This window comes from Gordonia araii NBRC 100433 (assembly GCF_000241265.1).
Taxonomy (GTDB): domain Bacteria; phylum Actinomycetota; class Actinomycetes; order Mycobacteriales; family Mycobacteriaceae; genus Gordonia; species Gordonia araii.
Map to the genome: position 1 here is coordinate 57672 of NZ_BAEE01000048.1, position 57671 is coordinate 115342.

55 protein-coding genes (2 of these 55 cut by a window edge) are annotated in these 57671 nt (G+C 68.2%); 17 read left to right on the top strand and 38 right to left on the bottom strand.

Translation table 11 applies throughout. The annotated features are described in order from the left end of the window. The 9 genes from fadD1 to glf form a co-directional block, all read right to left on the bottom strand. On the bottom strand, positions 1–1318 hold the 5' portion of the coding sequence (fadD1, locus tag GOARA_RS08410) for a fatty-acid--CoA ligase FadD1 (RefSeq protein ID WP_007321918.1). 263 nt of this gene lie to the left of the window's left edge; 1318 of the gene's 1581 nt are visible here — the first part of the coding sequence; its start codon is at positions 1316–1318; its stop codon lies beyond the left edge, outside the window. 105 nt (positions 1319–1423) lie between these two features. Further along, complete coding sequence (locus tag GOARA_RS08415; protein WP_007321919.1) at positions 1424–2302, bottom strand: PDDEXK-like endonuclease domain-containing protein; 879 nt, start codon at positions 2300–2302, stop codon at positions 1424–1426. A 112-nt stretch (positions 2303–2414) separates the two neighbouring features. Further along, positions 2415–3899: an alpha/beta hydrolase-fold protein gene (locus tag GOARA_RS08420; RefSeq protein WP_373277739.1), complete on the bottom strand. Its 1485-nt coding sequence runs from the start codon at positions 3897–3899 to the stop codon at positions 2415–2417. A 164-nt stretch (positions 3900–4063) separates the two neighbouring features. Next, the gene (locus GOARA_RS08425; protein ID WP_245548391.1) at positions 4064–5008 is read right to left on the bottom strand and encodes an alpha/beta hydrolase; all 945 of its coding nucleotides are present in this window, start codon (positions 5006–5008) and stop codon (positions 4064–4066) included. A gap of 357 nt (positions 5009–5365) precedes the next feature. After that, positions 5366–7414, bottom strand: coding sequence for an arabinofuranosyltransferase AftB family protein (locus GOARA_RS08430; RefSeq protein ID WP_170265565.1), 2049 nt, complete (start codon positions 7412–7414; stop codon positions 5366–5368). After that, entirely contained in the window at positions 7392–8336 is a 945-nt protein-coding gene (locus GOARA_RS08435; RefSeq protein ID WP_007321923.1) for a decaprenyl-phosphate phosphoribosyltransferase, read from the bottom strand. The genes GOARA_RS08430 and GOARA_RS08435 overlap by 23 nt, the downstream gene beginning before the upstream one ends. Positions 8337–8341: 5 nt before the next feature. Then, complete coding sequence (locus GOARA_RS08440; protein WP_007321924.1) at positions 8342–8992, bottom strand: phosphatase PAP2 family protein; 651 nt, start codon at positions 8990–8992, stop codon at positions 8342–8344. Beyond that, positions 8973–10916 carry a glycosyltransferase gene (locus GOARA_RS08445; RefSeq protein WP_007321925.1) on the bottom strand — a complete coding sequence of 648 codons (1944 nt, stop codon included), beginning with the start codon at positions 10914–10916 and terminating at the stop codon, positions 8973–8975. Before GOARA_RS08445 ends, GOARA_RS08440 begins: the two co-directional genes overlap by 20 nt. 9 nt (positions 10917–10925) lie before the next feature. Further along, positions 10926–12125 (bottom strand): UDP-galactopyranose mutase, encoded by a 1200-nt coding sequence (gene glf / locus GOARA_RS08450; protein WP_050947218.1) that lies wholly within the window; start codon positions 12123–12125, stop codon positions 10926–10928. Positions 12126–12304: 179 nt separating this feature from the next. On the opposite strand from glf, the gene GOARA_RS19345 reads away from it, so the two are divergent. Beyond that, positions 12305–13054, top strand: a complete 750-nt coding sequence (locus GOARA_RS19345; protein WP_007321927.1) for a DUF2185 domain-containing protein — start codon at positions 12305–12307, stop codon at positions 13052–13054. 22 nt (positions 13055–13076) lie between these two features. On the opposite strand, the gene GOARA_RS08460 is transcribed toward GOARA_RS19345, so the two are convergent. From GOARA_RS08460 to GOARA_RS08470, 3 genes are all read right to left on the bottom strand, one after another. Beyond that, a complete protein-coding gene (locus GOARA_RS08460; RefSeq protein ID WP_007321928.1) occupies positions 13077–14615 on the bottom strand; it encodes a SpoIID/LytB domain-containing protein in 1539 nt (512 codons plus the stop codon). Positions 14616–14738: 123 nt separating this feature from the next. Then, positions 14739–15611 (bottom strand): Cof-type HAD-IIB family hydrolase, encoded by an 873-nt coding sequence (locus tag GOARA_RS08465; protein ID WP_007321929.1) that lies wholly within the window; start codon positions 15609–15611, stop codon positions 14739–14741. Further along, positions 15608–16390 (bottom strand): lysophospholipid acyltransferase family protein, encoded by a 783-nt coding sequence (locus tag GOARA_RS08470; RefSeq protein WP_007321930.1) that lies wholly within the window; start codon positions 16388–16390, stop codon positions 15608–15610. Before GOARA_RS08470 ends, GOARA_RS08465 begins: the two co-directional genes overlap by 4 nt. 82 nt (positions 16391–16472) lie before the next feature. Here GOARA_RS08470 and GOARA_RS08475 point away from each other — a divergent pair, with 82 nt between their 5' ends. Beyond that, positions 16473–17675 (top strand): alpha/beta hydrolase, encoded by a 1203-nt coding sequence (locus GOARA_RS08475; RefSeq protein WP_007321931.1) that lies wholly within the window; start codon positions 16473–16475, stop codon positions 17673–17675. Between the two features lie 34 nt (positions 17676–17709). Here the strand turns inward: GOARA_RS08475 and GOARA_RS08480 are convergent, their stop codons facing one another. After that, complete coding sequence (locus GOARA_RS08480) at positions 17710–18489, bottom strand: lysophospholipid acyltransferase family protein (protein WP_007321932.1); 780 nt, start codon at positions 18487–18489, stop codon at positions 17710–17712. Positions 18490–18587: 98 nt separating this feature from the next. Here GOARA_RS08480 and GOARA_RS19790 point away from each other — a divergent pair, with 98 nt between their 5' ends. The 5 genes from GOARA_RS19790 to GOARA_RS08505 all read left to right on the top strand — a co-directional run bounded on the left by GOARA_RS19790 (position 18588) and on the right by GOARA_RS08505 (position 24059). Further along, a complete protein-coding gene (locus GOARA_RS19790) occupies positions 18588–19397 on the top strand; it encodes a hypothetical protein (protein WP_138947606.1) in 810 nt (269 codons plus the stop codon). Beyond that, the gene (locus GOARA_RS19795) at positions 19394–20116 is read left to right on the top strand and encodes a hypothetical protein (protein WP_007321934.1); all 723 of its coding nucleotides are present in this window, start codon (positions 19394–19396) and stop codon (positions 20114–20116) included. Before GOARA_RS19790 ends, GOARA_RS19795 begins: the two co-directional genes overlap by 4 nt. Before the next feature lie 135 nt (positions 20117–20251). After that, positions 20252–21829: an MBL fold metallo-hydrolase gene (locus GOARA_RS08495; protein ID WP_007321935.1), complete on the top strand. Its 1578-nt coding sequence runs from the start codon at positions 20252–20254 to the stop codon at positions 21827–21829. Further along, entirely contained in the window at positions 21816–22466 is a 651-nt protein-coding gene (locus GOARA_RS08500) for a TetR/AcrR family transcriptional regulator (RefSeq protein WP_007321936.1), read from the top strand. Before GOARA_RS08495 ends, GOARA_RS08500 begins: the two co-directional genes overlap by 14 nt. 138 nt (positions 22467–22604) lie before the next feature. After that, positions 22605–24059, top strand: a complete 1455-nt coding sequence (locus GOARA_RS08505; RefSeq protein ID WP_007321937.1) for a lipase family protein — start codon at positions 22605–22607, stop codon at positions 24057–24059. An 87-nt stretch (positions 24060–24146) separates the two neighbouring features. Here GOARA_RS08505 and GOARA_RS18920 read toward each other — a convergent pair whose 3' ends face one another. Continuing rightward, positions 24147–24656 (bottom strand): hypothetical protein, encoded by a 510-nt coding sequence (locus tag GOARA_RS18920; RefSeq protein WP_007321938.1) that lies wholly within the window; start codon positions 24654–24656, stop codon positions 24147–24149. Beyond that, positions 24653–25909 carry a serine--tRNA ligase gene (gene serS / locus GOARA_RS08515; protein ID WP_040522368.1) on the bottom strand — a complete coding sequence of 419 codons (1257 nt, stop codon included), beginning with the start codon at positions 25907–25909 and terminating at the stop codon, positions 24653–24655. The genes GOARA_RS18920 and serS overlap by 4 nt, the downstream gene beginning before the upstream one ends. Positions 25910–25955: 46 nt before the next feature. On the opposite strand from serS, the gene GOARA_RS08520 reads away from it, so the two are divergent. Both GOARA_RS08520 and GOARA_RS08525 read left to right on the top strand, forming a co-directional pair. After that, positions 25956–27110 (top strand): septum formation family protein, encoded by a 1155-nt coding sequence (locus tag GOARA_RS08520; protein ID WP_007321940.1) that lies wholly within the window; start codon positions 25956–25958, stop codon positions 27108–27110. A gap of 1 nt (position 27111) precedes the next feature. Continuing rightward, positions 27112–27456 (top strand): metallopeptidase family protein, encoded by a 345-nt coding sequence (locus GOARA_RS08525; RefSeq protein WP_007321941.1) that lies wholly within the window; start codon positions 27112–27114, stop codon positions 27454–27456. Between the two features lies 1 nt (position 27457). Here the strand turns inward: GOARA_RS08525 and GOARA_RS08530 are convergent, their stop codons facing one another. After that, the gene (locus GOARA_RS08530; protein WP_007321942.1) at positions 27458–28135 is read right to left on the bottom strand and encodes a histidine phosphatase family protein; all 678 of its coding nucleotides are present in this window, start codon (positions 28133–28135) and stop codon (positions 27458–27460) included. After that, on the bottom strand, positions 28135–29079 hold the full coding sequence (pheA, locus tag GOARA_RS08535) for a prephenate dehydratase (protein ID WP_083834826.1): 945 nt from the start codon (positions 29077–29079) through the stop codon (positions 28135–28137). The genes GOARA_RS08530 and pheA overlap by 1 nt, the downstream gene beginning before the upstream one ends. Before the next feature lie 165 nt (positions 29080–29244). On the opposite strand from pheA, the gene GOARA_RS08540 reads away from it, so the two are divergent. Beyond that, entirely contained in the window at positions 29245–29745 is a 501-nt protein-coding gene (locus GOARA_RS08540; protein ID WP_007321944.1) for a fluoride efflux transporter FluC, read from the top strand. After that, positions 29742–30119: a fluoride efflux transporter FluC gene (locus tag GOARA_RS08545; protein WP_007321945.1), complete on the top strand. Its 378-nt coding sequence runs from the start codon at positions 29742–29744 to the stop codon at positions 30117–30119. The genes GOARA_RS08540 and GOARA_RS08545 overlap by 4 nt, the downstream gene beginning before the upstream one ends. On the opposite strand, the gene GOARA_RS08550 is transcribed toward GOARA_RS08545, so the two are convergent. The 3 genes from GOARA_RS08550 to GOARA_RS08560 form a co-directional block, all read right to left on the bottom strand. Next, positions 30120–30896: a CPBP family intramembrane glutamic endopeptidase gene (locus GOARA_RS08550; RefSeq protein ID WP_007321946.1), complete on the bottom strand. Its 777-nt coding sequence runs from the start codon at positions 30894–30896 to the stop codon at positions 30120–30122. It abuts the gene before it with no gap. Between the two features lie 112 nt (positions 30897–31008). Beyond that, positions 31009–31683, bottom strand: a complete 675-nt coding sequence (locus tag GOARA_RS08555; RefSeq protein ID WP_007321947.1) for a DUF4873 domain-containing protein — start codon at positions 31681–31683, stop codon at positions 31009–31011. Further along, complete coding sequence (locus tag GOARA_RS08560; protein WP_007321948.1) at positions 31680–32621, bottom strand: AurF N-oxygenase family protein; 942 nt, start codon at positions 32619–32621, stop codon at positions 31680–31682. The genes GOARA_RS08555 and GOARA_RS08560 overlap by 4 nt, the downstream gene beginning before the upstream one ends. A gap of 151 nt (positions 32622–32772) precedes the next feature. On the opposite strand from GOARA_RS08560, the gene GOARA_RS19355 reads away from it, so the two are divergent. Next, positions 32773–34266, top strand: coding sequence for an LCP family protein (locus tag GOARA_RS19355; RefSeq protein WP_245548392.1), 1494 nt, complete (start codon positions 32773–32775; stop codon positions 34264–34266). On the opposite strand, the gene GOARA_RS08570 is transcribed toward GOARA_RS19355, so the two are convergent. From GOARA_RS08570 to msrA, 10 genes are all read right to left on the bottom strand, one after another. Beyond that, entirely contained in the window at positions 34263–34799 is a 537-nt protein-coding gene (locus GOARA_RS08570; protein WP_007321950.1) for a ferritin, read from the bottom strand. The genes GOARA_RS19355 and GOARA_RS08570 overlap by 4 nt on opposite strands. Positions 34800–34945: 146 nt before the next feature. Continuing rightward, positions 34946–35932 (bottom strand): DUF5926 family protein, encoded by a 987-nt coding sequence (locus GOARA_RS08575; RefSeq protein ID WP_007321951.1) that lies wholly within the window; start codon positions 35930–35932, stop codon positions 34946–34948. Between the two features lie 48 nt (positions 35933–35980). Then, positions 35981–36763, bottom strand: coding sequence for a glycerophosphodiester phosphodiesterase (locus GOARA_RS08580; protein WP_007321952.1), 783 nt, complete (start codon positions 36761–36763; stop codon positions 35981–35983). Continuing rightward, the gene (locus GOARA_RS08585; protein WP_007321953.1) at positions 36760–37788 is read right to left on the bottom strand and encodes a DUF4328 domain-containing protein; all 1029 of its coding nucleotides are present in this window, start codon (positions 37786–37788) and stop codon (positions 36760–36762) included. Before GOARA_RS08585 ends, GOARA_RS08580 begins: the two co-directional genes overlap by 4 nt. Before the next feature lie 8 nt (positions 37789–37796). Beyond that, positions 37797–38120: a rhodanese-like domain-containing protein gene (locus GOARA_RS08590; protein WP_040522377.1), complete on the bottom strand. Its 324-nt coding sequence runs from the start codon at positions 38118–38120 to the stop codon at positions 37797–37799. A 373-nt stretch (positions 38121–38493) separates the two neighbouring features. Beyond that, the gene (locus tag GOARA_RS08595; protein WP_007321955.1) at positions 38494–39156 is read right to left on the bottom strand and encodes a TetR/AcrR family transcriptional regulator; all 663 of its coding nucleotides are present in this window, start codon (positions 39154–39156) and stop codon (positions 38494–38496) included. A 9-nt stretch (positions 39157–39165) separates the two neighbouring features. Further along, positions 39166–40938, bottom strand: a complete 1773-nt coding sequence (locus GOARA_RS08600; protein WP_007321956.1) for an ABC transporter ATP-binding protein — start codon at positions 40936–40938, stop codon at positions 39166–39168. Then, on the bottom strand, positions 40935–42785 hold the full coding sequence (locus GOARA_RS08605) for an ABC transporter ATP-binding protein (RefSeq protein ID WP_007321957.1): 1851 nt from the start codon (positions 42783–42785) through the stop codon (positions 40935–40937). Before GOARA_RS08605 ends, GOARA_RS08600 begins: the two co-directional genes overlap by 4 nt. A 121-nt stretch (positions 42786–42906) precedes the next feature. After that, positions 42907–43980, bottom strand: coding sequence for a winged helix DNA-binding domain-containing protein (locus GOARA_RS08610; RefSeq protein WP_007321958.1), 1074 nt, complete (start codon positions 43978–43980; stop codon positions 42907–42909). Continuing rightward, positions 43977–44648: a peptide-methionine (S)-S-oxide reductase MsrA gene (msrA, locus tag GOARA_RS08615; RefSeq protein WP_040522380.1), complete on the bottom strand. Its 672-nt coding sequence runs from the start codon at positions 44646–44648 to the stop codon at positions 43977–43979. Before msrA ends, GOARA_RS08610 begins: the two co-directional genes overlap by 4 nt. Positions 44649–45188: 540 nt before the next feature. Here msrA and GOARA_RS08620 point away from each other — a divergent pair. Next, positions 45189–45818, top strand: coding sequence for a superoxide dismutase (locus tag GOARA_RS08620; RefSeq protein WP_007321960.1), 630 nt, complete (start codon positions 45189–45191; stop codon positions 45816–45818). Positions 45819–45901: 83 nt separating this feature from the next. Here GOARA_RS08620 and GOARA_RS08625 read toward each other — a convergent pair whose 3' ends face one another. Both GOARA_RS08625 and GOARA_RS08630 read right to left on the bottom strand, forming a co-directional pair. Further along, complete coding sequence (locus GOARA_RS08625) at positions 45902–46660, bottom strand: energy-coupling factor transporter transmembrane component T family protein (RefSeq protein WP_007321961.1); 759 nt, start codon at positions 46658–46660, stop codon at positions 45902–45904. Beyond that, positions 46657–48792 (bottom strand): ABC transporter ATP-binding protein, encoded by a 2136-nt coding sequence (locus GOARA_RS08630; protein ID WP_007321962.1) that lies wholly within the window; start codon positions 48790–48792, stop codon positions 46657–46659. Before GOARA_RS08630 ends, GOARA_RS08625 begins: the two co-directional genes overlap by 4 nt. Positions 48793–49050: 258 nt before the next feature. Here GOARA_RS08630 and GOARA_RS08635 point away from each other — a divergent pair, with 258 nt between their 5' ends. Further along, positions 49051–49437, top strand: a complete 387-nt coding sequence (locus tag GOARA_RS08635; RefSeq protein WP_007321963.1) for a BBE domain-containing protein — start codon at positions 49051–49053, stop codon at positions 49435–49437. A 210-nt stretch (positions 49438–49647) separates the two neighbouring features. After that, complete coding sequence (locus GOARA_RS08640) at positions 49648–50532, top strand: formate/nitrite transporter family protein (protein WP_007321964.1); 885 nt, start codon at positions 49648–49650, stop codon at positions 50530–50532. Positions 50533–50547: 15 nt separating this feature from the next. On the opposite strand, the gene GOARA_RS08645 is transcribed toward GOARA_RS08640, so the two are convergent. Genes GOARA_RS08645 through GOARA_RS08655 form a run of 3 tightly spaced genes read right to left on the bottom strand, consistent with a single transcriptional unit; the run spans position 50548 to position 52730 of the window. Beyond that, complete coding sequence (locus tag GOARA_RS08645) at positions 50548–51678, bottom strand: MAB_1171c family putative transporter (protein ID WP_007321965.1); 1131 nt, start codon at positions 51676–51678, stop codon at positions 50548–50550. A 3-nt stretch (positions 51679–51681) separates the two neighbouring features. After that, a complete protein-coding gene (locus GOARA_RS08650) occupies positions 51682–52191 on the bottom strand; it encodes a hypothetical protein (protein ID WP_007321966.1) in 510 nt (169 codons plus the stop codon). A gap of 53 nt (positions 52192–52244) precedes the next feature. Further along, complete coding sequence (locus GOARA_RS08655; protein WP_007321967.1) at positions 52245–52730, bottom strand: helix-turn-helix domain-containing protein; 486 nt, start codon at positions 52728–52730, stop codon at positions 52245–52247. Positions 52731–53180: 450 nt separating this feature from the next. Here GOARA_RS08655 and GOARA_RS20745 point away from each other — a divergent pair, with 450 nt between their 5' ends. After that, the gene (locus tag GOARA_RS20745; protein WP_170265567.1) at positions 53181–54143 is read left to right on the top strand and encodes a hypothetical protein; all 963 of its coding nucleotides are present in this window, start codon (positions 53181–53183) and stop codon (positions 54141–54143) included. 46 nt (positions 54144–54189) lie between these two features. On the opposite strand, the gene GOARA_RS08665 is transcribed toward GOARA_RS20745, so the two are convergent. Further along, a complete protein-coding gene (locus tag GOARA_RS08665) occupies positions 54190–55851 on the bottom strand; it encodes a TM0106 family RecB-like putative nuclease (protein ID WP_245548394.1) in 1662 nt (553 codons plus the stop codon). Between the two features lie 148 nt (positions 55852–55999). Here GOARA_RS08665 and GOARA_RS08670 point away from each other — a divergent pair, with 148 nt between their 5' ends. Further along, positions 56000–56722, top strand: a complete 723-nt coding sequence (locus GOARA_RS08670; RefSeq protein ID WP_007321970.1) for a DUF6474 family protein — start codon at positions 56000–56002, stop codon at positions 56720–56722. A gap of 206 nt (positions 56723–56928) precedes the next feature. Here the strand turns inward: GOARA_RS08670 and GOARA_RS08675 are convergent, their stop codons facing one another. Next, complete coding sequence (locus tag GOARA_RS08675; RefSeq protein WP_007321971.1) at positions 56929–57354, bottom strand: hypothetical protein; 426 nt, start codon at positions 57352–57354, stop codon at positions 56929–56931. 17 nt (positions 57355–57371) lie between these two features. Beyond that, positions 57372–57671 carry the 3' end of a succinic semialdehyde dehydrogenase gene (locus tag GOARA_RS08680; protein ID WP_007321972.1) on the bottom strand. It continues 1254 nt past the right edge of the window, so the window shows 300 of its 1554 coding nt (coding positions 1255–1554); the start codon falls outside the window, past its right edge — the gene reads right to left on this strand; the stop codon is at positions 57372–57374.

Consider the following 57671-nt stretch of genomic DNA (forward strand, 5'->3'; position numbering starts at 1 on the left):
CCGTGTCGTCGGGCACGCCGTACACGGCCACCTGCCCGACCTCCGGCATGCGCTGCAGGATGCGCTCGATCGGCCCGGCGGTGAGGTTCTCACCGTCAACGCGCATCCAGTCGCCGGTGCGCCCGGCCAGGTAGATCCAGCCGTCGGCGTCGCGGTAGCCGAGATCGCCGGACCAGTACATGCCCTCGCGCATGCGCTCCGAGGTGGTGGCCTCGTCGTTGTAGTAGCCGGTGAACATTCCCGCGCCCGAGGTGTTGACGATCTCGCCGATCGCCTCGTCGGCGTTGAGGAGCGCACCGTTCTCGTCGAACTGCGCGACCGCGCATTCGGTGACCGTGGACGGGTTGTAGACGGCGACGCCGGGGAAGCCCTTGCCGATCGATCCCTTAGGCGTGCCCGGCTCCCGGGTGATGATGACGGCGAGTTCGCTGGAGCCGTAGCCGTCCCACACCATGCAGTCGAAGCGCCTGGCGAAGTCGTCGATGTCGCGGTCGGTGGCCTCGTTGCCGAATGCCGCGCGCAGCGGGTTGTCGGCGTCGTCGGGCCGCTCGGGTGTCGCCAGGATGTACGCGAGCGGCTTGCCGACGTAGTTCATGTAGGTCACGCCGAAGCGGCGGACATCGTCGAGGAACGTCGAAGCCGAGAACTTGGCCGGCACCATCGACGCGCCGCTGGCCGCGGCGACGCAGTAGCCGCCGAGCAGGGCGGCCGAGTGGAACAGCGGCATCGACAGGTAACAGACGTCGTCGGCGGTGATCCCGAACTTTTCGACGAGCGGCGGACCGGCGAAGGGGATCAGCATGTGCGCGAGTTGGACCGGTTTCGGATCGCCGCTGGTTCCCGACGTGAAGATCAGCATGAACGGGTCGACGGCGCCCGGTGTCGAGTGCGGGGTCAATTCGGGCGCGGCGGCGACGCGCTGCGCCCACTCGTCGGTCGAGGTGTCGAAGACTTGGACGTCGCCCAGGTCGAGCCCGTCGAGGAGCTCTCGGTGCTCGGCGTCGGTCAGGAGGATCTGGCAGTCGGCGCGCCGGATGTCGCGGGCGAGTCCCTCGCCCCGGCGCGTGTTGTTGATCCCGGCGGTCACGTAGCCGCCGAGCGCACCGGCGGCGATGGCGAAGAGCATCGTCGGCGTGTTGCCCAGGAGGACACCGATGTGCATCGGCCGCGACGAGTCGGCGGCATCCAGGACGGTGGCGGCGACGCGCCGCGCATCGGCAATGTACGCGCGCCAGCTCCACGTTCCGGTGTCGTGGCGGATCGCGATGCCGTCGTCGTCGGCGCGTTCGGCAAGGAGTTGGGTCACGGTTTCAGCCATGCCCCAAATCTAGAACGTGTTACAGAAACGCGTGGCCGTTTGTCCGATTCACGGCGGGCCAACACTCATCACGTTGGCGAAAGCTCCGGTATCCGGTGCAGACGCCTAACGGATCGGCGCGTGATCGTCTTCCAACGCCCCGCGAATCTCGGCAACGAATCGTTCCGGGTGATCGACCACATCGCTCCACGTGAAGTTGAGTACCCGCCATCCGGCGGCGATGAGCGCGTTGCGCCTCGTGCGGTCGTGCTGGAAGGCCGTCGCGTCGCGGTGGAACGCGAACCCGTCGATCTCGACGGCGAGTCGACAATCGGGAAACGCGAAGTCGATGAGGTAGCCGCACGACGGATAGCCGGCCGACCATCCGGTGATGCCGGCACGCCGAAACACGCGCACCACGACCCGCTCGGCCTCCGACCGAGCACCGCTGCGGATCAGCGTGAGGTACCGGGCGACCCGTGACGCCCCGTGACGTTTGGGATAGCGAGCGTGGGCCGCCGCCAACGATGTCGGCGTCACCCGGTGAGCCAACAGTGCTGCGTCGAGGATCTGGATGCCCAGGTCCAGCGACGCATCAAGCGCGGTCAGCGCTGGTGCGGTTACGCGCAGGCCCCGGTGGTCGAGGACATCCTCGTCGGCGAGCACCCGGTGCCGCACGACCGTCGTCGATGTACGGCGTGGATGCCGTCCCGGTACGGGCGCGAACACCACGTGCCTGCGCGGTTCGTCACCGCAGAGTCCCAACCACCACGCCGCTGCCGCGCCCCCGAGTACCGCCGAACCACCGACCGAGCACACCGCGAGCCTCGCCTGCGCGCGAGCGGTGCGAGCGCACGAGGCGACCAGGTATACCCCACGCGCGACCGGCCGCCACTCCCCGGACGCGATGCGTCGCTGAATGCCGGACCGACTGAACCCGAGTGCACGCGCGTCAGCGCTTGTGAGCACTCCGTCGTGCCGAATCACGAACTCGTTGAAGTCCATGCCGGTTTAGACGCACGGATGGACCTGCCGGTTCCACCCGCTCCCCGACGCTCGATGATCTGTTTGGCGAAGGCTCCGGTTTCCGGCACCGCCGCCTAACGGATTGGTACTACTACTTGCCGACGACGGCCCCGCGGCGAGGAGTCCAGGTGATCTTGCCGCGCTGGAAGGTGGCTACCTTGCCCTTGCGGTCCTTGGTGGGACGCTCGCTGCTCGTCGGGAGACCCAGCTTTCCACCGGGACCGCCGACCGAGACATACGCTCCGCCGATGGCGCCGCCGACGATCCGCGGCCCCTTCGGGCCGGTGATGATTCGCGCGCCGCGGAAGTCCTGCGCGCGACCGCCCGGCACCGAGTACTCGGGGGTCAGGCATTCGCCGAGCAGGCGCTTGTTGGCGTTGTACACCTTCTTGATCGCACCGGCGGTACGGCAGGCCGGCCGGTCCTCCGACAGTCCGAGCGCGCTCGCGGCCTGTGGCCACGCCTGCGTCATCTCGAACTGCCAATAGGGCCACGTGTGGGTGCCCGACGGGCGGTAGACCGCCTGACCGGGAATGCCCTTGCGGTTCAGCTCGGTGGCGAACTGCTGTGATGTCACCCGCGAGAGCAGTTCCAGTCCGACGCCGGAGTAATTGGTGGCCAGCAGCGGGATGTCCGTCGGCTTGTCATGCGGGCCGACGACGCCGTTGCCCGAGGAGATGTAGAGACTCGTGCCGTGCAGCTTGTCGGCGAGCAGGTACGGATCGTGCTCGCGCCAAGCCGGGTTGCTGGGGAGGCCGAACATCTTCTGCGCGTCATAGCCGCCGGCGTCGCGCATCGCGAACTGGATCGCCGGCTGCATGCCCAGCGAGGTCATCTGCAGGATCCCGGAGAAGGAGGCGGCGAACTTGTAGAACCCGGGATTGCGGGAGGCCAGCATCATGGCGGCCGTCCCGCCCATGGACAGGCCCTCGACGCCGCGCACATCGGTCGACCGCCAATCGCGCTCGATGATCGTCGGCAACTCGCGGATGAGGAACGTCTCCCACTTGTAGTTCTTGCCGCGGTCCGGATGCAGCCAATCGGTGTAGAAGCTCGACTCGCCGCCGACCGGCAGGATGACGTTGAGGTTCTTGTCCTTGTAGAAGTCGACGACGTTGGTGTTGATCACCCAGCCGTTCTGGTCATCCTGGGCGCGCAGACCGTCGAGCATCGTCATCTGCGGGAACTTCGCCGTCGGCCGCGACCACCAATCGCGCGCGAGTAGCAGCTGCACCTGGATCTCGGTGTTCATCGCGGGCGAGAACACCCACAGCGCGACGCGGCGGTCGGTGTACCAGAACGTCTTGGTGACCCGAACCTCTTGCGGATTCGCCACCGGTTGCGCCGGAGGAGGCGGTGCCGGTGCCTGGCGCGGCGGCGGTTTCGGCGCACCCCGAGGCGGTGGGGCCGCCGGGTTCGGCGCCGGCGCGCCGGGAGCGGGCGGCGGTGGCTCGGCCGTTGCCGGTGCGACGAGGGGCAACGTCAGCGCGGCCGACAACGCACAGGCAATGGCAACGCCACGCGCACGCTGCGCCCGACCGGTCAAGACCGACGCTCGAGCACCTCTCGTCCTCACAGCTCACAGCTCCTTCGCAAACAGCCGGGCTACGCGGCTTCATCCCCTCGTCGGGCACGAAAACACAACGCCCTCCGTGTAGTTCTTACACGGAGGGCGTTGTGTTTTGGTTATGCCACGCTGTGACAGATGAGATTTTTGTTACTGGAGGTGCTTGCCCCGTACTACCGGAAGAAGCCGCGCGACTTCGCGTTCCAGACCATGTCCTGCCAGTAGCCCCACGCGTGGGTCCCGGCCGCGTCATAGGTCATGACGGGCAGGCCCTGGATGGCGGCGGACGCCTGGAAGGCCTTGGCCTGGGTGAACGCGAGGAACTCCAGCGTCGAACCCTTGAACAGGTCGTCGAACACGTTCGGCAGCGCGTTGTACTTGCCGAACAGGCCGTTGCCGGAGCCGACGAAGATCTTCATGCCGTGCATGTTGCCGATGTTCCACATCGGGTCGTTCTGGAACCACTGCAGGCCCCAGATCGGCCACATCGAGTCGACGTTCCACGGCTTCGGGTCGACGTCGAGCATCGCCAGACGGATCATCGTGCGCATGCCCGGTGCCGAGAGGAAGTTGTAGCCGGACAGCGAGCCGGCGCGGTCGAAGTGGCGGCGGTTCTGGGCGCCGATCGTCAGGGCGGCGTTACCACCCATCGAGAGGCCCATGATCGCGTACTTGCGGGACTTGCCGACGCGGAAGCCGCGGGCGTCGAGGCCGCGGATCAGGGTGCGGCTGATGACGCAGTTCCAGCGGTAGGTGTAGCGCTGGTTGTTGAAGTTACTCGGAGCGACCCAGTCGGTGTAGAAGCTGGCCGGACCACCGATCGGCTCGACGACGTTGACGCCGGAGCGGACCATTTCCTGGATGTTCGTGTTGATCTCCCAGCCGCTGTAGTCGTACTGGGCGCGCATGCCGTCGAGCATGATCACGGTCTTGTAGTTGCCCTTGCGCTTCCACGCACGAACCTTGACCTTCGGCATCCCGCAGCCGTTGACGTAGAACTGCTGGAGCCCGACCTGCGTACCGCCGATACGGGCGGCGGCCTGGCCGACGCCGGCCACGGTGACGAGGCCCAGCGAGGTTGCTACCGCCACGAGCATGACGACGAGGCGGTTCCTCATCTTCGCCGTCTTAGACACAGTCTTCGACATACGACTGAACTCTCCATCTCTGCCCGACGCGCGGCGCACCGGCTCGGTGGTCTTCAGCCTCGATCAACGGGGCTGCTCTTCATCGATTACACAACGGCATGAGGAATCCTGCATGGCGGGTTCCTCATACCGCAACGTTCGAGAATCGTATTGCAATCGCTTCGTGACTCACAAACCGTTGCTGTGTGTGACGGCGCGAACAAGGCCGCCACTCGACTCTCGACAAAACTATCGTCGCAGGTCCGACAACCGTTAGCGCTGGTGGCAAGTTGACAGGAAACCAGCAGGTTCGATGGTCCCCCAAACCACAGCAGTCACAGCGTCGGGCTACTTCGGCCGGATCCGTGCGGGCATGGGAAGGCCGCACCGCTGGATCTCGTACTCCGGAATCCGGGACATGCGGTAGCTCGTGAAGCCCAACGACTGCCTCAGGCTGCTGCGGAACCGCTTCACCGTCCAGGGCTCGTCCTTGTAGGAGGCGATACGGTCCATCGTCGCCGGACAGGTCAGCGCGACCTGGGCCTGCTGCACGACCTCCTGGTCGAGGAACAGCGGCAGCACCGGGTAGCGCCCGAAGGCGCCGGATTCGGCGATCACCCACTCCGTCGGCAGGATCTTGTCGTGACCGATGCGGCCGTCCTGCAACCGGTCGGTGTGCGCGGCGATCGGGTAGGCCAGGCCCATCTGGTCGATGATGCGCACGTCGAGCGGCGCGAGCATGCCCGTCATCCCGAGGTTCAGGAAGAAGACCGACACCTGCCGCGGCGTGTTCGGCGGCATCTTGTCGGGCAACCGGGCGTAGTACCACTCGTCGTAGTTGGCCGAGGCGATCAGCACCGCGCCTTCGTCGCGGAACTTCTCGATCGACTCCATCATCGCGCGCATGCGCGGGAACTGCAGGTAATCCTCGGCGGTGACCGGGTTTGCGACCCCCATGTTGACCGCGTAGAACCGCCGCTCGTCGACGATGCCGCTGCGGCCGATGTCGATGCCTTCGCCCTCCAGCGTGTTCTGGTGGACGACGACCGCCCAGCTCACCGTCGCGATCCACACGACGCCCAGCAGTACGGCGCCGCCCAGCGAGGTCCGAGTGCGCCGCTGGACGACCTCGTCGGCAGCGCTCTGCGGCGTCCGCCACGCCAGGCGCACGTGCTCGGGAACGGTCACCGGGATAACCATGATCGGCAGCAGCAGGATGAACAGCGGGGTAAGCAGCACGCGCGCGTGCATGAAGTCGCCGCCCTGGCGGATCCAGTACAGGGCCAGAATCGCACCGGCGGCCACGGTGACCGCGACAACGGTTTTGGACTGGCGCAGTCCGGCCTGCCACCGCGCCCAGCGCGTACCGATCTCGGCCGAGCCCGGATCCGCATGCTCGTCCTCGTCGGGTTTGGCGTGCCGGCCGCGCACCTCGACCGCGGCCGTCGCCGCGAGCCGGCGTGCGTACAGCAGCCAGCCGACGACCAGCAGGGCCAGGATCACCGGGAAGAGCAGGACGTAGGGGCCGAACATATTCGCCACGTAGGCGAAGCCCTGACCCCACTTCGATCCGGACGCGTCCTTGGCGATCGCGGGATTGGGCACGAGGACGGCGTAGTAGCCCATCCGGAACACCTGGTAGGCCACCGGCAGCGCACCGGCCACCGCGACGATTCCCAGCCGCATCCGCCAGCTGATGGGCGAGCACACGAGGACGAGCAGGACGAGCGCTCCGAGCAGCGTCAGCTCCGGCCGGATCAGCGGTGCCAGGCCGGCGACGAAAGCCAAGAACAGCACCGCCGCGTTCTCGCGGGGAGCGGCCGCGTCGCGTCGGGCCCAAGCGAGGAAGAGGCACCACACCGCGGCGACCCAGAGGATCGACAAGCCGTTCTCCAGGCCGCTCGTCGCGAAGTCGCGGGCGGGCGGCAGCGTGATGTAGATGATGGCGCCGAGCGGCAGCAGCAGCGTCCAGCCGGTCTTGGCCGCGCTGCCCCAATACAGGCGGGCGGTCCCGTACATCGCCAGCGGCACGGCGATCACCGACATCAGCAGCGCGGTCCACAGGGCGACGTATTCGAGTTGCCCGCCGGTGACCCAGGAGAAGAACCAGAGAACGTAGGTCCACGCCGTCGACGTGTTGGCCTCGACGCGCTCACCAGCGTTGAACACCGGACCGTTGCCGGCCAACAGGTTGCGGATGGTGCGGAGAACGATCAGCCCGTCGTCGGCGATCCACCTGCGCTGCCAAGCGCCGATCGCGAAGAACGTGGTGACGCCGACGGCGCCGACCAGGAAACTGACGAGGGCGACCCGGCTGCGCGTCCAGGTGGTGGGCCCGGTCCGATCGCTCACGCGATCGGCTTGCGCCTGGTCGTCAGAACCAGTTCGGGTAAACATAGACGGCGACACCCACGCATAGTATCCATGCGAGTGCGAGGACCTGCAGGACCCGGTCGCCCAGGGCGATCTCCTCGGGCTCGCCCGCCTCGCCGCCGTCGACGTCGACCGCATAGCGCAGGATGGCGATGGTGAACGGCACCATCGACACGGCGTAGAAGATGTTGTCGACATCCTTGCCGTCGACGACGTGCGCGTCGAAGGCCCACAGGCCGTAGCAGAGGACGACGGCGGTGGCCGAGAGCGTCCACACGAACCTCAGGTAGCCGGTCGTGTAGTACTCCAGCGACTTGCGGATCTTCGCACCGGTCATCTCGGCCAGCTGCAGCTCGGCGTAGCGCTTGCCGGCCGCCATGAACAGCGAGCCGAAGGCCATGACGAGCAGGAACCACTTCGAGAGGTCGATCCCGGTGGCAGCACCACCGGCGATCGCGCGGAGCAGGAATCCCGAGGACACGATGCAGATGTCGAGGACGGCCTGGTGTTTGAGGCCCAGGCAGTAGCCGAGCTGGATCACCAGGTACACGCCGATGACAACGGCGGTCTGCCAGTTGGCGAGCAGTGCGATACCGACCGAAGCGGCGGCGAACACGACCGCCAGCAGATAGGCCAGGTTGACCGGTACGACCCCGGCCGCGATCGGACGGAAACGCTTTGTGGGATGGTTGCGGTCGGCCTCGACGTCGAGTGCGTCGTTGATCAGGTAGATCGCCGACGCGGCAAGGCAGAAGGCGACGAAGGCGATGCCGGCGCCGCGCCAGACGTCGACGTTGTCGAAACGCAACTGGCCGGCCGCCAGCGGCGCGGCCAGGACCAGGACGTTCTTGACCCACTGCCGGGGACGGATGGCCTTGAAGAGCCCCGACGCCAGAGTCTTCGGCGGTCCGACTACCTTGCCGCTCTCGATCGGCTCTTCGCTCATCAGTCTCAGGCTCCCGGCTTTCGGTTCGCGAACAATCGGTGATTGAACACCGCGTCGCCCACTAGTTTGTCACCCGCGATCACCGCGCCGGCACTCGCCGCGCCAATCGCGGCTCCGGCCAGCACGTCGGTCGGGTAGTGCACGCCCAGCACGAGCCGCGACAGCAGCATCGGCGGGACAAGCACCGCGGAAAACGTAGCGGACTTCAGCCAGCGTCGATTGGCCCCGCTCGCTTCGCTCCCGGCGGCCGCGGCCCGACCGAGCAGAATCGCGGCCGCCGTCGTCGACGTGGCGTGCGACGAGGGGAAGCTCAGCTTGCTCGGCGTGCCGACACCGACGGCGATGTCGGGGTGGTCGGGGCGCGGGCGGCGGACGATGCGCTTGATGATCACCGACGCCGCGTGCGCGCCGAACGCGCCGACCCCGGCCTCGATGTAGCGGCGTCGCGCGGTCTCGTCGCCGCGGCGCGCGGCGAGCAGTGCCCCGGCGCCAGCGAGAGCCAGCCAGCCCAGCGAGTGCTCGCCGAAGTGGGACAGTCCGCGTGCCGCGGAGACGGTGGCCGGGCGGGTCAGCACCGACTGCACGCCGGCCAGGACCGCGGCTTCACCAGACGGCTTGTCCGGGGCCGCCGTCACGTCAGTCGATTCCAAAGACATTCGCCCAGCTTTCCTTACTGGTCAGGTCCGCGTGCGCGTCCCGGTACTTCTGCTTCATCTCCGGGAAGCGATCGCGCAGCTCGCGCACCAGCGCGGCGGATTCCTTGCCCAGTGCCAATGCCTTGTCGCGGTCGCGCTGACGGTAGACGACGCCTCGCCCGTCGGCGGTCGTCACGGTCACCCCGTCGACGCGGCCCAGCGAGTACCAGCGCGCTTCCACCGGCGGGTAGTTCGCCTGCGGCACCTCGTGGTGGCGCGGGTCGGCCGGGCGCAGGTTGTTGCGGATGGCCTTCGCGAGCGTCAGCACCTTGACCGCGGGGTTCTTGGGCTCGTTCACGCCGAGCGCGGTCGCCTCACCGGTCGTGCGCGGCAGTTCAGTGGCCGACGGGAGAACGACGGCGTCCGGGTACTGCTTGCGGATCTCGGCGACCTTGCCCAGTGCCGTCGGCAGGATCTCGCGGATGTGGTCGGGGCCGGCGAGGAAGTCGCGGATCGCCTCGTTCTGGATGGCGACCGTCGAGTACTCCAGGCACAACAGGTGCTTGGCGGTGGCCTTCGCCATGGACTTGAGGATGCCGTTGATCGAACCGTCGTGGTGCAGCGATGCGACGACCAGCCGGTTGCGCAGGTGGAAATACGCCTGCCAGTCGATGGCGTCGTCCTTGTCGCTCCACGCCATGTGCCAGATCGCGATGCCGGGCACAGTCGCCGTCGGGTATCCGGCTTTGGCCGCGCGCAGCGCGAACTCCCAGTCGTCCCATTTGATGAACAGCGGCATCGGCAGGCCGATGGTCTCCGCGCACTCGCGCGGGATCATGCACATCCACCAGCCGTTGCCCTCGACGTCGATGCGCCGGTGCATGTTCTTCGAGTTCTCCCGATCGCTCATCGGGTACTTGGCGAAGTTGTGGTCGTATTCGACGAACGGCGCGGCCGTCCACATGAAGGTGTTGCGGTTGATGACCTCGCCCATGCAGTGCAGGTGGCTGCGGTCCTGCAGGTTGAGCATCTGGCCGCCGACGAGCATCGGGGTCTTGGCGAACCGCGACATGGCCAGCGCCCGCAGGATCGAGTCGGGCTCGATCGCGATGTCGTCGTCCATGTACAGGATGTAGGGGCTGTCGGTGAGGCGCAGCGCCTCGTACATGATGCGCGAGTAGCCGCCGGAGCCGCCGAGGTTGCCCTGGTCGAACATGCGCAGGCGGTCGCCGAGTTTGGCCGACGCCTCGTCAAACCCGGGCTCGTCGACGACCTTCTTCGTACCCTGATCCGGCATGATCACCGCGTCGATGACGGCGTCGACGAGGGGGTCGCTGGTCAGTGCGTCCAGGGCCGCGACGGCGTCGGCAGGCCGGTTGAAGGTCGGGATGCCGACGGTGACGCGCTTGTCCTTGCCCCCCTCTTTCGGGCTGGGCGGTGCGACGGGGGCGTACCAGCCCGCCGAGGTGATCTCGGTGTCGGTGTCGGTGGTGATGTCGAACCAGATCCAGCCGCCGTCCTCGAAGGGGCCGAGGTCGAGTTCGAATTCGATGACGCCGCGGCCGTTCTCGTCCACGGGCACCAGGTCGCCGCCGATGCCGATGCGCGAGCCGTCGATCTTGGAGCGGTAGAGGTCGACGCGGGCGGTGCCGGTCAGCTCGACGCGCAGCACGACGGACTTCAGCGTCGACCAGCGGCGCCAGTAGGCGGCGGCGAACGCGTTGAAGTAGGTCTGGAAGCTGACCTCCGACTCGGCGCCGAGGTTCACCGATGTCCGCGACGGGGAGTGGGCGCGGCGCAGGTTGCCGTCGGCCTCGACGAGGTACAGGGAGCGGACGTCGAGCGGCTCGCCCGGGCGCGGGAAGATGACGCGCTGCAGCAGCTCGACGGCTTTGGACTCGGGAGTCGCGGCGGCATTCTTCTTGTTCTGTGTCGCTGTGGTCATGAGAGCCTCTCAGTCGTTCTGCTCGACCAGCGGCGCGCCCGTGCTCAGGTGCGGCGCGAGCGTGTTGTCGAACATGGTGAGGGCACTGGCGATGGCCATGTGCATGTCCAGGTACTGGTAGGTGCCGAGACGTCCGCCGAACAGGACCTTGGCGTCGCGCAGCTCGGCGGCGGCACGCTCACGGTACTTGGCGAGCATGGCCCGGTCCTCGGGGGTGTTGATCGGGTAGTACGGCTCGTCGTCGTCGGAGGCGAAACGGCTGAACTCCCGCATGATGACGGTCTTGTCGTCGGGGTAGGTGTCGCGCTCGGGGTGGAAGTGCCGGAACTCGTGGATGCGCGTGTAGGGCACGTCGGCGTCGTTGTAGTTCATCACCGGGGTGCCCTGGAAGTCACCGGTCGGCAGGACCTCGGTCTCGAAGTCGAGGGTGCGCCAGCCGAGCTGTCCCTCGGCGTAGTCGAAGTAGCGGTCGAGCGGGCCGGTGTAGACGACCGGCGCGTCGGGGTTGGCGGCGCGCAACTCGTCACGGACGTCGAACCAGTCGGTGTTCAGCCGCACCTCGATCTTGTCGTCGGCGGCCATGTTCTGCAGCCACGCCGTGTAGCCGTCCGTCGGCAGACCCTCGTAGGTGTCGTTGAAGTAGCGGTTGTTGAAGGTGTAGCGCACCGGCAGGCGCGTGATGTTGGCCGCCGGCAGGTTCTTCGGGTCGGTCTGCCACTGCTTGGCGGTGTAGTCCTTGACGAAGGCTTCGTACAGCGGGCGGCCGATCAGGCTGATCGCCTTTTCCTCGAAGTTCGCCGCCGTCTTGGTGTCGAACTCGCTGGCCTGCTCCGCGATGAGCGCCTTGGCCTCGTCGGGGGTGTAGTAGCGGTTGAAGAACTGGCACACCAGGCCCAGCCCCATCGGGAACTGGTAGGCCTGGCCGTTGTGCATCGCGAAGACCCGGTGCTGGTAGCCAGTGAAGCTGGTGAACTGGTTGACGTAGTCCCACACCCGCTTGTTGGAGGTGTGGAAGAGATGCGCGCCGTAGCGGTGGACTTCGATGCCGGTCGTCGGTTCCGGCTCCGAATAGGCGTTGCCGCCCAGGTGCTCACGGCGCTCGACGATCAGCACGCGCTTGCCCAGCTGGGTCGCCGCCCGCTCGGCCACGGTCAGGCCGTAGAGGCCCGATCCGACGACGATGAGGTCGTACGTCTGGTTATTGCTCACCACGGGGGTTCAGGGTATCGGACCCAACCTGAGAATCACGTATCGGCGAGGCAGCTGCGTCCTGGATGAAGAGCTTCACGTCGATGCCACGCGTTCCGCGGAACGTTTTCACCACAGCAGCCACTCACACGCCACCCGTAACATCGCCCACCTACGTGGCCGGAACTTAGAATTGCGCAATGCCCCCGACCGAGTTCATCCCCAACGCCGGGACCTGCCTGGCGACGACGAACGTCCTGTCGCGCCGCGGACAGGTGCGATGGATGGTGCGAGAGAAGTCGCGCGACCCGGCCGACAGCGGTTGGCGGATCATGAGCGACGTCGACACCCAGGAATACCTCGACAGCGGCGAATGCTGGCACGTCGTCGACTACAACGCCGTCTGCGCCATCGAACCCGCGCTCATCGACATGTGGAGACTGCCCGTCGGCTCCGACCTCCAGCTCGTCCGCGACCAAGCCGCCACGCGCATCGTCGAGACCGCCACCGGTCGCCAGGTGATTCCCGTCCCGAGCGCTGCTCCCACCCATCACGTCCCGGGAGGCAACGGGTCCGATCAGCCCAAGCCGCGTGACCGCATGGAACGTGAGAACGGAGTCGTCGATGCGACCTTCAGTTCCCTCTCGACCACCGCGGGCTGGGATCTTGCCCTCGTCACGATCACTTTCACCGACGAACCGCAGCCCGCCTACAGCTGTCTGCTCTACGCGACCGGCGACGAAGAGGCCGACCTCGACGCGTGGTTCGCGTCGCACACGTTGCCGAAGCTGCCGTTCGTCGCGGAGTCACGCCTGCCGTCGACCCTGGTCGAGCTCGTTGCCGAGCACCGACTGTCCATGCCCGACGCGAAGGGGGCGCTGTGGTCGAGCATGCAGTTCGCGCTCGAGCGCGACGGGAGCTTCTACTTCTACAACTGCCGCTACCGGTGAGCCGCCCGTAGCCAGCGCGACACTAGATCTCGTCGGCCCGGGGGAAGCCAAGCGCGACCAGGCCGCCGCGCTTGCTGAACGCCCGGAAACCACGATGCGAGAGGGCCGCCGCGCCCGTCTGCGCGCTGTAGAGCATGATCCCGCGCTGGAACCGCTGTTTCACGCCCATGCCGTTCTCGGTCAGCTCCGGCACGCCGAGCGGCTGGCCTAGCGGCGACCTCTTGCCGCCGAGTTCGACATGCTTGGCGGCGAACGCCGTTCCGGCCGCACCGAGCAACTTGTCGATGTCACCCTTGTCGAAGTTCACGTTCTCGGTGACACCGCGCAGCAGCGACGCCAGATCGAGGTTCTCCAGCGGACCCAGCACGTCGATCCCGGCACCCGGACCCGACGGGGGCGGCACGATCCTCGGCTTGGTCTTCTGCCCGGCGATCGAGAACCACGACGACTTCAGCTTCAGCAGCGTGCGGGCCTCCTCGCCGTTGACTTCCTTGGTGCCGCCCGACCCGATCGCCTTGACCTTGATGGCCCGGCCGTGGTTGGGACCCAGTCCATTGGCCTCGACGACCTCCAGCGCCTTGAGCGCTCCGACGCCGAAAGCGGCGCCGACGCTGCCCGCGCTCACCGTCGCGTTCCAGGTGTGGGCGGGCGAGACCGAGTCGCCGTCGTCTTTGACCGCCGGGAAGTTTCCGCCCGCGGTGTATCCACCGGTCGACGCGGAGAATTCGGTGAACGCCGGCGCGCCGCGGACCAGCCGGATCTGCCCGCCGGTCGCGTCGGCTGCGGCGTTGGTGCGCGGATCTTCGCCCGAAACCCCGCCGTACACCTGCGAATTCATCGTGTCGTCGATCTTCTTGCCCTTGGCCAGCGCGGCGAGCGCGTAGGTGCGCGCGGCGACGGCCTGAGCCTTCAATGCTTCGGCCCCGCCCTCGTCGGCCCAGCGCGGCAGACTCTCGCGCGGGATGACTCCCTTGACGTAGTCGTCGACGTGGAGACGGTTGACGACCTTGCCTCCGACGACTCCGAGCCCGCCGCGGTAGGCGGCGTTGTTGCCGCAGAACCGCAAGTGCTCGTTCGCCGGACGGCTCGGTGCCGGGTTGATGGGATCGACGAAGGGGTTGTTGCCGAGCTGGACCGTTCTGACCGCGGCGCCGTTGCACCCGGATGTGATGGTGGCCGTGGTCCCGGCCAGGCGAACGGCCTGCCCGGGAGCCACGGTCTGGCCACCGACTCGCATCCCGGCGTCCGCGCGCACATTCACCGAGGCCTGCTTGGTGAGAATCACCGAGACCTCGGGTTTGTCCGCCTTCCCCGCGGTGGTGCCGCCGTAATAATGGCGCAAGATCCGATCCGCCGACCAGCCCTTCTTCGCGTAGCCGAAGGCGCCCCACTGGCCCATGCCCCGACCGTGGCCGTGACCCTTGCCCACCAGCTTCACGTCAGCGCCGGCGGACAGTTGGATGGTCACCGTCTTGGCGGTCGCGACGACGGCGGTGATTCCGCCGACGACCAGCACCGGGGCGAGCGCAGCCGACAGCACCTTCTTCCGAACCTGTCGCATGACTGCCTTCCCCGCCTGCCATCGTGAGGCCTGTGACTAGTGAGACTCATGTGACTGTAGTGAACGCGCGAATCGGTCACAAGGCCGGGCGGTCACAACCGGGTCACGAGTTGCGGGGACTCGCTAGAAGTACCGGCGCAGCACCGTGGCGACACCGTCGTCGTTGTTCGTCGGCGCCACCTCGTCGGCGGCCGCGATCGCCGCCGGATGCCCGTGGGCCATCGCCGCACCGTGCGACGCCCAGCGCAGCATCTCGATGTCGTTGGGCATGTCGCCGAACGCGATCACCGCGTCGGTCGGCAAATCCGTCAGCTCGGCGAGTCGCTTCAGCCCCGACGCCTTGTGCGTCTGCGGCACCGACAACTCGATGAGGCCGTTGCTCGTGGAGAACGTGACTTCGGCGAGGTCGCCCACCGCCGGGACGAGCAGCTCGGCCATCTCCTCGCTGCGCATCTGCGGCGCCCGCGCCAGCAGCTTCACGGCCGGCTCGTCGGAGAGGTCGGCGTCGTCGACCAGTTCGTGATCCGGGTTGAGCCAAGCGTGCTCGTACCCGTTGGTCGCGACGAACGGCCGGGTCGCCGCGTCGTGGGCGGATTCGCCCGCGCGCTCGGCGGCGAGCCCCGCGTCCGGCAGCGTTTGCTCCACGATCTCCACCAGCTTGCGCAGGCGCGGCACCTCGAGCTGAGCGGCGTGCAGAATGCGGTCGTTCTCGACGTCGTAGACGATCGCGCCGTTCGCACACACCGCGTAGCGGACCAGCGAGGCGCCCGGCCGCAGCTCGACGAGGTCGTCGGGGACGACTAATTGATCGGTCACCTCGGCGATCCAGCGCGGCGGACGGCCCGTCGCCAGGACCAGGTCGACGCCGGCACGCACGGCATCCGTGATCGCATGGACAGTGGCCTGGCTGACCTTGTTCGCGTCGTCGAGCAACGTTCCGTCGACATCGCTGGCGATCAGCGACGGCGAGGCGGGCGTTCCGTCGGCGCGGTTCACCGCCGTCCCGACTCGCGCTTGGCGGCGCGAGCCGCGGCCTTGTTGGCCGCCTCCTCGTCCTCGATGACTTTGGCCTCGTCGAACGTCGGTGCCGAACCGCCGAGACGGGCGGGCACCCACGGCGCCCCGGCCGGGTGGTCGTACTCTTCCTGGATCGGATGCAGCATCGAGATCATCGTGTCACGCAACTCCGACACTTTCGCGTCGACCGACGTCGTGGAGTCCAGGTCGACGGCGGACAGATCGATCGGCGTTCCGTATTCGACGATGACGGGAATCTTCTTGCGGCCCATCGAGCGGATGCCGCCCTTGGTCCACTGCCGGTGCGCGCCCCAGCAGATGATAGGGATGATCGGCACGCCGGCGGCCGCGGCCATCCGCACGGCGCCGGACTTGAGCTCCTTGATCTCGAAGCTGCGGCTGATCGTCGCCTCCGGATAGACCCCGAGCAACTCGCCGTCGCGGAGTTCAGCGACGGCCGCCTCGTACGCTTCGTGCCCGGCCGAGCGGTCGACGGGCACGGTCTTGGTCCGCGTGATCAGGAACCGCATTATCGCGATGTCCATCATCTCGGACTTGATCATGAACCGGATGCGCCTGCCGCGGCGGTACACGCCCAGCGCCACGGGGATGAAATCCATGTACCCGGTGTGGTTGATCGCCAGCACCGCACCGCCCGACGTCGGAATGTTCTCGGCCCCCCGATAGTCGATACGCACGCCCTGGGCGCCCCGCAGCCCGAGGGCGATCATCTCCAGCGTGCGGTAAACCGGTTCCATCCGGACTCCTTCCCGGCTCAGGTTACCGCGACGGTCGACACCCGCTCGTCCGAATTGCGTGCCGCCGCTACCGTGGGTGTCGATGGCCGACAAGCGCACTGCCCCGACCATGATGCGACGCCTCGCCGAACGCGAGGTGACCGGTCACGTACGACGGCCGGCAGGCGGAACCGACGTCGAGATCGCGTACTTCCGGCCGTCGCCGTCGACCGGTTTGCCCGTCGTCATGATCCCTGGCGGCCCGGGGATGGCGTCGGCCTTGCCGTACCGCTCGCTTCGACGCGACGCCGTTCGCCGCGACCTCGACGTCGTCATGATGGAGCACCGCGGCGTCGGACTATCCCGGCGTGACGTCGCCGGGAACGATCTCGCGGTCTCCGCGGTGACGCTGGAAGCGACGGTCGCGGACCTGAACGCGGTGCTCGACGACGCCGGGATCGGGCAAGCGGTGATCTACGGGACGTCGTACGGCAGCTACCTCGCACAGCTCTTCGGGGTCAGCTACCCATCGCGGGTGGCCGGTATGGTTCTCGATTCGCCGGCGCTCTCGGCACGCGACGACCTCGCGATGTCCCGCCGATTCCGGCGCGAGCTCCTGCTCGATGGACCGTCGGACACCGCGGCCGCCGTACGCTCGCTGGTCGAGGCCGACATCGCACCCGACGCCGAACTCGGCCACGTGGTTCAGGTCGTCTACGAGTTCGGCGGACCGGATCTGTTGCGGCGGCTGGCGCTCGCACGGTTGGCGGGCCGAGGGCGGCGCGCGTGGGAGCGCCTCGCGGCGCTGGGCGGGTCGGAGATCGAGGGCGGTCAGCCGTTCGTGATGGAACCCGATCTCGTCGCGGGGATCACCTACGCCGAACTCGGTTCCGGTGCCGCGCCGGACGGCTTGCCTCTCGACCCGGAAGCGACGTTCGCCGGACGCTCGGACCTCGAATTCACCGGCGAACCGGTGGACATGCCGTCAGAGCTGCCCAACTTCGACTGGCCGACGGCGGTCATCTCCGGCGAGCGTGATCTGCGGACACCGCGGCCGGTCTCCGAGCGGGTCGCCGGCCTGATCCCCGACGCGGTACTGGTTCCGCTCGCCGATACCGGACACAGCGCATTCGACGGACACCGCCGGGCGGCGTTCGCCGTCGCACGGGCGGTCCGCGACGGACGTCACCGGGATCTACCCGACCGTGCCGACGGACTGTCGCAGCTGCCGCGACGAGGGTCCCTGCAGGTCGCGTCGCGCCTCATCCGCGCGGGAATCGCGCTAGATCTGCGGCTTCCCGGCTAGCGCTGCCGTCGGCGCTCGGCTGCTGTCCGCGACGTCAGCCGTCCGGGTTGGCGTCGCGCTCGGCCTTCTTCGCCATGCGCTCGGCGTGCTCGGCCTCGTCCAACGCGTTGGCCTCCTCCAGCGTCGGCGCGCCACCGCCGAGACGGGCGGGAACCCAGAACTCGCCGGCCGGGTAAGGGCCGTTCATCTCGGCGTACTGCTGCTGCAGCTCGCCGAGCTTGGCCACCATCACGTCGTGCAGCTTGGCGGTCAAGGCGTCTGGCGTGCCGGTGGCTTCCAGCGGCTCGGCGACGCCGATGGCGACCGGCGTCTTGGAACGCCCGAGGTTCTTCGGATGTCCCTTGGTCCAGATCCGCTGTGCGCCCCAGATGACAGTCGGGATGATCGGAGCGCCCGATTCCAGTGCCATGCGCGCCGCCCCCGATTTGAATCCCTTGATCTCGAAGCTGCGGCTGATCGTCGCTTCCGGATAGACGCCGACGAGCTCGCCGGCCTTCAGGTACTCGACGGCGGCCTGGTAGCTCTCCGCGCCGGCGGTCCGGTCGACGGGGATGTGCTTGCAGCCACGCATGAGCGGTCCGGTGATCTTGTTGTCGAAGACTTCCTTCTTCGCCATGAACCGGACCTTCCGCTTTCCCTGTAGATAGGCGGGGATGCCGGCGAGCGTGAAGTCGAGGTAGCCGGTGTGGTTGATCGCCACGACGCCCGGCCCGCTGGCGGGGACGTTCTCAACGCCGGAGATCTTGAACTTGATGCCCTGTACGGCCCACAGCGTGCGGGCCGCGGCGATGATGCTGTCGTAGACGGGTTCCATGCCCGGAAGTTTAGTCTGGTCGACGTCGCATCACACCAAAGAGGAAACTGCCGTATCCAGAGTTAGCGTCGTCCCTGGTGCCCGCTATTCTGACGTCCATGCGATCCAACACGCTCCCCTCCCGGCTGGCCGCCGGCCTGATCGGTTCCGCCGCAGTGGCCACCCTCCTCGCGCCCGCAGCGTCGGGTGCCACTCCTGTCGGTCACGTGGCCGCTACCGCCAAGCCGGCCGTCGCGGCGACTACTCCTGCGCCGCTCAGGTCGATGACGGATCAGCAGGTGCTCATCGTCAACCGGGCGCCCATCGGCGCCGCCGGGCCGGCCGCGCCCGCTCCGATCGTTGTGGCGCTCGGCAAGGAGCAGGTTGCCGAGCTGGGCAAGGTGCAGGTCAAACAGGGGTACATCAACGAACAACAGGCCGCCTGGCAAGGCGCCGGTGCTGGCGCCGCCGGGGGAGCAGCGGTTGGAGCGCTCGTGGGCGTCATCGCCGGCGGACTGATCGGTGGAATCTTCGGCGTGTTTGGCAGCATTCCGGGAATCGTCGTCGGGGCCATCTCCGGTGCGATCTCCGGCGCCATCACCGGCGCGATCTGGGGCGCTGTCGGCGGTGCCGTGAACGGTTACCTCAACGGCCAGAACCAGGCGCGCGCCCACAACAACGCCGTTCGCAAGAACGGCGGCAAGCCGGTGTCGGCGCAGGTGTCCGGCCCGGTCGCGAACCCCGTCGACCAGGTCGTCCGCCAGGCGCAGGCATTCCTGCCCCAGCCGCAGCGGGCCGTCGCGCCGAAGCCGGTCCGGGAGCTGCGCGAGATCCCCGACGTGAAACTGCCTCCCCAGGCCCATCGGGCGATCGACGACGCCAAGCGCGCTTTCGCGCACCACTTCGGTATCCGGACGCCCCGCCGGTGACCGCGCAGCACACCGGCCGTTCGACGCGCGTCGCGGTCGGGTTGATCAGCGCGGCCACCACGGCTGCCCTACTCGTGCCGGCCACGGCGGGGGCCACGCCGACCGGCACGGCGGCAGTGAGCCGTCCCGACGTCGCGAAGGCGCCCGCTAAGCCGTCAGCGCCGGTCCGCGACTACGTCGTCATTTCGACCGCACTGCCGGGAATGGCGCGTCCAGCCGCACCCATCGTGCTCGTCGCGGCCCACCCGACTGGCAATCCCAAAGACGGCTACATCGACGAGCAGGCGTACGCCTCGCGGATGTCCCAGGAGAACGCGGCTCACACCGGTGGACTCGGTGCTGCGTGGGGTGCCGGGGTCGGTGCCGCGGTCGGCGGTCTCGGTGGCGCTGTCGCCGGCCTGGTTTTGGGCAGCGTGCTTCTGCCGTTCGTAATCGTCGCCGTGATCGTCGGAGGCGTAGTCGGCGCGGCCGCCGGAGCGGCGATCGGCGCAGCCATCGGCGGCACGATCGGCGCGGTCAACGGGGCGAACACCGGCTACCACGACGGCCTCGGCGAGGCTCGCTGGCACAACAGGCAGGTACGCAAGCGCAACGGCGGTACCGCACGGCCCGTCCGGCAAGCTGCGTTGACGAACGCACAGCACGATCCGCACCGCGCGTTGGCCGACCTGAACGAGTCGGCCCACGATCTCGGCCGGGCGCTCGGCATCGTCCGGTAGCTCACAACCCGGCGCCACGACGACGAAAGTCCCCTCGTGCGGAATCGAGTTCCGCGCGGGGGGACGTTTATCCTGAGGAGTGGACCAGCCCGGCGAGATGGGCCGGACAGCCCAATCGTTTCGGAAGGCAAGCAGTTGCAGATCACCAGCGTCGGCCACGCCGGGTTCCACATCCAGACCAAGGCGGGCTCCATCCTATGCGACCCGTGGGTGAACCCCGCCTACTTCGCGTCGTGGATCCCCTTCCCGGATAACACCGAACTCGACTGGGCCGAACTCGGCCAGTGCGACTACCTGTACGTCTCGCATCTGCACCGCGATCACTTCGACGAGAAGAACCTGCGCGAGAACATTTCCAAGGACGCGACGGTCTTGCTGCCCGACTACCCGGTGCCCGACCTCAAGCGTGAACTCGAAGCGCTCGGATTCACCAAGTTCGTCGAGACCGTCGACTCGCAGAAGCACCGCGTGAGCGGCCCCAAGGGCGACCTCGACGTCATGATCATCGCGCTGCGCGCTCCCGCCGACGGCCCGATCGGCGACTCGGGGCTGATCGTCTCCGACGGCGAGACCACCTGTTTCAACATGAACGACGCCCGGCCGATTGACCTCGACATCGTCGCCGAGGAGTTCGGTCACGTCGACATCCACCTGCTGCAGTACTCGGGCGCTATCTGGTACCCGATGGTCTACGACATCCCCCGCAAGTCGAAGGCGAACTTCGCCAAGCAGAAGCGCCAGCGCGGCATGGACCGGGCCCGCTCCTACATCGAGCAGGTCGGGGCCACCTGGGTGGTGCCGTCGGCCGGCCCGCCGATGTTCCTCGACGACGACCTGTTCAGCCTCAACGACTTCAACACCGGCAGCGAGTCCGACCAGGCGAGCATCTTCCCCGATCAAGCCGAGTTCCTGGAGCAGATGAAGTCCCACGGGACCGACGACGGCGAGAAGCACCGTGGCCTGATGATGGTCTCCGGTTCGGCCGTGACGTTGCAGGGGTCCGAACTCGTCGAACTGAGCCACCCGTACCCGCCGGAGCAGGTGTTCGGCGAGAACAAGCAGGCCTACCTGGAGCAGATGAAGGAGAAGTTCGCGCCGATCATCGCCGCGGAGAAGGCCACCTGGGCACCGGCAGATGGCGAGCCGCTGCTGCCCCAGCTGAAGGCGACGTTCGAGCCCATCATGAAGGAATCTGACCTCATCTCCGATGGGATCGGCTACCCGGTCGGCCTGGTCGTGGGCGAGGAGACCTTCGTGCTCGACTTCCCCAACCGGACCGTGCGCATGCGCGAGGACGGCGACGGCAAGTATCGCTACGGCTTCCGGATCGCCCCCGAGCTGGTGCGCACCGTGCTGCGCGACAACGAGCCCGACTGGGTCAACACGATCTTCCTCTCGACGCGCTTCACGACCTGGCGCATCGGTGGCTACAACGAATTCCTCTACACGTTCTTCAAGTGCCTCACCGAGGAGCGCGTCCACTACGCCGACGGCTGGTTCGCCGAGGCCCATGACGATTCGGCGTCGATCTGCAAGGACGGGTGGGAGATGCAGCGCCGCTGCCCGCACCTGAAGGCCGATCTGGAGAAGTTCGGAATCATCGAGGGCGACAAGCTGACGTGCAATCTACACGGATGGCAGTGGGACTTGGCGTCGGGTCGCTGTCTGACGTCGAAGGGCCACGAGATACGTGCCGAGCGTGTCGAAGGCTAGCGATACTACTGAACGCTCCTACGGCGGACGGTCGGTCTCCGATCGCCGCGCCGAGCGTCGCGAGCGCTTCTGGGAGGCCGGTGTCGAACTGTTCGGCACCATCGGCTTCACGAAGACGACGGTCGCCGAGCTGTGCTCGACGACGTCGCTGAGCCGTCGCCAGTTCTACGAGCTCTACGACAACCGCGAAGACCTCCTGCTGGAGTTGTACGAGCACATCCAGACTGTCGCCCGCGAAGCCGTGAGCGCCGCCGTCGTCGCCGAGATCGAGAAGGCCGACGACGGGACGTTCGACCTGCCGTCGATCGCGCACGCGGCGATGACCGCCTACATGTCGGCCGTCGCCACCGATCCGCGGTGGACCAGGATCTCGTTCATCGAAGTCGGCGGCATCGGCGAGCGCGTCGAGGAACGACGACGAGCCGGTCGCGAGGTCTGGGCCGAATTCTTCGTCACCACCGTCGCCGCGGTCACCGATCGCACCCCGGCCGAACTCGACTACGCCGCAACGGCATTCATCGGCGCGCTGACCCACGTCGTCTTCCGCTGGGGCACCAGCGATCCCCGACCGCCGCGCGAAGAGATCGTCGACCTCCTCACTCACCTCCTAATCTCGCTCGCCGTCGCGCGGGAGTGATCCACTCCCGACAGGGGTCAGCCGCTACCGGTAACGCAGGTCAATGTCGGCGCATTTTTGTGTCGCCCGCCACAGTCTGCTAGTTTCTCTCCAAAGTGATACACCAATGTTTCACATTTAGCTCGGGGAGATTTCATCATGACCACACGTGCCCGCCGCTCACTGCTTGCCGTCGTCGTCGCGGCTCTGACGGCTTTCACGCTGCTGTCGTCCGGATTCACGACGGCCGCTGACGCCGCTCCGTCGACAAGTCCCGCACCGTCTGCGGCGGCGAAACAGCCGCGGGTCCAGCCGGTTCTGCCCTTCCCTGTCCCACCGGCGCTGCCCGAGTTCGACCGCGACTTCTACCTCCCCGCCAAGAGCAAGTACAAGGACCTGCAGCCCGGTGAGCTGATCGCCGCACGACGGGTCAACCTCGCCACCTATTCATTCCTGCCGCTGAACGTCGACGCGTGGCTGATCTCGTACCGCTCGACGAACTCGCGCGGCGAGGCCATTCCCGCCGTCGCGACGGTGGCTAAGCCGAAGGGACCGCGGCCGCACAAGACGACGCGAGTGCTGTCCTTCCAGATCGCAGAGGACGGCACCGCCCTCTACTGTTCGCCCTCGTACCAGCTACAGATGGGCTCCATCCCGTCGAGCATCACCGGCAGCGTCGACGCCAACGCCGAGGGCCTGCTGATCAACTCAGCGCTCGCGTCGGGCTGGACACTCGTCATCCCCGACCACCAAGGTCCTGACTCGGCCTACGCCGCCGGCCCGCTCGCCGGACGCATCACCCTCGACGGCGTTCGTGCCGCGCAAAACTTCAACCCGCTGCGCATCACCAAAGACGCCAAGATCGCCATGACCGGCTACTCCGGCGGGGCGATCGCCACCGGCTGGGCGGCCGAGCTGCACAAGACCTACGCGCCTGAGCTCAACGTCGTCGGCGCGGCGATGGGCGGCGTCCCCGCAGACATCTCGGATCTGCTGAACAACGCGAACAACAACCTGACCTCCGGGCTCATCATGGGCGGCATGATCGGCGTCGCCCGCGAATACCCGGAACTCGAACGGTTCATGCGCGCGAAGATGAATCCGCTCGGCCAAGCACTGGTCGCGTCGAAGAACCCGATGTGCCTGACCTATCACGCCGCCATCGCACCGTTCATCAACATCAAGGGGCTGTTCAACGTGCCCGGCGACCCCATGCGGCATCCGACGGCACGCAAGGTCCTCGACCAGCTGCGCATGGGTCGCACCACTCCGGAATTCCCCATGCTGATCAACCAGGCCGTGATGGACGAGGTCGTGCCGGTCGGCCAGGTCGACCGGACCGTGCGCCAGTACTGTTCGCGCCCGGGCGCCCAGATCGAGTACGTCCGCGACCACTTCAGCGAGCACGTCACGCTGGCAGCGCTCAGCTTCCCGTCGTCGATGGTGTGGCTGAACGACCGGTTCAACGGCAAGCCCGCTAAGAAGCGCTGCAGCAGATTCGAGGCCGGAACGGTCGCCTTGAACCAGAAGGCGTGGCCCGCGTTCGCCAACCTCGTCGGCGACAACCTCGTCGCGATCGTCGGCATGCAGATCGGTCAGCCGGGTAGGCGCTAGACGGAAAACAAATTCGTCGCCTCTGGCGGGCTCCGTGGTCATATCGACCACGACGTGCCGCAGGGGCGACGAATTTGTCCGCCACCGTCACGAACGACTGGACCGCACGAACCCGAGCCCGGCGACGACAGCCGTCACGACGAGCCAGAAGGCGACGCCGATCAGCGTCGGCACCGCAACGACGTCGCGCCCCTCGTTGATCACGTCGGCGCCCGCGTAGGCGGCCAGCTCCGCGAAGAGGTTCCCGTACAGCAGCGACGGGACGGCGATCGCGACGGCCATCAGCACCGCGGCGACAGTCGCAAGACCGGCCAGACCGGCGAAGAGCCACCGCGCGGCCCCCGCCAGCGGCGTCCCGCCCGGGACGAACAGCTGGAATCCGAGCAGCGTCAGCGCCTCAAGCGCGACCACCACGACGACCCATCCCAGCGGCTGGATCGCCGGCACCGAACCGATGTCGTCGCCGTAATAGAAGCCGAGGCCGGCCCACCTCATCGGCAGGCCGCGCTCCTCCAGCGACACCCACGGCAGCAGGGTCATGGCGGCCGCGATCAGGGACGACACCGCGGCGGCCAGCGCGAAGCCGCGCGTACTCACTTCTTCGGCTCCAGCACCTCGACGCCGACAGAGGCGGCCAATTCGGGCGGCAGCACGACCGAGCCGTCGGGCTGCTGGTGGTTCTCCAGGATCGCGACGATCCACCGCGTGGTCGCCAACGTGCCGTTGAGCGTTGCGGCGATCTGCGGTTTGCCGTTCTCGTCGCGGTACCGGATCGACAGGCGCCGGGCCTGGAAGGTGGTGCAGTTCGACGTCGACGTCAGCTCCCGGTAGGTCTGCTGCGTCGGCACCCAGGCCTCGCAGTCGAACTTGCGGGCCGCCGAGCTGCCCAGGTCCCCGCCGGCGATGTCGATGACCCGGTAGGGCACGTCGATGGCGGCGAGCATCTCCCGCTCCCAGCCGAGGAGGCGCTGATGCTCGGCCTCGGCCTCCTCCGGGCGGCAGTAGACAAAGCCCTCGACCTTGTCGAACTGGTGCACGCGGATGATGCCCCGGGTGTCCTTGCCGTAGCTGCCGGCTTCCCGACGGAAGCAGCTCGACCAGCCGGCGTAGCGCTTCGGGCCGTCGGAGAGGTCGATGATCTCGTTGCTGTGGTATCCGGCCAACGGCACCTCCGAGGTGCCGACCAGGTAGAGGTCGTCGTCGGGCAGGTGATACACCTCGTCGGCGTGCGCCCCGAGGAAACCGGTGCCGCCCATGACCTCCGGCCGCACGAGCACCGGCGGAATCATCAGCTCGAAACCGTTCGCGACGGCCTTGCGGGCGGCCAGGTTCAGCAGCCCGAGCTGGAGCAGCGCGCCGTTGCCGGTGAGGAAGTAGAAGCGCGAGCCGGAGACCTTCGCTCCGCGCTCCATATCGATGAGGCCGAGTGATTCGCCGAGTTCGAGGTGGTCTTTGGGATCGGCGATCTCGCGCGGTTCGCCGACCGTCTCGACCAGGACGAAGTCGTCTTCGCCGCCGGCCGGCGCACCCTGCACGACGTTGGAGATCGCGCGGTGCGCGGCCTCGCTGTCAGCCTCGGCGGCGTTCTGCGCGGCGACGGCGGCCTTGACCCGCTCGGCCAGTTCTTTGCCGCGGGCCAACAGCTCGGTCTTCTCGTCGCCGTCGGCCTTGCCGACGAGCTTGCCCAGCGATTTCTGTTCCGCGCGGAGGTTGTCGGCTTCGACGATCGCCGCTCGCCGCCGGGCGTCGGCCTCCAGCGCCTGATCGACGAGCGCCGGATCCTCGCCTCGGATGCGCTGCGATTCGCGGACCAGTTCGGGCTCGTCGCGAAGAGTCTTGAGGTCGATCACCTCCCAGACACTACCCATGCGTCTGCGAGCGGGCATTATGGAGGGGATGACTTCCGACGACGAGTTCACCATGTCTGACGAGCCGGACACCGCCGCGCCCGGCGCCGGTACAGCCGAGCAGGCGCCGTCCCGGCTCACGCGCTGGCGCACCGCGATGGCCACCCACCCGTTGCGGGTACTGCTCGCCGCCGGGGTCGCGGGCGCCGTCGTCATCGGCGCGACCGCCGTCGTCACCAATGCGATCGACGGATCCGGCCAGGTCGGTGGCACGAAGATCGGCGTCGGCGAGCGCGTCGCCCAAGACGCGTTCACCCAATCCCAGGCCGGCGACTGCCTGCAGTGGGAGGAGGGCAAGCCCGGCGCTCCGTCGAAGGTCGCGTGCGACGAACCGCATCGCTTCGAGGTCGCCGCCGCCGTCGACGGCACGATCCTGCCCGGCGGCGAGTTCTCCGAATCGGCGCCCTGGCCCGGCCCGGAACGCTTCAGCGCCATCCGTACCGAGCACTGCCCGACGCTGGTCACCTCCTACCTGCAGGGACGCCACGATCCGCAGGGGCGTTTCGTGCCCAGCCTGATCTATCCGTCGAAAGCCCAGTGGGAGCGCGGACAGCGCGACCTGCGCTGCGGGCTGATCGAGCAGGGAATCGGCGGCAGTGAAATGGAGATCGTCGGCAAGGTCGCCGACCTCGACCAGTCCCAGCAGTGGGCGCCGGGCACCTGCATCGGCATCAACCCGCAGACCCGTCAGGCGACCTTCCCGGTGAACTGCGCCGAGCCGCACGCCTTCCAGACGACGGGCGTCATCGACATGTCCGCGCGTTTCGGGGCCCGTACATCGGGCAAGCGATGGCCCGGCATCGACGAGCAGAACAAGTTCCTCACCCCGATCTGTCCCGTTCAGGCGCACCGTTTCATGGGCGGCAAGCGCAAGTTCGAGAAGTCGACGCTGAACGTCCAGTGGTCGACCATCTCCGAGATCGGCTGGCTGGCCGGCAGCCGCAAGGCGGTCTGCTACATGGGCCTGCCGCATCGCGGCGGCTTCGCGACGCTGGTCGGCGACGCGCGGCAGCAGCTGTTGATCAACGGGAAGATCCCGACGCCGCCGCCGGCCGCACCGCCCGGCCGCGCACTGCCGACGCCGGTGCCGTTGCCTCCGGGCATCGCGCCGAACCCGGCCGAGCAACCCGCTCCGGCGGGCTGACGTGCGGATAGGCAATCGCGCGTTCGACGAGCTGGTGAACGACGCGCTCGACGAGATCCCCGAGGAACTCGCGCGGGAGATGTCGAACGTCGTCATCCTCGTCGAACCGATGCACCCCGAAGGACCGCATCTGCTCGGTCTCTACGAGGGGGTCGCCCTCACCGAGCGCACCACCGAGTACGCCGGCTTCCTGCCGGACACGATCACGATCTACCGCGACTCCATCCTGGCCATCTGTTCGTCGCCCGACGAGGTGCGCGAGCAGGTGCGCATCACGGTGATCCACGAGATCGCGCACCATTTCGGCATCGACGACCAGTGGCTGCACGACCACGGCTGGGCCTGACCTACCCCATCGGGCTGGCGTCGCCCTCGGCATCCGGTTCGAACGGGGCGACGCGGTCGCCCCAGCGATGCGCGGCCCAGGTGCCGTCGGCATCCCCGTCGGCCGCATAGCTCAGTTCGACGACGCCGGTGTTCGGCAAATGGTTGGAGACCGCGAAATGCGGATCGACCTCGGCGAGACGGGCGGCGACCAGCCGAATGGCGGCGCCATGGCTGACGACGTAGACGTCGCGGCCTTCCGGTCCCACCAGGTATTTCCGCGTGACCTCGTCGATCACCGGCAAGTACCGGCCGAACACGTCGTCGAGGGATTCGCCGCCGGGCAGCGAAACCGCCGTGTCGCCGTGATGCCATTTCTCCACGACCTCGCCGAAGGCCTTGTACGCCTCGGCGTCGTTGCGGTCCTCCAGGTCGCCGACCTGGACCTCGTGCAGGCCGTCGGCCACCTCGGGCTCGACACCCCACAGATTGCCCACCACCTCGGCGGTCTGCTGGGCGCGCCGGGCCACCGAGCTGACGAGTACCGTCGGCCGCTCGTCGGCCCGGGCGTTCTCCAACGCGAACCGGGCCGCCTGGCGCACGCCGAAGTCGGTGAGCGCCGCACCCGGCATGGCGGTGTCGAGCCGGCGCATCACGTTGGAAGTGGTCTCGCCGTGGCGGACCAGGTACAAGCGAGGCATCAGCGCCCCCCGTCGCGCAGCCGGGTGAACCAGGCCTCGCTGTCGCGGTGATCGGGCGGCGGTGTGCCGCCGACCCCGTCGACGGGCCAGGAGCCGAGGAACACCACCTGCTCGACCGTGCGGTGCAGGGCGCGCAGCGCCTCACCGATCGCGGCATCGTCGATGTGGCCGATGACGTCGATGAAGAACCGGTATTCCAGCCCCGGTCCGCTGCTGCGCCGCGGGCGCGATTCGATACGGGTCAGATCGATGCCGCGCGCGGCGAACTCGTCGAGGGCGCCCAGCAGGCTGCCCGGCCGGTTGGGGAGGTCGACGATGACCGAGGTGCGGTCGTTGCCGGTGCGCGCCGTGGCCGGTCCGGGACGGCCGAGCAGCACGAAACGGGTCGCGGCGTCGGCGCTGTCGGCGACGCCGTCCGCCAGCGCGCGCAGCCCGAAGGACTCAGCGGCGACCGGCGTGGTGACCGCGGCGTCGGCGGCGCCCTCGGCGACATCGTGCGCCGCCGCCGAATTCGACGACGCGAGCACGAACTCGGCGTTCGGGAAACGCTCCGCGACGGTGGCCCGGACCTGCGCCTGGGCGACCGGGTAGGCGGCGATCGTGCGCACCTCCGCGGGCGCTAGTCCGGTCTTGGCCGCGATGGTGAAGGCGATGTCGAGGACGGTCTCGGCGAATACCTGCACGCGGTCGGCCGCCGAGGCCGGGACGAGGGCGTCCATGGTCGCCGGCACCGATCCCTCGATCGAACTCTCCACCGGCACGCAGCCGAAGTCGGCCGCACCCGTGCGCACCGCTTCGATGACCGCAGTCGGGCTGGCGACCGGCAGCCGCTCGACGTCGTCGGCGACCCCGGCCAGCGGCCCGGCCCCGGTGCCGAGGAGACGGTTCATCGCCATCTCGGTAAACGTTCCGGCGGGTCCGAAGAAGGCGATCACGGGCACGATGTCAGGTTAGCCGTATACTGGCCGCGGCGGTGCTCATGTGCCGCCGAGGCGATGGATCTCGCCGGGGCGCTCGACGCCCGACCCGCCGCTTCGGCTGATAGTTCCTGGTCAACCCGGATTCCGTGTGCTCGGAATCACCACGACCAGGAGAGGAAGCGCTCCCCCATGACCCGTCTCGGCACCGTCTTCCGCGACTGCCCCGGCTTGCTTCTCGTATTTGTCGGAGGGGCCGTCGGCACCGCTATCCGGCTGCATCTGGAGCAGGCCGCGCCCACCGAATCCGGCCGTTGGCCGCTGACCACCTTCGCCATCAACCTCACCGGCGCGCTGGTGCTGGCCGCGCTTCTCGAATTCCTCGCGTCGTCGCGGCTCGACGACGAACCAGCCCGCCGCATCCGTTTGTTCGGCGGCACCGGGTTGTGCGGCGGGTTCACGACCTACAGCACGTTCGCCGACGAGCAGGTCGCATTGATCCGCGACGGCTACCTGCCGATGGCTCTCGGCTACGGCGCCGCGACCTTGCTGTTGGGCGCCATCGGCACCGTCGCCGGCTTGGTCATCGGAGCGCGGCTGGCCGGCCGCACCGCGTCGACCGAGCCCGACGTCATCGACCCGGACACCGGCACGGCGCCGGGACACGAGCTGAATCCGGAGGCGCCCCGATGAACGCGTGGACCGCGGCCGCGTACGCGGCGGGCGGCCTCGGAGCGCTGGCGCGATACGTCATCGATGCGTCGGTCAAAGCCCGGGTCACCGCGCAGCTGCCGGTGGCGACGATCGCGATCAACATCGCCGGCTCGGCTCTGCTGGGCTTGATCACCGGCCTGGTCGTGTTCGCCGGCACCCCGTCGACGCTGGCGCTGGTGGCGGGAACCGGATTCTGCGGCGGCTTCACGACGTTCAGCACCGCCAGCTTCGAAACCGTCGCCCTGGCGCGGCGCGGAGAGACACGACTGGCGGTCGTGAACGCCGTCGGCAGCTGGGTCGCGGCCGTCCTCGCGTGCGGCGCGGGCATGTGGGTCGCGTGGCTGATCCGCTAGCTACTTCCTGACCTCGCTGAACCCCAACCCGTCGCCGATGACGAGGAAGCCGACGAACGCGACGACGTCGATGAGCGCGTGAGCGATGACCAGCGGCCACACCCGGTTGGTGCGCTGGTAGTAGCGCCCGAAGACGAGACCCATCACGACGTTGCCCAGACCGCCGCCGATTCCCTGGTACAGGTGGTAGCTGCCGCGCAGCACAGCGCTGTACGCGAGCGCCGACATGTCGTTGAGGCCGAGTTGCCGCAGACGCACCAGCAGGTAGGCGACGACGACCACCTCCTCGGCGACCGCGTTGCCGATCGCCACGGCGATCAGGAGCGGTATCTGCCACCACGGACCGCTCGTGTCGCTGGGTACGAGTGCCGCGTTCATCCCCAGCAGATGCGCCACATAGACGAGGGCGAGACCGGGCAGGCCGATCAGCGCCGCGAGCCCGACACCGGCGGGCACGTCGCGTCGGCCCGGTCGGCGGGTGAGGCCGACCGTCGAGAGCCGAATCCCGCTGCGCCACAACAGGTAGCAGCACAGCGCGGCCATTCCGACGAGGCGCACGACCGACAGCGTCTGCCGTGCGGCGTCGATCCAGCCCACCGTCGAACGCGACGGGTTGAGCGCGATCGTCTGCTGGTCGATGCCGCCGGTCAGCTGAGCCTCGACGAGCGACAAGATCGCCAGGAGCGCCGACATCCCGAAGGTGAAGATCCCGACGATCGCCAGTTCGATCCACAGTGCCCGCCGCTCGCGCGGGTCGGTGACCGGATCGATGCTCACCCGGCCACCCTAAGTCCACCCGTCGCCACTCCCCCGCAAACCCAGCAGTTGGGGACATACCCAACACCGAAAACCTGTCGGGTTTGTCGCGAGGTGCGGGGTTTGCGGACTCCTACTCGGCCAGCCAGGGCGGGCGCCCGACGCCGGTCATGCGCACGGTGCCCCACTGCGTGATCTCGGCGAGCTTCGCCTGTACCGGCTCGTGCTCCCCGCACGCGACCTCGACCCGCTTGGTGCCGGCGTAGAAGAGTTCCGGAGCACGGTTGCCGTGCAGGATTCCGGCCCAGTGGAATTGACCGTCGTTGCCGTCGATGTGCCCGCGAGCGCGCAGCCGCGCGCCGAACTCCTCGCCGTCGGCCATGACGCGCACCCCGTCGTCGAAGACCGCGGCCTCGACCGTCTCCTCGGTGAACCAGTCGTAGTCGACCGGGTTGAAGCGCCGTAGCGGATCGTGCTTGGCCGAGGTGAACAGACGTGACCGGCGGCGCGGCGACGATGGATTGTGCTGAACCGGCGGCCGGACCCGTACCCCGTGCGCTCCGGCGATCTGGGCCTCGGTGAGGGCGGCGACGATGTAGCCGACGGACTCGTCGCGGCAGTAGAACCGATTCGGCGTCTGCTCGGCGGCGACCGTCAGGTAGTTCGACGGCGGCGCCGCCTCGTCGGTCACGACGAGATCGGCATGCGAAGGGTCGTCGACGATGCGGAACTCCAGCGGCGACGCTTCCAGGTGGCGGCGCGTGGAAGTGATCGCATTCGACGAGCCGACGAGCGCGATCGTGGTCACGGCAGGAACTTCGATCGACGCCACAGGTACTCCGAGACCGGGCCCATCAGGTCGGCCTGACGCAGGAACGACGCCAGCGGCGCGAACGACTTGACCTGCACTTCGTGGAACTTCGGATTCGCCCGGGCGATGCGCGCCGCCTCGCGCGGATTCGCGATTCCGGCACGGCGGTACATCTGCGGGTTCGTGAACAGCCGGCGGAAGACCGGACCGCCGAGTCCGTGAAGGTTCGCCGCGACCAGCGACTCCCAGCGCGAACGGACCGGCTTGCGGCGCATAACACCGTCGCGGGCGAAGCCGATGTGCCTGGCTTCCTCGGTGACATGAATCTGCATCAGTCTGGCGACGATGGGCTGCAACTCGGGGTCGGTCCGCATCTCGCGCTGCAAGGCGTCGAACAGCTCCTCGCCGATGAGGGTGATCACCCAGAGCAACGTGCCCCGCATGACAGCGGGCAGGGCGAGCATGGCCGCCCGCTCCCACGGGCGCATCATGTACGGCCGCGCACCGCTGCGCTCGATCACCTTCCCGAACATCGTCATATGCCGGCACTCGTCGCCCATCTCGGTGAGCTCGTAGTGCGAGGTCGCCGCGGCGGGATCCTCACGCATCAAGCGGATCAGCAGTGCCCGGTTGAGGAGGTTCTCGAACCAGATGCCAACTGACAGCACGTGGGCCATCTCCTGCCGGGAGAGTTCGATGCGCTCGTCGGTGGTCATCGACTCCCACAACGGGGTGCCGTAGAGCGAGAGCACCTTCGGCGGAAGAAAGTACTTCCCCTCCTCAAGCGGCGCATCCCAGTCGAGTTCGACGATGGGATCGTAGGAGCGCGCCGACGATCCCTTGAGCAGACGGGTCGCGATCGCGGTACGGCCATCGGCGTCGTGGTCGCGCTGTGCGCTGGATTTGGTCTTGCGGTCGTTGTTCACAACGGTCATCGGTCAAACCCTTCTGTGTGACCTCCAACACTATGGCCGAGCACCCGTATCGTCAATGACCACTGTGCCAGTAGGCAATGTCATTGTTGGGTCGCGCACATCGGCGGCGCGTTTCAGCGTCGACTCAGCCGTGATGCGTACATTTGTCCGGGTGAACGACCCGCGCCAGCAGCCGAACCTGCGGCGCCGACGCCAGGAGCAGGACCAACAGGCCGGGACACAGTCGCCCCCGCCCCGGCCCCGCACCCCTGGACCGGCGCCGCGGTCCGACGACGCGCGCGCCGGGCAGGGGATTCCCGCCCCGCCCCGGCCACCGGCGCGCGACCCCGCGGCCACCGCCCAGGCGAACCAGACGCCCGTCTATCAACCGCCGCTCGCTTGGTCGGCGCCACCGAACGACCGGCCGGCCAATCGCACGGCACAGCCGCGCCAGGCTCAACCCGGCCGGGCACCGCAACGCCCCGGCCAGGGCCCCAACCGACGGCCGGCGCCACCCCCCGCCGGGCGCGAGACGGGCCGCAAGTACGCACCCACCCAGACGCCGGAACCGCTGCCGAGCGGCGAGCGGGTCAACCGCGCCGGAGCCGGCGGAAAGCCCCCGACCGGGAAGCCGCCGCGCCGCGCGACGAATTCGGACAAACCGCGCCAGCCCAAGCCGGCACGCCCGAAGAAGCGACGCCGGCTCGTGTCCGTCCGGGGGGTGCTCACCCTCCTGCTGGTCCTGATCATCACCGCGCTCGTCGCCGCGGTCGGCGGCCTCGTCTACTACGACGGCAAGCTGACGCGCGTCAACGCCCTCAACTTCGGCGACCGCATCCGGTCGACGCCGGGGACCAACTGGCTCATCGTCGGCACCGACTCCCGCGACGGGATGACCGCGGCCGAACGCAGGAAGCTATCGACCGGACCCGACGAGGGGGGCGCCCGCACCGACACGATCATGCTCGTCTCGAAACCGACGAGCGGCCCGACGGCGATCGTCTCGATTCCCCGCGACCTCTTCGTCGAGATTCCCGACGGCTACGGACAGCACAAGATCAACGCGGCATTCAACATGGGCGGGCCGCAGTTGCTGGTGCGCACTGTCGAAGCGTTGTCCGGGGTGCACATCGACCACTACGCGGAGATCGGGTTCGGCGGTTTCGCCAACGTCGTCGACGCCATAGGCGGCATCGACATCTGCCTCAAACAGTCCCTGCGCGACCCGAAGGCCGGGCTCCGGTTGAGGGCCGGCTGCCAGAAGATCAACGGCCGCCAAGCGCTCGGCCTGGTGCGCAGCCGCGACTTCCCCAACGCCGACCTGCAGCGCGTCGTCAACCAGCGCAAGGTATTCGCGGCGCTGATGGCGAAGGCGACCAGCCCCGGCGTGCTGCTCAACCCGTTCCAGCTGCTGCCCTTTGTCGACGGCATCGTCGGGGCCCTGACCGTCGACACCAACGACCATTCCTGGGACCTGCTGGCGCTGGCGTGGGGGCTGCGCGGATCGGCGTTGATGGTCACCGTGCCGACCGGCGGCCAGGTGTGGAGCGGCGACGGTGACTCGCTCGCCGTCGGCTCCAACACCGAGGAGTTCTTCGCGCGCCTCGCCCGTGGCCTGCCCGTCGACCCGAAGTCGGTCGACGAGGGCGACGCCGCGATCGGCTAGAGATTCCCTCCGGCGGCGGCCGGGGCGGAGTCGTCGGCGGTGTCCTGCCCGTTGATCTCACGTTCGACGAAGGTCTCGAGGTCGAAGATGTTGCCCTTGGCGCGCTCGGCGATGGTGAGCAGCGTGGTCATCGTCGCGACCTCCTCGACCTGCTCCTTGAGGAACCACTGCATGAACTGCTCGCCGAGGTAGTCGCCGTCGTCGCGGGCGACGCGCGCCAGGTTGACGATCTGCTCGGTGACCTCCTGCTCCTGCCGCAGGGCGAGCTTGATGGGCTCGGTGAAGTCGCCGAACTTGTTGAGCGGGGTGTCGACACCCGGTATCTCGACGGCCTGCCCGCGGTCCAGGAAGTACTGAACGATCATCATCGCGTGATTGCGCTCTTCGACCGATTGCTCGTAGAAGTGCTGCGCGAGCTGAGGCATGTCCTCGTTGTCGTAGTAGACGGCAATCGCGTTGTACTGCTGACTCGCGGCGAACTCGTTGGTGATCTGATCGGCGAGCAGTTGCTGAAACTTCGTCCGTTCGGTCATTCAGCAATCGTAGATGCAAACGTCGCATCGACGTGCGGCTCCCGTGGGCACGGTCGGCGGAATTCTGGGCACGGTCGGAGGGATTCTGGGCACGCTCGGCGAAAATCCGGGCACGGTCGGCGGGATTCTGGGCACGGTCGGCGGGGCTAGATGCGCAGCGTGATCTGCCGCGTCCGGATTCCCGCACGCGACCGGCGCTGCTCGCCGGTGAGTTCGGACTTGTCGGCCATCGCCTCGACGAGCCAGGCGTCGAACTGGTCCAGACCGTCGTACCACTCGTCCGAGTGCTTCTCGGGGTCGAGGTCGAAGACGGGGACGATGAGCCCGTGGGTGCGGAACGAACCCGCGAACCGCGAGCCCTCACCGAGCGTCAGATGTCCGTCTGCGTGCAACCGCGCCATCGCCGTCATCACCGCGTCCTCATCCTCGGGACGGACCCAGCGCAGGTGTGCGCGCTCGCCCGCATCCGCCCACCACGGAGCGCCCAGCCCGCTCTTGGGTGTCATCCGGGCCGCCGGCGTGATCGTTCCGGCCGCGTTGTCGAGCATCTCCCGGACCGCGGGCTCCAGTTTCGCACCCGGCGCGTACCACCACGCGAAGTCTTCGTGGACGGTGATGTCCAGGGGCGCATCGACGTCGAGCAGGTCGGCCAGCGACTTGTCGGTCGGTTCGCCCGGGAACTGCTCGTCGCTCTTCGCGTGTGCCGCCCAGTCGACGGCTGCCGCGAACTCCGCGGCGATGTCGGCCGGCTCGGGGTCGACCTGCAAGCCGGCGAATCCTTCGCGCGCACCCTTGCCGTCGCGGACCATGGCGCCGACCGCGCCGGGCAGGACCGTCCCGACGCTGACGTGGTTGCGGACGCCCTCCTTCTGCACCGAGGGTCCGGGCTCGTCATCGGGGACGACGGACTTCAGCTCGGGCTCGGGCGGGCCCGGCTCGATCAGGGACAGTCGAGCGGTCGCCGAGGCGACGAAGGTGCGCAGGGCGACGAGATCGCACTCGGCGGCGAGACCCTCGAAAGGACGCTTGGGCGCCGCGGCGGCCGCGGCCTGGCGCTCCTTGCGCGCGGCGACCCTCTCGGCACGATTACTTCCCGGGCGCGGGCCGCTGCCGCGCTTGCTCTTCTTGCCCATGGTCCAACTCTTTCACACGCGACGCGATGTGCGTGCCGCTGGCCGGATTCAGACCGTGACCAGCCAGTCGCGCACGTTCGCCGGATGATTCGTCGCTATCCACCGCACGCCGATATCGGCGCACAGCTGGACGTCGGGCCGGTCCTCGACGGTCCAGCAGTAAGTGACCCGGCCGGCCGCTGCCGCCTTGTCGACGAGTTCGGGGTGCATGCGCAGGGTCTCGACCGACGGACCGATCCCCGTCGCGCCGACCGCCGTGGCGGCGCTCCCGCCGAGTACCCGCGCGGTGTCTCCCAGCAGGATCGTCGGAAGCATGGGCGCGTTCCGGCGGATCCGCCACACCCCCGACGACGAGAACGAGATGACCACGGCTCGGCTGTGATCGGCCGACGGCGGGGTGGCCACTGAGAAGCGGTGCAGCGTCTCCAGCAGCTTCTGCTCGACGAGGCTGCCGAAGCGGACCGGATGCTTGGTCTCGATGAACAGCCGGACGGGTCGCCGCCAGTCCAGGGTGAGGGTCATCAACTCGTCCAGCGTCAGGACGGTCGCCGACCGTCCGCCGAACCAGCTGCCGAAGTCATGCTCGCGCAACTGCGCGAGCGTCATCTCGCTGACGGCGCCGGTGCCGTCGGAGGTCCGGTCGATCGTCCGGTCGTGGATGCAGACGAGTTCGTGGTCCGCGGTGAGTCGCACATCGCATTCGAGGCCATCCGCGCCCTGTTCGAGGGCGAGTTCATAGGCGGCGAGGGTGTGTTCGGGAGCATCGCCCGAGGCTCCGCGGTGAGCTACGACGGCCGGCTTGCCCGATCGGGACACGCGCTGCTCGGTCACGCGTTGACCCATCGGCGTTTGGTCCCGGCCTGGTCCCGGACGGGCGCCGGATCGAAGACCCGGACCAGTCGCGGAATCATCCACCAGGCGAAGGCCGCCGAGGCCAGGGCGGACACGATGAACAGCACCAGCGAATCGGCTTGGGTCTGCAAGCTGCCGCTCTGGCTGCCCGCGCGCCGTGCCAGTGCCGCCCACAGCGCGACCCCGTTCACCAGGACCCACGCGATCCAGATCTTGCGCAGTTCGACCGCCGCTCGCGGCGTCATCACCCGACTGTCGATCAACGCGGCCTCCCGCACCACGAACGGCGCGGTGATCACGTTGAGCAACGGAGTCACCGACATCGGCCACAGGAACCACCGCGGCCGAGGTTCCAGCCGGTGCGCGTGGCGGTAGGCGAGGGCGCGAGTCGCGATTACCCACTGGCCGAACCGGAACAGGGCGAAGAGCATGGCACCGACGGCGAGACCACCGGAGAGGATCACGAGACCAGAGGTCAGGAGATCCAGCCAGCCCGGGATCAGCCGATCCCGGCCGATGACGACGAGCAGATATCGCAGCAGGTGGATACCGGCGCTGACCGCCAGCACGATGGCCACCTGGTGCGCGGCGCGGACGAATCGCAGCGACTCGGCTTTGGCCTGCTGTTCGACGGGGACCTCGAGCCAGCTGGCCGGCAGGTCGCGCAGCCCCCACGTGGGGATGGTCCGGTACCTAGGCGTCGGACGGGGCGCCGCTCCCCAGCTTCGGCGGCGCGGCGCGGGCCGTGCTTCGGGCGGACGCTGAGCGACCCAACGGACCTTGGGGGACGCGCCCGGGCGGTAACCGGCGACGCGCTGCTGCGGCGGCCGGGCGACGACTGGCGCCGGTGCTTCGGCGAGCGCCTGTGAGACGCGGTCCGTGGTGACGACGACGAGGATGCCGTTGCAGCGCGGGCAACGCGTGCGCCCGGCGCGGTGCGGAGCCTGGATCCGGCAGTTGCGGCAGAGGTCGACCAGTTTGGCGGCGGCGGGAGGTTGAGTCATGGTCCGCCTCACGTCCCCGTCTCGACCGGCTTGCCGCTGGCCTCCCACGCGACCATCCCGCCTTGCACGCAGGTTGCCTCCCGGCCGACGTGCTCGAAGTACTCCAGCATTCGGAAGGAGCGGCCACTGGTGCGGCAGATGACGAAGAGTTCGGCGTCGGGATCGATCTCCTCGATCCGCGCGGGTACCTCGCCGAGCGGGATGTGCAGGGCGCCGCGAACGTGGCCGCCCTCCCACTCGTCCGGTTCACGAATGTCGAGCAGGATGCGGTCAGTCTCTGCGGTGAAGTCATCGGGGAGTTCGGTCACCGGCACCTGTTCGAATGCGGGCATGCTCCCATCGTGGCACAGGTTGTATTCGCCGGGCGGCCCAACGTCGACCCTTCGACTGCGACCGGCGACGCGAAGCCCCATCGAGTGCCCGGTGTCAAGCACGGATCCCACGCCGGCCAGGCCGGCGAAGATATCCACAGGTCACGGGCATAGGCGTTTTACCCGCAAAGATTCGCCCCCTGAACCACTACATGAGAGTGAATCCCCGATTGAGCAGTGTGGCCACAAACCAGCCCAATTGTGAACTGCGCCACCAATTCACGCGAGCGCCGGTGAATTCCCAGCACTATTTCGAATTTGGACACGATGTGTTTGTAGATTGCCACAAAACTGATATTGCCTGTGGACAACGTGTGGACAACTCCTCGGGCGCTCAGATCTCCGGCCAATTCCGTTCCAAGCCGTCGATGATGAAATCGACCTTCGCATCCACCGCGCCTCGTTCGGTCCATGAATCCTGCGGGCGCATCGTCGAATCATCGTCGAGCGCCTCGCGCACACGGTCGAGACCGGTCGCCCCGTCGGAGTCGATGGCACGCATGGAATCGATGCTCAGGTACGAGGCGAAGATGGTGTCGCCGAGGAAATCGAGCGCGAACATCGCCTGCCCCCGGGTTCGTCCCGCACCGGCCAGCGCCTCCGCATACGCGGCGAAGATGTGGTCGATTCGGGTGAAGGCGGTGGGGAGCGCATAGACCAGCCGACTCAGACCGGGATACTCCTCGCACACCCGCCAGCACTCGTCGGACCACAGCCGCAACACCTCTCGCCATCCCGTACCCGGCGTGGGCACGCGCAGCGTCGCCGCCGCCGTATCCAGACAGGCGATCACCAGATCGTCCCGGGACGGGAAGAGCCGGTAGATCGCCCCGGTCACGACACCGAGGCGGTCGGCCACCGCACTCATCGTGAAGGTGTCCATGCCCTCGGCGATCGCCGCTTCGACGACGTCGGCCGCGGTGAACGCCGGCTTTCGGCCCGCGCGCTTGCCGGCGCGAACAGCGGGCGGCTCCGGTTCGGGCGTCGTCACATGCACGGATCCAGATTAGTTCGTGAGCTGCCACCCCTGGGCACTGCGCAGACGGTCCCAGAAGCCCGCGTACGTCCCGCCCGCGGCGAGCAGCTCGTCGTGCGTGCCGACGCGCTCGACCCGTCCATCGCCATCGAGGGACACGATCTGGTCGGCCTTGGCGATCGTGTCGAGCCGGTGGGCGATGATCAGGATGGTCGCCTGCTCACGCAGCTTCTCCACGGCGGCAACGACATTCGCCTCGTTCTCCACGTCGAGAGCCGACGTCGCCTCGTCGAGGAGGACGATGGACGCCCGTTTCAGCAGTGCGCGAGCGATCGCCACGCGCTGACGCTCACCGCCGGACAGCGCGCGGCCGCCCTCACCGACGCGGGTCGCCCAGCCCTCCGGCAGGCGCTCGGCGATCTCGGTGACACCCGCCAGGTCGGCGGCTTCGCGGATCTCGCCCGCCGTCGCATCCTCGCGGCCCACCGCGATGTTCGCCTCGAGGGTGTCGTCGAACAGGTACACGTCCTGGAACACCATCGACAACTGGCCCATCAGCTGCTCGCCGGTTTGCTCGGCGACCGGTGTGCCGCCGACCCGAACCACACCCGAATCGACGTCGTAGAAGCGGCTGACGAGTCGGGCGACCGTCGTCTTGCCGCTGCCCGACGGGCCGACCAGCGCGACCATCGAACCCGCCGGCACCGACAGCGAAACGTTCCGCAGAACCGCGGCGCTGTCGGCAGAGTACGAGAACGCCACGTCGTCCAGCTCGATCGTGCCCGGCGCGGGCAAGTCGGCCGCCGTCGTCGCCTCGGGCAGCGGTTGCGCGGTGAGCACCTCGTCGAGTGCATCGAGCAACGGGCGCCGCGATTCCAGCGACATCGAGGCTTCGGTGATCGTCGACAGTGTCGTCGTGAACCGCAGGGCGAGGCCGATGAACGCCAACGCCGGGATCGGCTCCAACGACCCGGAGACGGCGAGTGTGCCCGTCACGCTGATCAGCGCGACGACCACGGCCTGGGTCGCCATGCCGCTGAACAGCAGTCCCACCGTCTCCAACCACAGGGCGCGATGCTTGGTCGCACGGGTCTGCTCCAGCGCGTCTTGCAGCGGCGGGAAGTCGTCGGAGCGGCCGCATGAGCGCAGCGCGCCCTGGCACTGCGAGAACTCGACGATGCGGTCGGCGAGGATGACCTCCTCCGGCTCGTGAAGGTTGCGGCCCTTGCGCATGAACGCCGTCGACACCAGCGTGATGACGATGAACACCGGGGCCGCGAGGGTAAGGACAAGACCGAGCACCGGGTTCCAGCACCAGGCGGCGATCACGATGACCACGGCCGAGGTGATGCGTGAAACGAGCGGGCCGAGCATGTGCGCGAAGATCTCGCCGGCCATCATCAGCTCGGTGGACACCATTCGCGACAACCGGCCGGCGACCGGGCGGGCGAACCACCCCAGCGGTTGCTTCGACACCTGGTCGCCGATGATGCGGTGGATGCTCTTCAGGAAGTCCAGCGCCACCGCGTAGGTCCGCTGACTCTGCCAGTAGTTCAGCCCGAAACTGGCCGCGGCGAGGAAGGCGAAAACCCACAGCCAGCCGCCCAGTCCCATGCCCCACACGGGTTCGCCAGAAGCCAACGAACTGATCGCGGGCAGCATCGCCGCCAGCGCGAGCCCTTCAGCGAGCCCGCACAGCACGGCGATCGCGATCGCCGGCTGTAGCGCGTCCGGATTGGACACCATGCGCCGCATGCGCGGTACGACGTCGAGCAGCGGCAGGTTCGGTTGGGTCGTGCTCATCGACGGTCTCCTTGGATCGCGTTGTCGGTTTCGTCTTCCAGGGCGTGGCCGGCGGATTCCCACAGGCGCGCGTAGCCCCGTTCGGCGAGCAGGTCGTCGTGCGTGCCGGTCGCGACGACGCGGCCGGATTCGACGAGGACGATCTGGTCGACGCCCGTGATCACCTCGGGCCGGTGTCCGATGAGCAGCACGGTCCGGCCTTTGACCAGCTCCGACAGCGCCTGCTGAATCTGGTGCTGCGATTCCAGGTCGGTCAGCGCCGTCGCCTCGTCGAGGATGAGGATCGGCGCGTCGACGAGGAGTGCGCGGGCGATCGCGATGCGCTGCGCCTGTCCGCCGGAGAGCCCCGTGTCACTGCCGTAGACGGTGTCCAGGCCGTTCGGCAGGGCCTCGATCTCGTCGAGCACGCGAGCGGCGCGGGCCGCGGCGCGGATCTGTTCGTCGGTGGCGTCGGGCCTGCCCAGGGCGATGTTGTCGCGGATGCTGATGCCCAGCAACTGCGGATCTTGCAGCACGAACCCGACGTGCGAATAGAGGTCGGCGATCTGGCCGACCGGCACACCACCGATGCTGATGGTGCCCGACCGCGGATCGTCGAAGCGAGCGAGCAGCGTCGCGATAGTCGACTTCCCCGAGCCCGACGGTCCGACGAGCGCGGTGATCGTGCCCTCGCGGAGGGTGAAGCTCACCCCGTCGAGGGCGAGTACGGCGTCGTCTCCCTGTCCGTACGAGTAGCTGACGTCGTCGAAGACGACCTCGCCGCCGGCGGGTACCGCGCCCTGGCCGTCGTCGGGCAGCGCCGGAGTGTCGAGGAGGGTGACGAGGCGGGTGGCCGCCGCACCGGCCATCTGCTGCGACCACATGGCCGACATCAGCGTCTCCAGTGCGTACGGGACCAGCAGCGCGATCAGCGAGGTCGCCAGCACGTCGGCGGGGGTGACCGTGCCGCGGTGCACGAGCCAGGCGCCACCGCCGATGTTGATCAGCAAGATCAACGGGACGGCGAGCAGCGAAATCCCCAGCGAACTGCCCCGGATCATCGGCTTCACCCAGGCGTAGTAGAACTCCTGGAACTCGTCGGCCGCCTCCTGGTAGGCGCGGTGCGCCCGGCCGACCCGGCCGAAGGCCTTGACCACCGAAATGCCGGTGACGAACTCGACCATGCGGGCGGAGACGGTCGCCAGCCGCTGATCCATCTCGACGGTCTTCTCGCCCATGCCGCGCATGCTGAACGCCATCATCGTCGCGTAGAGCGGCAGCGTCGCGATGGACAGCAGACCGAGGCGCCAATCGACGATGAACGCGTAGACCATGAGCGCGAGCGGCATCACGATGGCGTTCGTGCCGTCGACCGGCTGGTGTGCGATCAGGTGGTGGACGGTGCCGATGTCGTCCTGCAGGGCTGTGCGCACACGGCCCGAGTTCGTCGAGGTGAACCAGTTGAGCGGAACCTTCGACAACCGCGCGACCATGCGCTCGCGGACGAGGTGACCGAACCGGATGTCGGCGAAGTGGGTGATCAGCAGCGCGAGGAAGTAGATGCCCAGCCGGAGCGTGAACGTGATGATCAGGATCCGGAGCCAGCGACCGACCTCGTCGCCGTCGACGGCGGTGTCGGTGCGCGCGGAGTCGAGCAGACTGGCGCCGATGTGGACCAGTGCGATGTAGGGAACGACGGCGAGCACCGCGGAGATGACGGCCAGCGCCCTGCCCACGTTCAATTGGGCGGCCACCGGGCGAATCAGGTCCTTGAGCGCTTTCGCGTCGGCCCGCTGCTGGGCCTTGAGGTCATTCGGTTGCGGTTCCGGCGGCGTCTGCACCGCGGGTTCGATCGCTGTCACTGTCATGAACGTATGCCTCGCTCGCAATAAGTTAGGGTAACCAAACCCATTTGTGAATGGGCTTCACAATAACCAGGCGCGGCGAGTCCCGCAAGAGGGTCTTCGACACGTGTTCGGCGCTCGCTCGTCAGTCGGTGGCCAGGAACTCGCGCAAGCGCTGCGCCTCCTCAGCGACCTCGCGGCGCTGTGCGGGCGGGACGTCGACGAGGTAGTCGATCACCGGTTCGGTATCGGCGACCTTCCAGGTCCCGGCCAGCCGGCCGTCGACGAGGACGAAGCCGGGGCTTCGCCCGTTGGGCGTGACGGTCTTGGCGAATACGTCGGGATCGGCGACGCGAATCCGGTCGGCCGGTGCCTGCGCGACGAGGATGTGGTCGAAGGGCGCGACGAGGCGAACCGGCGCGGGTTCGTCGCCGTCGGCGATCGGCAGGCCGTCGAGGTCGTAGAGTTCCTCGCCGTTCGGACCGTCGACGCGAGCCAGCTCCCAGTCGGCCGTCATCGCTTTCACCAGCTTGCCCAGCCCGGTCAATCCCGCCCACGTCTGGATTCCCGCGATGCTCGCGGGGCCGAAGCCGCGCAGGTACATGCGGATCAGGTCCTTGCGCGCCTCGTCGTCGACGACGGCGGGTTCGCCGGGGCCGATCCAGTCGTCGAGCAACGCGTAGGTGGGATCTCCGCCGCCGTTGGCCGACGCCCAGGTTCCGCGCGGCGGTACCTGCACCAGGTGCAAGGCGTTGCGCACCACCGCCATGAGGTCGGCGACCGGCGCGTCCGGCCAGCGCTTCGCGAGTAACTCCCGCAACTGCCGTGACGGCACCTCGCCACCCGAGATCGCCTCACGACCGGCCTCGACGACCGCGTCGGCCGCGACGCCGTCGGGGAGCTTGTGCGTGCCGCGGGTGAAGGCGTCGATCCGCGGCTGCACCAGCGCCCGCATCCACCGCGCGTCGTGCGCATCCATCGTGAGCAGTGTGCCGCGCAGCACGACCGACCGCACGATCTCCCGGTCGACGAGCAGATCGTCGTAGTCGGCGGGATCGAATCCCGCGATGCGCGACCACAATCCGAAAAACGGCGGACGCGGATCCTGCGCCTGAAGCCCGACACAGCGGTCCAGGACTTCGATGACGTCCTCATCGATCCGATCGAGCAGATGCTGACGCGACAACAGTGTGCGGTTCCACTGCGCGAGCGTGATCACGACGCGAAGGTCACCCCGGTCGACGCGTGGCAGCGGTACCCGTTCGGGTTCTTCGCGAGATACTGCTGGTGATAGTCCTCGGCGTAGTAGAACCGCCCGTCGCCGGCGTCGCTCAGCGGCGCTATCTCGGTGGTGATCGGCCCATAGCCGGCGGCGGTCAGCGCCGGCTGGAACCGCTCGGCGACCTCGCGGGCGACCTGCGCGTCCTCGGCGGTGCAGGTATAGATCGCCGACCGGTATTGCGTGCCAATGTCGTTACCCTGCCGCATCTCCTGTGTCGGGTCGTGCGTCTCGAAGAACACCCGCAGGATCGTCGGCAGGTCGGTTTCGTTCTCGTCGAACACAACCAGGACCGCTTCGGTGTGTCCGGTCCGCGCCGTGCAGACCTCTTCGTAGGTCGGGTTGGGCGTGAAGCCGCCCGCGTACCCCACGGCGGTGGTGTAGATGCCGGGCAGCTGCCAGCAGATCTCCTCGACGCCCCAGAAGCAGCCGCCGCCGAGGACGACCGCGCGCCGGCCGGGCCCCCAATCACAGATGCCGTTGCTCGAGACCATCGGTGTGCCGAGGACGATGTTGCGATCAGCGACCGGCATCGGCCGATCGCGTCCTTCCAATGCATCGTCCGCGTCGACCAACACTTGCTTCCGACCGGTGAAACCCCAGGACATGACCTCGATCGTACGCGGATGTCGCGCCGGTGCGAGCGCTAGAAGGACCGTTGGTTTGAGTTCGGCCAAAACCCGTGTCTATGATGACCGTCACATCGATGTGTGATGCAGTTCACCATCGTCAATCTGTGCGACGACCCCCGAGAGGAAGAGGAAGTATGGCGACGACGACACGTTCGGCGGACCTGTCATCACAGCCCATGCCCTCTTATGACATCTCGGGCTCCTGTTTGTGGACGGTCGCCACGATCGTCCCGCTCGCGATCCTCCTCGTCGTACTCGCCATCTGACGCCGGACGTCGGGTCGTTCCACTTCGCCTGATTCTCGCTGCGCAGTTCGGGCACGGTCGGCGGGATTCTGGGCACGGTCGGCGGGATTCTGGGCACGGTCGGCGGGATTCTGGGCACGGTCGGCGGGATTCTGGGCACGGTCGGCGGTGGCGATTCCCGGATCCGCCGACTCGAAGCCCCCACGCGGAGCGATACGGTGGAATAGTCAGGTGAGAACGACCGAAAACTGAAACTGCGAAGGGAAGACAAGTGGCTGAATACACTCTGCCCGATCTCGACTACGACTACGGCGCGCTGGAGCCCCACATCTCGGGCCGCATCATGGAGCTGCACCACGACAAGCACCACGCGACCTATGTGAAGGGCGCCAACACCGCGCTGGAGAAGCTGGCCGCGGCCCGCGAAGACGGCACGATCGCCGATAAGGTCTACGGGCTCTCGGCGAACCTGTCCTTCCACCTGGGCGGCCACACGAACCACTCGATCTTCTGGAAGAACCTGTCCCCCAACGGCGGCGGCGAGCCTACCGGCGACCTGGCGGACGCGATCAACAACGACTTCGGCGGATTCGACAAGTTCCAGGCTCACTTCACCGCCGCTGCCACGACCCTGCAGGGTTCGGGCTGGGCGATCCTCGGCTACGACACCATCGGTCAGCGCCTGGTCATCCAGCAGCTGACCGACCAGAGCGGCAACACCTCGGCCGCTCTCATCCCGGTCGTCATGCTCGACATGTGGGAGCACGCCTTCTACCTCGACTACCAGAACGTGAAGCCCGACTACGTCAAGGCGTGGTGGAACGTCGTGAACTGGGCCGACGCCGGCGAGCGCTACGACCGCGCGGTCAAGCAGGGCTCGGGCCTCGTCGTTTCGGCCTGATACGACAAATTCGTCCGGCATAGCCACCGTCGTGGTCATATCGACCACGACCGGCGCTATGCCGGACGATTTTGTTTCTAGCGCTACATCGCTCCGTCGATCAGGAAGGATCCGGCGATCGCGGCCACCAGCACGACGGCCATGATCGCCAGGGCGACCCAATCGATCCGGCCGGGCCGAGCGGCGTCGGCGGCGAGTCGGCCTGTCCCGCCGCGCGCGGTGATCGCCTCACCCATCTCGGCCGACCGTCGCAGCGCCGACGAGAGGGCCGCGACGACCATGTCGACCAGGGTCAGTTGCGACGACGGGTGCCGGGCGTTCGCCGGCGCGCGCGGGCGCAGGCGGTGAACGGCACGCAAGATCATGAGTTCGTCGACCATCAGCGGCAGCGACCGCAAGCACAGGGCGATGACCACGGCCCACTCGTCGACCGGAAGGCGCAGCCACCTCAGCGGGGTCATCAATGTCGCGATCGCCGGGGCGAGCTGGCTCGCCGGCGTAGTCCAGACGACGAGTACCGAGACGGCGATGACGAGTAATCCGAGCACGACGCTGCGGGCGGTCACCAGTCCGCCGGAGACGCCGGCGACCAGGGTCGAGAGGGCCACGCTCGCGGCGGCCAGCGCCCACAACCACCACGGCGGCCGGGGCACGGCGCCCAGCGGGATTCCGGCGAGCAGCGCGACCCCGACGACGACCGCGGCCACCGCACCCAGCGCCGGCCACGACGGCAGCACCCACATCAGAACGCCGACCATCCCGATGGCGATCAGCTTGGTACCGGCCCACAACCGGTGGATCACCGAATCGCCGGGGATCTCGCGCAACGGGAGCCCATTCATGACGCCACCTCCGCCTGGGCCGGGGCGAGGACGCCATCGACCAGTTCGACCTGCCGGTCACAGACCGCCGCGATCTCGTCGAGGTCGTGGGAGATGACGACCAAGGTGAGCCCGGCCGCCCGCAGACGCCGGAACAGGGCGACGACGTCGGCTCGCGACTGCGGATCGAGACCGGCGAGCGGCTCGTCGGCGACGATGATCTCCGGGTGCCCGGCCAGCGCACCGGCGAGCACGCCGCGCCGCATCTGCCCGCCCGACAACGCGTCGGTGCTGCGCGCCGCGAATTCGCGCGGCAGCCCGACTTCGTCCAGCAGGCGCGCGACCTCCGCGCTGCCGACCTCGACGCCGCCGGCGGCCTGAATGTCCTCCCCCAGCGTCGGGCGTTGCAGCTGAAGTCTCGCGTGCTGGAAGGTGAGCTTGACCGCCCCGACCTGCGTGCTGATCGGCGCACCCTCGTAGACCGCCGTCCCGGCCGTCGGTTTGGTGAGGCCGGCGAGGATCCACGCCAGCGTCGACTTGCCCGATCCGTTGCCGCCGACGATAAGCAGACCCTCACCCCGGTGGACGCGCAACGTCACGTCGCGCAGCGCGGTGACCTCCCATGGCGAGCCGGCTTGGTAGCGGTGCCCGACGCCGGACAGCTCGATGAGCACCTCCCCCGGCCGGTGCGGCGAGACGGGGCGCGGCATCGGTACCGGCTGCGTGTCGGGCTCTTCGGCGCCGCCGAGCCAGCGCGGCGAAACAGCGTCGACCTCGCCCTCGCGCAGATGAATGATCCGATCCGCCGCGGCCGCCTCGTCGGCCCGGTGCGTGATCAGGACGACGGCGAGACCACGACGGGCAGGCAAGGCGGTGAGTACCTCGAGCAGCTCGCCGCGCCCCGTCGGGTCGACCATCGAGGTGACCTCGTCGGCGATGAGGAGCGCGGGGTTGCGGGCCAGCGCCGCCGCCAGGGCCAGCCGTTGCTGCTGCCCGCCGGACAGGTCGGCGGTATCCCGATCGGCGAGTCCGTCGAGCCCGACCTCCGCGAGCAGCGCGTCGACGTCGACCTCGACATCGTCGGGCAGCCCCCAGACGACGTCATCGGCCACGCGCGCACCCAGCATCTGCGTTTCCGGTCGCTGCAGCACCATCGCGGTACCGCCCGGCTGCCCCAGACCCGGGTCACCGGGGCGGTGGACGTGCCCGGTCGACGGCGCCCGTCCCGCGAGGATCTTGGCGACCGTCGACTTGCCGGAACCGTTCGCGCCCACAATCGCGACGAGTTCGCCGGGATCGATGCGCAGGGAGACGTCGCGTAGCGCCGGAGCATGGCCGGCACTGCCCGGGTAACTGAACCCGACCTGATCCAGTTCGACTGGCAGCGGACCGACCGGCACGGCAGCGGTGAGGTCGCGGCGGGGTTCGTCGAGAGTGTCCACACTGGGGATCGCGCGGACGCGATCGATAACGCCGCCCACCAACCACCATGCGATGAACAGCGACAACAGGGTTCCGAGGGTGCCCGAGACCCAGAGCCAGGCCCACCAGTAAGTGACGACCGCGTTGGTCAGCGCGCGCAGTCCGTCGGCGGTCTGAGCAAATCCCTGGCCGCTGCCCGGCAGGAACTTGCCGGTCTCGTCAAGAGCCTTGGCGAAGCCGTCGATGGTGTTCTTCAAGGTCGCCAGGAACAGCCGCCGCAACGGAACCAGCACCCAGAACACGACGACCGACAGTCCGCCCATCAGCGGTGCGATCACCAAGGACGCGGCGGTGAAGGCCGCACGACCGCGACCGCGGCGCTTCATCTCACCGACCAGTCCGCCGACCACGCCCGCCCCGACCACTGACACCGCCGCGGACAGTCCGGCGAGCGCGAAAGAGACGCCCGCAGCCGCGACGATGACGGCCACGAGAGTGCGTGGGCGGGTCCGTTGCCCGACCAGCGCCAGCGGCACCGGCGCGAGCAGTGCGACCGACGTGAGAATCGGCAGGACCTGCGCGACCACGACCGTGGCGACCGTGAGGCCGCCGAGGACAGCAGCCAGCGCGACTTCGTGCGGGCGCAGCGGGCCCCCGGCCCGGTGGTCGCGCGAGGCCAGGAACTCCCGTCGGGCCTGTAACCGGGGCGAGGGGGCGGCATGTCTGGACATCGCTTCCAGTCTGCCCGACCGCAGGTGAGAGCTTGCTGAACGATGCGATTTCGGCGAATCGCCTGAGCAGCCGCCATACGTGCAGTGGCAACCTATTCCTTAATGACACTCATTGTCATTAAGTGGTAGGGTCGCGCCCATCGGGCTCAGCCGGGGCGGCACGAGAACAACCGCGCCCCGCGCCGTCGCACACGACGACGGCACCCACAGCAACCGAGCGGGCAGGGAGTGATCGATCGATGAGACACCCCGGAACTGGTGAGCGCCCTGGTCGCCGCCGGCGAGAGCCGGACCTCGCCGTTCTCGGCGATCGGGCTGCACCACTTCCACGGCGCGGCGACGCGGGTCCCCGTCGATGCCACCGCGTTCGGCATCCGGACGCCGCACCTCTCCGTCGAGATCGCCTCGGTCTGGCAACCGGGCGACGATCCCGCGGTCCACCAGGAATGGGCCGACGCCACGTCCGCGGCGGTCGGGGCTCTCGCGCTGCCCGGCGGCTACGCCAACATAATGCTGGGCGCACAGTTCGCCGACCAGGTCGCGCACGCCTACGGGCCGAACGCGGCACGGTTGCGCGAGGTCAAGGACCGGTACGACCCGGACCGCGTCTTCACGGCCATCCCACTCCCTCTCGACGAGGGCTGAGCGGAGGCGGACCCGGAGCACTGCAACGGCTCCGGGTCCGCGTCCGGCGGTCGGCGCCAGACGTCGAACCGCCCGTCGCCCGCACAGATCCGTCGCCGCTGCTGTGCGGCAAACGTAACGGCAGCGACCCGCCGGTGCCCGCGCCGAGAAACACGGGATTCCTAGTTTCGGTGGACCGATACCGGTTCAACCGCTGAAGGAGTTCCACCCATGACCTACGTCAAGCCGCCCGAACTGGCGGTGTCGCTGATCGACGCCGGCGCGTCGAAAGTCATGATGTCCACCCGCGACACGCTGGTCCGCGCCTACATGGCCGGAGCGATGCTGACCCTGGCAGCGGCGTTCGCGGTGAAGATGGCCGTCGACACCGGCCAGCCCATCGTCGGGGCGCTGCTGTTCCCGATCGGTTTCGTGTTGCTCTACCTGCTCGGCTACGACCTGCTCACCGGAGTCTTCGTGCTGGCGCCGCTGGCGTGGCTCGCGAAGCGGCCGGGCGTGACCGCGGGATCGGTGCTGCGCAACTGGGGATTGGTCTTCGTCGGCAACTTCGCCGGTGCGATCACCGTCGCCCTACTCGTCTCGGTGTTCATCACCTACGGTTTCGACACGACGATTCACGACTCGTCCAACCAGTTCGCCGCCTACGGCCAGAAGCTCTCGGAGATCGGTCACGACCGCACGCTCGGATACGCCGAGCACGGCGCCGGCGGATGGCTCGCGGTGTTCGTGCGCGGCATGCTGTGCAACTGGATGGTGTCGACCGGGGTCGTCGGCGCACTGATCGCCAAGGACGTGCTGGGCAAGATCGTGGTGATGTGGCTGCCGATTCTGCTGTTCTTCGCCATGGGCTTCGAGCACTCGGTGGTCAACATGTTCCTGTTCCCCGTGGGCATCATGCTCGGCGCCGACTTCGGCTGGGGCGACTACCTGCTGTGGAACGAGATCCCGACCGTGCTGGGCAACCTGGTCGGCGGATTGCTGTTCACCGGGCTGGCGATCTACGTGACCCACTACAAGACCCGGCCGAAGCGCACCGCGTCCGAAGCGACCGAGAAGACCGAGGACTCCCGCGACGACGTGCTGGCCGGCGCCTGACCCGGACGCCCCTTGCTAGGCCGAGACCCAGCGGGCGTCTCGGGTGAGCGCGAGAGATACCTCGCGCAACGGCTCGGCATCGCCGACGAGGGTGGACGCGTGCGCCGGGAGCAGGTCGCGCACCTCTCCCGACGCCTCGCCCTCGTCGGCGTAGCGCTGCGCCGCGACGGTGATCAGTCTGGCCTGGCGCTCGGGACTGCACTCGTCGAAATCGTCGGGGAGCAGCGGGCTCAGCTGGGTCAGCGCGTCCCGGATCTCGACCACCCGGCGCCCGAACAGCACGGTCGCCGACGATTTCAGCTCGCTGCCGTCCTCGCCGGGCAGCACCACCGCGGGCACCGCGTCGGCGACGATCTGCCAGAGGGGCTCGAGATCGCGGTACTGCTGCCGCAGAGTCAACCGCGCCCGCACCCACCGGAACCGGGCGTGGACGAGCGGGTAGCAGATTCCGAGCAGGAAGCCGAACATCCCGATCAGCGTCAAGAGATGGGCGGCCGAGATCATCGACGGCACCAGGAACCAGCGGGTCATCGCGCCCAGGATGAAGACGATCTGCACGACGGCGGCCAGCATCAACGCGGCCAGCCCGGCGACCAGCAGGATCAGCGAAACCCGCAGATACCCCGCGGCCGACGGCACGAACTGCCTGATGCTGTTGATGCACGCCGCGAAACCGTAGGTGAGGTAGGTGCTGGCGATCAGGAAGAACGCGGCGAACGCCCAGTAGCGGACCGAGTTGCCCGACAGCTCGTTGTGCCGCAAGTCGTGCGGGATGAAGGCCATCGCGATCTGGAGACCGCCGGCGGCCATCATCAGCGGCACGGCCTCGATCCCCGCGCGCCGAGCGCGGGCCGATTCGCCTGGAACGTAGTAGAAGACCACGACGAGCGCTGCCACGCCCAGCGCGAGCATGCACCACACCATGACGCGGGCGAAGCCGTCGAAGACTCCCGTATTCAGCCGTCTCGCCATCTCCGGGTTGGCCGCGACGAAAGCGAGTGTGAAAGCGACGATGCTGACGGTCATCGCGGTGGCCTGCAGCCCGCCGCCGTGACGGCGGATCTGATCCATCCGCCAGCACACCGCGAGAGCGAAGACGACGAGCGCGGCAACGTTGATGACGTCGGCCTGGAGTATCGATTCCACTGTCTACATCCAACCCCCGTGGCCGCCGAGCAAGCGCTGGATTCTCCGCAGACCGTCGTCGGAGACGGTGGCGTCCACCGAGCCCGCGGCATCGGCGGCCCAGCCGACGATGATCGAGGCGAGCATCTCGGCCTCCCATTCGCGTTCGTCGGAGTAGCAGGTCCGCGACAACGCGTCGTTGGCGTCCTCCTCGCTCGGTGCCAGCAGTGCTGCGGCGTCGAGCTGACCGAGCATTTGATGCCCGGCGATCAGGTGCCCGAACTCGTGGATGATGATCTGGTTGCGGTGCAGCGGCGACGTATTGGCCTGGCAGAAGAAGTAGTCGCCGTCGCTGGCCGCGAGCCACACACCGTTGGGCATGCCGGCGGGCAGCGGATGAGAGATGACGTTGATCGGCCGACCGCGTCGCTGCCCGTAGCGGCTGCAGAGCTGCTCGGCGTCCAGGGGCAAGTCCAGATCAAGACCGCGCAGTTCCCTGCGGCACAGCGCACGCAACGCACGCTCGCTTCGCATGAAGGCTCACTCCCACCGACGGTCCGCGGACGAAGCCGCCCGCGACGGCGATCCTACTTGGATGCGAGTCCGGTGCCTGCGACGTCCGGCGGGTCCTGGGGAAGGCCCTGCTGCTGACGCAGTACTTTGATCAGCTCGTTAATGACGGTCACCTTGTCGCTGGATAGGCCGGCCAGTCGGAAGGCGGCGAGCTGAATGTCGGCGTCGGCCTGCATCCGGAGCTTGTCGATCTCGTCTCGCGTGCGCTGCGCCGCGCCGTCCTCGAGGAAGTAGTGGACGTCGACACCGAACGCGGCGGCGATCCCCTCGACCGTGCGGAACGACGGGGATTTCGCCTTCCCGGAGCGCAACTGGCTCAGGTACGACTCACCGAGACGGAAGCCTCGCTCCGTCGAGCGCTGGGCGATAGCCTTGGCGCTGTAGGCGCGACCATTCGGTCCGGGCACCGTCCGGAACAGCTCTTCCAGTCGCCGTGCGAACAAGCCTGGTTCGACGTCGGCGGAGTGGTTGCCGGTCGTGCCGTTCTCACTTGCCGTCATGAACTTCGTCTCCAATAGGTCTGCGTCTACCCCCGGCCCGGGGTAATCGTGAATCTTCTTCAGGATACCCCATTTGGGTGAATTGCCGCGTCATTGCGGGAAGACACCCCACCGAAGGCGCACTAACGAGGTAGGGACTAACCCTACCGATAGTTGAGGTGGCAACTAGGATCCGACACCCCGAGGACGGCGAGTACCCTGGTTTCAGCCTTATGCTCGAGTAAAGGCGACCGCACAGTCTGCACTGTCGCCGGGGGGGACCGGCACCACGCCGGAACGCGCACTTTCTCCGGTATTCGCAGGTCACAGACTTGTATCGCGAACCAACCACACGCCGGACCACAGGACCTCACCACCATGAATCCCGACCTTCCACGACAGCGGCGACGCGTCGCGGCGCGGGTCACGGTGGCGGCCGCGGCGGCAGGTGTGTTGAGTATCACATTTCCAGTGCTGGTTGGCGTCGGTGACACTTCGGCAACTCCCCCGCATTCCAGCCACCACGGAGGCTCACCGGGCAGTCCGGGTTCACCGGGCGGTCCGGGTTCACCGGGCGGTCCGGGTTCCGGTAACCCGTGGGGCCAGAATCACGGTGGCAACGGCGGCTCCAACCAGGGAGGCCCCAACGGCAGCGGCGGCGGTCCCTCCGGCCCGGGCAACGGGTGGGGCCATGGACACGGCGGCGGCTACGGAGGTGGCGGCCCCAAGTGGAAGACCGGACCGCACTCCGGCCCGAGCGGCAACCAGGGAGACGGCGGCCAAGGGGGCGACGGCCAGGAGCAGAATCCCAACACCGGCGGCACCCAGAACCCGAACCCGGGCGGCACCCAGACTCCTGATCCCGGCGGCGGGAACGACGACACCACCACACCGGCACCGCCTCGTCCCGGTGGGACCGGCGGAGGCGGAGGCGGTGGCGCACCCCGGTACAGCGGCCCCAACCAGCCTCAGCAGGCTCCCCCGACCCGCCCGAACGACCACTACTCGGGCAGCACGTTCAATCCGCAGCAGAACCGGCCGCAGCAACAGGGTCGGCCGGCACCGGGTGCACCCGCACCGAATCAGCCGCAAACACCCGCTCCCGGAACACCTGGCGCACCAGCGGCCCCGCCTGCGCCACCCGCTCCGCCCGCGCCAGGAGGGCCGAGCGGCTCCGGAGGGCCCGGCGCACCAGGCGCTCCCGGAACCCCCGGTGGACCAGGAGCGCCCGCGTATCGAGGCGGCAACGGATCAACGCCGTCGCAGTCGCCCCCTGCGCGCACCACGACCGTCGAACCGGTCGCCGCGCCCCGCATGGGCGATCTCGGCGGCATCGCCGACGGCTACACCCCGGCCATGCTGATGGCGATGTCGACTCTCGCGCTGCTGGGCAGCGGACGCTTCCTGGACGCCTTGCGCGCCATCCGCCGCTGATCGACGACTTCGGTCGGCGCGCCGCCGGGTATCGGGGCAACCGGACTCAGGCCAGCAGATCTCTCATCGTCGGTAGACGTTTCACGTCGTCGCCGTCCATCCATTCCCGCAACACCTTGGTGGCCCACACGTCGTCCTCGTTGTACTGCAGCAGGCGGGTGCGCTGAGTCTCGTCGGGCGCCGACCCGTTCAGTCCGACGGCAGCGACGTACCAGTCCATCGAGGCCGCCCCGTTCGCCTCGTCGTCGCGCCAGGTGAATCCGGCCACCGGAGCGACGCGTTTGAGGCCCTTGCCCTTGGGGCAGAAGAAGTTCGCCGAGACCGCGGCATACACGTCGACCCAACGGGGGGACGCGATGAACTCCTCGACCTCTTCTAACGACGGGATGCCGGGCAGTCCGGCGAACCGCTCGGCCGAGCCCCGCAACCAGCGGTTCTCGGCCTGCTCGGAATAGCAGTACGCCGCGAAACTCTTTCCCGCGGCTTCGGCCGCTGCCATCTCCTCGTGCAGCCACGCCCAGAACATGGCGAACGACTCCGCCTCGGCGGTCGTCGGCAGCGGGCGCCACGTGACGAACGGCCGGTACACCACGGGACGCCCCGGGTCGGTGCGGTCGGTGAGCAACGTGCCCCACAGGTAGGCGCCGTCTTCCCCGTAGCTCTCCATGTCGACATCGACTTCGACGTCAGCGCGCGCGACCGGGGTCTGCTCGGCCCGGCGCACCATGACGTCACCGGTGCGGTAACAGCGTGCGGCCGCCACCGCGTCGGCGAAGGACCCGTTGCGCCAATCGGGGGGCGGCTCATCCACCCGACTGTCGGCCAGCTGGGTGATGGTGAAGATGCCGTTCTCCCGCAGCGTCTGTGCGACTAAGCCGTTGACGACGAGGCTGACGTCGTCGCGCGCGGTCAGGTCGGCTTCGCATTGGGGCCACCAGGGACAATCGCGGCACTCGCCGATCCTGCTCGGCTGCGTCGGCACCAGCTGGTCGACGATCGCCAGGCGCTCATGCGTCAGCTGGGCGAACTCCTGGCGCAACGGGCCGACGTCGATCACCGCGATGCAGTCGGCGTCCATCCCGACCACCCCGGCCAGCCACTGCGTCGGTCCGCGCTCGCCCGACAGCCCGGCCTCGACGAGCATCTCCGTCAGCAGTTGCAGCCGTTGCTGGTCGCGGCGATTGGGCCGCATCGTGCGCGTCGTATCCGGCAATGGCAGCCACGTCCACAGCGGGCTCGTCAGAATCGCCCGCGGTGGCTCGTCGTCGCCGTTCTTCCGCGATGCCGCCCGTGTGACGCGGTGATTCACCACGATCACCGGCACGTAGCCGACGCCGTCGTGGACCAGCAGTTCGCTATGGCCTCGGCGGCGTCCGGCGGCATCGTCGGGCAGCGTCGCGTTCCAGATCCAGCGCGCGCCGCGGGCCGCAGCAGCGAGTGTCTGTTCGATCCGGCGATCACGCGGTCCGTCATCGACGATGGCCAGCATCGACGACTCGTCGCTGTGGATCGACCGCAGCAAGTCGCACACCCTCTCCCGGTGCGCGGCGGCCGCCTCTTTGCGGCGCACGACCTCCGGGGAGTCCTCGGCGACGAACCCGAGGTCGCGCGCGGCCGTGGAGTTGTCGAGCGAAAGGCGGTGCGCGCACCCGGACAGGTCACGGGCGGTCAACAACACCCCGGCCTGGCTCTGGATCACCGCGCTCACACTCACCGCTTTCAGCTGCTCCCCGGTTCCCCGGGAGTGCTTCTCAAGTTATCCGATCGGTCCGACGTCCAGCCCGAATGACCGCAGGCGCTGTGGAGAACCACATCGAGCGCAGCGACGGCGACCGGCCATGATTTAGGGTGAGCGCATGGGATTGTTCTCCTCGGACACGCAGAAGCCGAGCCGCGCCGAGCGCCGCGCCCAGAAGAAGGCCATGCGCAAGCGCGCCAAGTTCGAAGCCAAGTACGACGCCAAGGAGCGCCGCGCCGAGCGCAAGCGCGGCGAGCGGGCGGTCAAGCGCGACCAGCGTCGCTCCGAGAAGCGGGCCGATCGGGCCCAGAAGCGCGCACTGCGCAGCGAGACTCGCAAGTCGAAGCACGAGTCGAAAGCGGCGATCGCCGACGCCAAGGCGCGCACCGCCGAGATCGAGGCGGCGGCAAAGAAGAAGAAGCTCACGCCGAAGAACGCGCGGCGCGCCCTGTCGATCGGCCGGGTGGTGGCACCGGTCGCCGGGCCCCTCGTCTATCGCGGCGCGGTCGTCCTCCGCGAGAAACTCGGCGATCTGCAAGCCGCGCGCGTCGGGGTGGCACCGGAAACGCTGCGTCAGTTCTCCGGCAAGGGCGCACCGCTGGCAGCGCGAATCGCGACAACGCAGGGGTCGCTGCACAGCCTCACGCTGACCGACACCAGCCCCGATGCGGCAACTTTCGCCACGAAGATGGACGAGCGGCTCGCCAATCTGTCCGTCGCCGTCGACGCGGCTGAGTCGATGTCACCGGGGGCGCGCAAGAACGCGCACCGCGCCATCGGGAACGAACTCTCGGCGATCGACGCCGACATCCTCGCGCGACTGGGAGTTACCGCCTCCTGACGGACCCTCGGGCACGCTCCGACGGTGGTCGAGTGACCGCGACGCAGGAGCGGTTGTATCGATGGTGGTCGAGTGACCGCGACGCAGGAGCGGTTGTATCGATGGTGGTCGAGTGACCGCGACGCAGGAGCGGTTGTATCGATGGTGGTCGAGTGACCGCGACGCAGGAGCGGTTGTATCGAGACCAACGACGTCCCAGGGTCGACCTACGGAACGATGACGCCGCTGTAGGCGGTGCACTGCTTCCCGTTGGGAGCCAGGCGGCACAGACGGAACTGCTTACCGTCGAAGCCGTGCAGCCGCGTCCACTGCCCCCACACCGGCGCCGACCCGCGGCGAGCGATGGCCAGCCGCTTCCACGGCGTGCCCTTCTTCTTCCGGTATTTGACGCTGCGCTGCTCGAGGACGACGGCGCTGCGGCCCTTGTCGTGCGTGAGTAGATAGCCGCCGTTGTCCGGCGAGGCGATCGTGACCGCCCACGCCGTTCCGTACCAGTCGGCCAACCGCACCGAGGCCGCCGGATTCGGCGCGGGAAGACCGGGCAGCGCCCCGGCCGGAGCGGCGAGGCCTGCTCCGATCACCGTCGTCACGGCGACCGCAGTGCCGATCCGGCGCACGTTCGTTATGGGCATCATCGTCCTCGTTTCGACTATCGGCCCGGCAGGAACTTCAAGGATTCCATGATCTTCGGAGTCAGCTTCAGGAACACGCTCTGCGGCACGCCTGGCATGCCGTCGATGCCGATGAAGCGCTGCTCGGCGACCGTCTGCGGCTCGGTGTACTTCAGCAGGCCCTCCTCGCCGTGGCGGCGACCGACGCCGGAGATCCCCATGCCGCCCATGGGCGCCGCCGTCGATCCCCACGCGGCCGCGTAGCCCTCGTTGATGTTGACGGTCCCGGCGCGCAACTGGTCGGCGATCGCATTAGCCTCGGCGCTGCTGCCGGCGAA

Coding starts and splice junctions, on each gene's coding strand:
- GOARA_RS08445 (WP_007321925.1), bottom strand. CDS start 10,916: ATGACCACAGCGACACAGAACAAGAAGAATGCCGCCGCGACTCCCGAG.
- GOARA_RS08570 (WP_007321950.1), bottom strand. CDS start 34,799: ATGACCGAACGGACGAAGTTTCAGCAACTGCTCGCCGATCAGATCACC.
- GOARA_RS08475 (WP_007321931.1), top strand. CDS start 16,473: ATGGCCGACAAGCGCACTGCCCCGACCATGATGCGACGCCTCGCCGAA.
- GOARA_RS08460 (WP_007321928.1), bottom strand. CDS start 14,615: ATGCGACAGGTTCGGAAGAAGGTGCTGTCGGCTGCGCTCGCCCCGGTG.
- GOARA_RS08440 (WP_007321924.1), bottom strand. CDS start 8,992: ATGTCTTTGGAATCGACTGACGTGACGGCGGCCCCGGACAAGCCGTCT.
- GOARA_RS08560 (WP_007321948.1), bottom strand. CDS start 32,621: ATGACCGTTGTGAACAACGACCGCAAGACCAAATCCAGCGCACAGCGC.
- GOARA_RS08470 (WP_007321930.1), bottom strand. CDS start 16,390: ATGGAACCGGTTTACCGCACGCTGGAGATGATCGCCCTCGGGCTGCGG.
- GOARA_RS19790 (WP_138947606.1), top strand. CDS start 18,588: ATGCGATCCAACACGCTCCCCTCCCGGCTGGCCGCCGGCCTGATCGGT.
- GOARA_RS08575 (WP_007321951.1), bottom strand. CDS start 35,932: ATGGGCAAGAAGAGCAAGCGCGGCAGCGGCCCGCGCCCGGGAAGTAAT.
- GOARA_RS08630 (WP_007321962.1), bottom strand. CDS start 48,792: ATGTCCAGACATGCCGCCCCCTCGCCCCGGTTACAGGCCCGACGGGAG.
- GOARA_RS08625 (WP_007321961.1), bottom strand. CDS start 46,660: ATGAATGGGCTCCCGTTGCGCGAGATCCCCGGCGATTCGGTGATCCAC.
- GOARA_RS08605 (WP_007321957.1), bottom strand. CDS start 42,785: ATGACAGTGACAGCGATCGAACCCGCGGTGCAGACGCCGCCGGAACCG.
- GOARA_RS08590 (WP_040522377.1), bottom strand. CDS start 38,120: ATGCCCGCATTCGAACAGGTGCCGGTGACCGAACTCCCCGATGACTTC.
- GOARA_RS08425 (WP_245548391.1), bottom strand. CDS start 5,008: ATGAGGAACCGCCTCGTCGTCATGCTCGTGGCGGTAGCAACCTCGCTG.
- GOARA_RS19345 (WP_007321927.1), top strand. CDS start 12,305: ATGCCCCCGACCGAGTTCATCCCCAACGCCGGGACCTGCCTGGCGACG.
- GOARA_RS08670 (WP_007321970.1), top strand. CDS start 56,000: ATGGGATTGTTCTCCTCGGACACGCAGAAGCCGAGCCGCGCCGAGCGC.
- GOARA_RS08520 (WP_007321940.1), top strand. CDS start 25,956: ATGACTTCCGACGACGAGTTCACCATGTCTGACGAGCCGGACACCGCC.
- GOARA_RS08650 (WP_007321966.1), bottom strand. CDS start 52,191: ATGCGAAGCGAGCGTGCGTTGCGTGCGCTGTGCCGCAGGGAACTGCGC.
- GOARA_RS08480 (WP_007321932.1), bottom strand. CDS start 18,489: ATGGAACCCGTCTACGACAGCATCATCGCCGCGGCCCGCACGCTGTGG.
- GOARA_RS08640 (WP_007321964.1), top strand. CDS start 49,648: ATGACCTACGTCAAGCCGCCCGAACTGGCGGTGTCGCTGATCGACGCC.
- GOARA_RS08415 (WP_007321919.1), bottom strand. CDS start 2,302: ATGGACTTCAACGAGTTCGTGATTCGGCACGACGGAGTGCTCACAAGC.
- GOARA_RS08505 (WP_007321937.1), top strand. CDS start 22,605: ATGACCACACGTGCCCGCCGCTCACTGCTTGCCGTCGTCGTCGCGGCT.
- GOARA_RS08545 (WP_007321945.1), top strand. CDS start 29,742: ATGAACGCGTGGACCGCGGCCGCGTACGCGGCGGGCGGCCTCGGAGCG.
- GOARA_RS08675 (WP_007321971.1), bottom strand. CDS start 57,354: ATGCCCATAACGAACGTGCGCCGGATCGGCACTGCGGTCGCCGTGACG.
- GOARA_RS08430 (WP_170265565.1), bottom strand. CDS start 7,414: ATGTTTACCCGAACTGGTTCTGACGACCAGGCGCAAGCCGATCGCGTG.
- GOARA_RS08600 (WP_007321956.1), bottom strand. CDS start 40,938: ATGAGCACGACCCAACCGAACCTGCCGCTGCTCGACGTCGTACCGCGC.
- GOARA_RS08530 (WP_007321942.1), bottom strand. CDS start 28,135: ATGCCTCGCTTGTACCTGGTCCGCCACGGCGAGACCACTTCCAACGTG.
- GOARA_RS08585 (WP_007321953.1), bottom strand. CDS start 37,788: ATGACTCAACCTCCCGCCGCCGCCAAACTGGTCGACCTCTGCCGCAAC.
- msrA (WP_040522380.1), bottom strand. CDS start 44,648: ATGTCCTGGGGTTTCACCGGTCGGAAGCAAGTGTTGGTCGACGCGGAC.
- GOARA_RS08435 (WP_007321923.1), bottom strand. CDS start 8,336: ATGAGCGAAGAGCCGATCGAGAGCGGCAAGGTAGTCGGACCGCCGAAG.
- GOARA_RS08540 (WP_007321944.1), top strand. CDS start 29,245: ATGACCCGTCTCGGCACCGTCTTCCGCGACTGCCCCGGCTTGCTTCTC.
- GOARA_RS08655 (WP_007321967.1), bottom strand. CDS start 52,730: ATGACGGCAAGTGAGAACGGCACGACCGGCAACCACTCCGCCGACGTC.